Here is a 49,869-nt window from a genome sequence, read left to right on the forward strand (position 1 = left end):
CAGCGATCCGATCACCTCAAAAGCTCTTGTGCCACGGGGGCCGTCCACATATGGGTCCCGGGTCCCGGCTACGCCAAGGCTCCGCCGCGGCGCGCAAGCTCGGGACGACGTCGTCATTGCGAGCGCAAGCGAAGCAATTCATCTTGCCGCTTGTGGAGGCGTGGATTGCTTCGTCGCTTACGCTCCTCGCAATGACGGTGTCGTCCTGCTTACATCAGGACAATTGGTCAGCCGCGCGGTCACGCCGACCGCGGTGCATCCGGGCGGGACGTCAGCGAGCACCACCGAGCCCGCACCGATCTTGGCAAAATCGCCGACGCTCACATCCCCGATGATGGTCGCCCCGGCGCCGATGAAGACACCGCGACCGATCCGGGGCGCGGCGTCGGGATCGGCCTGCTGTCGTCCGATAGTGACATTCTGCAGCATGGTGACCTCGTCACCGATCGAGGCGAATGCGCCCACGATGATGCCGGTGGCATGATCCAGGAACACCGACGTTCCGATCGAGGCCGACGGATGGATGCTGACCTGGAGCCGCTCGGAGGATTGGCTTTGCATCAGGAGCGCGAGGTCGGTACGGCCGCGGCACCAGAGCCAGTGCGAGACGCGCCAGGCCTGCAGCGCGACGTAGCCCTTGAAGTTCAACAGTGGCGGAAGAAATCCTCGTGTCGCGGGATCGCGGCGGATGATGCCTTGCAGGTCACGGGTTGCCGCTTCCACGAGATCGGGTTCGGCGTGAAAGGCCTCGCTGGCGATGCGCGTCAACAGCGCCCGACGGTCATTGCCCGTGCCCAGCCGTTGTCCGATCACGAAGGCGACGGCATGCCCGAGATCAGGATGACCGAGAATCGCCGCAGACGAACCGCGCAAGGGCGGATCGGAAGCTGCGACCTCCGACTCGCCGCGGATCAACTGCCACAGCGCGTCCGCCGATACCATTGCATCTGTGACCATGCGTTCACCTCGCCGTCACCGCCGGGCCTGGCGTCTCTGTTTATTATAGCTGGGTGCCGCCGATCACAAAACCAAACCGCCCGTCTGCTTTCGCAAACGGGCGGCTCAGGGCCATCAGGTTTTATGGGGGCACATCGCCTGAAGGCTAGCTTTGGACCTTACGACTTAGCCCTGCTGCGGCGGGGGCTGGTCGTTCGGCGGAGTCGGACGCTGGCGATGCTGGTTCATGAAAGCGTCGAACTCTTCCTTGTCCTTGGCGTGACGCAGGCGGCTCAGGAATTCCTTGAACTCCTTCTGCTCCTCTTCGAGCCGCTGCAGCGTCTCGGCACGGTATTCGTCGAAGGCACGATTGCCGCTGGAGGGCGGACCGAAGCCAAAGCCGAAGCCGCGGCGCTCCATGTGGTCGCGCATGCGATCCATCTTGTATTGCATCCGCTCCATCTTGTTCTGCCAGCGATCGCGATCGTTGTGACTCCAGCAACCCATTTTTCTGCTCCCGAGTGTGTAAAAGAGAAGGGCGAGCCCGATCGGCCACCAGATGATGAAGCCGAGGATGGTCACCGCGATCCAGCCGGGGTGCCACGGGCTTTCAAACATGCGTGGGCGGTAGGGTTCTTCCACGGGGCCGCGCCATCGATTGACATCTGCGGTGTAGGCCATTTCCGTCTCCATCACGGCATCACGCCGTTGTGAATGTAAATAACATTAACATACTTGGCCGATCCAATCCGAAAGTCAAGCCGACCCCACAGGGGTGCGACAAAATTATTCCGGCAATTTTATTTCGGTTTTCCCCACGGACCGGCAGGCTTTTCGTCCACCGGCTCGGGCGTGCGCTCGGTGGGGAAGCCGAGACCGCGCAGATAGATCAGCACTTCGGCTTCCAGCAGTTCTTCCGGCGTCATCGGCAATTTGCGACGCGCGGCGTCGCCGCGGCCGAACAGCGAAGCGACACCATGCGACATCGCCCAGATGTGCAGCGCCATCATCATCGCCGGCGGACGCGGCATGCCGGGCGGGGCCAAAGCCGCGAGCCGCTCGGCAGCGGCACGAATGACTGCAAACGCGCGTTCGCTCGCTGCCATCAAAGCGGGCGTGGTTTCGACGGGAACGCCGGATTCGAACATCGCGGAATAGAACGCCGGCTCCTCGCGGGCGAAGGCGAGGTAGGCCTTGCCGACGCGCTCGAACGCGGTGATCGTATCAGGACGGCCGTCGTCCCAGGCCTGCGTCAGGAGCTGTTCGAACTGTTCGAAGCCGCGCTGGGCGATGCTCGACAGCAGTTCGTCGCGGTCGCGGAAATGCCGATAGGGTGCGGCGGGGCTGACGCCGGCCATGCGCGCGGCATCAGCGAAAGTGAAGCCGGCCGGCCCCTTCTGCGTGATCAGGTCGAGCGCCGCCTGCAGCAGCGCTTCCTTCAGATTGCCGTGATGATAGCCGCGCTCGCCGCGGCGCGTATCCTTGCGCCAGCTCATGTGAAAAGGTCTTACATGAGCCGGATGCAAAGGTCACTAGCGCCGGGGCGCGCCGTTCATCAAGATTAACGGCGCCGCGCTTGCCCGAGTTCGTAGCCCGGGTGGAGCGGAGCGCAACCCGGGACGGCTGTGTCCGCATTCGCGAGCGGCCCCGGGTTACGCTGGCGCTTCACCCGGGCTACGGGGCTGACGGCGAGATTAACGGCCCGGGATCGGAAGCACCGGCATGATCTCCACGGAATCGCCGGGGAAGATTGCGAAATGCGGGTGGTTCTCGAACATCTTGGCGGCGGCCTCCTGCGAGGCGGCACGCACCACGGTGAACCCGGTCAACTGATTGGTGATGTCTGCGATGCCGTTCGCGTCGACCTTCTTGGTCTTGCCGAGCGGGCCGCCCATCTCGACGATCACGCCCTGGTGCTTTTCGACCCAGGCGCCCCACGCCGCCATCCCCTGCTGCTCCTTGGCGCGCCGCTCGGCCTCCGGCAGCGCGTGCCAGGCCGCCATTCGCGCGCCGTTCATGCTGCCGAGATAGACGGCGAGGAATGTATCGTTGCTGCTCATGTGCTTCTCCCTTGCGTTGAATTGACGGTTGGTTCGCAGCTTAACGGTGTGCCGAAGCCCGCTGCAGTTCATCGAAGCCGGCGGCTGCCTTCTGCACTTCCTCCGAGAAATCGGACATTTCCTGCACCTGGCGGATCTCGATGATCTCGTTCTCGCTGGCCGGACATTGCTTGGCCCACTCGATCGCCTCCGCACGCGAGGCCACGTTGATCATCCAGTAGCCGCCGAGCACTTCCTTCGATTCGGTGAAGGGTCCGTCGGTGACCACGGGCTTGCCAGTGGCGAAGGAGACGCGGGCGCCCGCCGACGGCGGATGCAGCCCGTCCAGCGCGATCAGGACGCCGGCATCCTTCAGCGCCTGGTTGTATTTCATCATCGCGGCGACGCGTTCCGGGTCGAGGTCGATCTTCGGCGGCGCGGTCTCGTAGCCGAGCGGGATCATCAGCATCATGAATCGCATGGGTGGTTCCTTGTGGTTGGGGGGAGCGTCATTCTCTCCGTCGTCATTCCGGGGCATCGCGTAGCGATGAGCCCGGAATCCATCAGGCCACATACGCAAGCGGAGAAATGGATTCCGGGTTCGCACTTCGTGCGCCCCGGAATGACGGACGGAGAGAGAAGCGACTAGTTTCGGGCAACCTGGGCGCGCAGGCGCTCTTCCTGCTCGCGCAGTTCGGGGGTCAATGCTTCGCCGAAATCCTCAGTGGAGAAAACCTGCCGGATCTCGATCTCGCCGTCCTCGAACGGGGCACGCTTCATCCAGTCGATCGCTTCATCGAGCGATTTGGTCTCGATCAGCCAGAAGCCGGCGACGAGATCGTTGCTCAAGCTGAAAGGTCCGTGGCTGACGCGGGGCTGCCCGCCGCCATAGCCGACCCGCGCGCCCTTCGCACTTGGATGCAGGCCCTCGCCGGCCTGCATGATGCCGGCCTTGACCATCTCCTCGTTGAAGGCGCCCATCGCGGCCAAAAGTTCCGTCGAGGGCATCACGCCGGCTTCGGTGTCACGGCTGGCCTTCACTATCACCATGAATCGCATCGTCTCGCGCTCCGTTAGGGGGTCACTGATTGGTCACTTGTCTTCAGGCACTCGCAGATAAGACGAACCGGGTCTTGCCGCACCGACAGGTCCTGCAAAATTATTCTGGAGGTAATTGCAGCAATTGGGCGCGGGTGGCGTGCCCACCCTACGCGCCCTGCTTGACGAGTTTGCCATCCTGATAGGTCGCGCCGAAATAGACGTCGATGCGCTTCACCTTGTCGCCGTCGAAGGCAAAGAACTCGGTATTGCGAAAGTTCTTTCCGTCCCTGGCCATACAGCGATAGGTCACGAAGGCCTTGTCGCCTTCGACGAAGATCCGTTCCAGCTCATGGCTCGCGATCCAGTCGCTATCTCGCCAGCAGCGGGCGAAATAGGTCGGCTTGTCCAGATTGTCGTCATAGGGGCTGGTGAAATGGAAGTCGTCGGTGAAGGCCGCCTCGACGCGCTGGCGGTCGTTCTCCAGATAGGCGGCGAAGATCGCGCGAATGATCCCGGCTTTGTCGGTGGACGACATTCAGCTCTCCTTCGGGACCATCTTGAAATAGGGCTCCGCCTCCTTCATCACCCGCGCGAAGGACGGGCGCGCCTTCAGGCGCTCGAAATAGGCGTGCAGATTCTCGTGCTGGTCGCCGAACGGCACCATCATGTTGCCATAGAACAAAGACGGCGCGGCGGCGCAATCGGCAAGCGTAAACGCCTCGCCCGCCGCCCAGCCGCCGGGCGCCAACTGCTCGTCGATGATGCGGTAGGAGGCGCGCAACTGCGCCCTCGCCTCCTCGACACCAAACGGGTCCTTGCTGTCGGCGGGCCGCAGCCGGTCGCCGACAATCTTCTGCATCGGCAGGTGCAGATAGAGATCGTAGAAGCGCTCACGCAGCCTGGTGTGCCAGGCGAGATCGGCGTCAGGCGGAATGAACCTGGTGCGGCCGGGATAATGGCGGTCGAGATAGTCGATGATGACGCTGGATTCCGGCACGACCTGGTTCCGCGCATGGTCCTGCAGCACCGGAAATCGCCCGATCGGCGACAGTTTCAACAGCGCCGCGCGCTCGGCGGGATTGGAGAGGTCGACCAGATTGGGCGCGAATGGGATGTCGTTCTCATAGAGGGCGATGAGCACCTTCCAGCAGAACGACGCCAGCGGGTGATAATGCAGCGTGAGCGACATGGAAACTCCTGTTGCCGGCGGCCGGATGTGCCGCCACACAGGGAAGACGAAGCAGGGCTCAGGGCGCCCGACATCGCCGGCGGATTTATTTCGCGGCCGCAGACCTTGCTTTCGCCGGGTAGACGGCGCAACAGGAACCGATATCGGAAAACATCGGAACTTTCATGACTTCATCTTCGCAGAAGGTCGCGCTCGTCACCGGGGCGGCGCGCGGCATCGGGCTTGCCACCGCCAGGCGATTCCTCGCCGAGGGCTGGCCCGTCGCGCTATTGGATATCGAGCGCGAATTGCTGAACGATGCGGTCGCGAGCCTCAAGCAGGCCGAGAACACGCTGGCGCTGCCTTGCGACGTCTCCGACGCCGCTGCTGTCGCGGCGGCAGTTGCCGCGGTGGAAAAACGCTTCGGCCGGCTCGATGCGCTCGTCAACAATGCCGGGGTTGCGGTGTTCGCGCCGCTGCTCGAGACGTCGGACGCGGACTGGAGCCGGATCCTGGCGGTGAACCTCACCGGACCGTTCCTCTGCGCCAAGGCTGCCGCGCCGCTGATGCGCGAGCATGGCGGCGGCGCCATCGTCAACATCACCTCGATCTCGGCGGTGCGCGCCTCGACGCTGCGCTCGGCCTACGGCACCAGCAAGGCGGGGCTCGCGCATCTGACCAAGCAGCTTGCGGTCGAGCTCGCCTCGCTCGGCATCCGCGTCAATGCGGTGGCGCCGGGCCCGGTCGACACCGCGATGGCGAAAGCGGTGCATACGGCGGCCATCCGCGCGGACTATCACGACGCGATCCCGCTCAACCGCTACGGTCTCGAAGAGGAACTGGCGGAAGCGATCTTCTTCCTCAGCAGCGAACGCGCAAGCTACATCACCGGGCAGATCCTCGCCGTCGACGGCGGTTTCGATGCCGCCGGCATCGGATTGCCGACGCTGCGCGGACAAGGGCGGAACGGCTAGAGACACGTCTTAGCGCTGGTTGACCGCGATGACGCGCCAGCCATCGGCCAGGCGATCGATCCGGGTGAGCGACAGCGGATCGATCACGAAGCGCAGGGCGTTCTCCGCCTGTAGGTCGAGCGCGATCGCGAGCACTGCGCGGATCGTGCCGGAGTGCACGACCAACACGGCATCGCCCGCCGGCAGCGATGCAAGCCCCTCTCTCGCGCGCGCGATCTGCTCGGCAAAGCTTTCGCCGCCGGGCGGCCGATTGCTCGCCGGCGATCGCCAGAACGCATGATAGGCGTCGCCGAGTTCGGCCACGAGATCGTTGTGGCGCCGCCCGGTCCAGGCGCCGAAATCCTGTTCACGAAAGGCGGCGTTCTCGGCCGCTGCGAGCCCGAGCGCCGCCGCGGTCTCCCGCGTGCGGCGCGCCGGGCTGCAGACCGCAAACGCGCCCTGCGGCAGCCTTGCCTTCAGCGCGGCAAGGGCCGCCTGATTGCCGAGGTCGGCCGGCGCGTCCGGGCCATGAATGACCCCTTTCGGCCCATCGACAGGGGCGTGCCGGATCAGCCACAGATTGGTTTCGATGTTCATCTTGAAGCCTGGGCCAGCCTTGCGGCGAGCAGCATCATGCGAAGGAATCGCATGCAGTCGCCAGTTTAGACGATGTCCGCGCCTTCTGTCGCGACTTGCCCAAGGCGGGCGCGCGCATGACAAAATCTTGCCGCATGCGACGCCGTTAAATATGCGACGGGGACGAGGAGATCAGGGAGCCCGCGGATGCCAAGAGCGACGTCAAGGGCGGTGATCAAGGCGGCTTTGATCGCAGCGGCGCTGCTCGCAGTAAGTTCGTTCGCGCGCGCCGAGGTCCGCATCCTGGCAAGCCCGGGCGGAGAGGTCGAGCCCTTCATCGAATTGTTCGCGCGCGTGCGCGCCTCCGGCGAGCGCGTGGTGATCGACGGGCCCTGCCTGTCGGCCTGCACGCTGGTGCTTTCGATGGTTCCGAACGATCGCATCTGCGTGACGCGGCGTGCCGTGCTCGGCTTCCATGCCGCGCGTTCGGTCGACGGACGCGGCCGCTTCTATGCCGAGCCGGAGGCCTCCGAGGCGGTGCTCGAGGCCTATCCGGGGCCGGTGCGTGGCTGGATCGTAAGCCACGGCGGATTGACGTCGCGGCTTCTGCTGCTGCGCGGGCGCGACCTCTCGGCGATCTATCCGCGGTGCCGATGAACGGGATCGCGTTAGGGTGGGCAAAGGCGCGCTTGCGCCGCGCCCACCATCAGGCACTCCGCTCGTAATGGTGGGCACGCTTCGCTTTGCCCACCCTACGGCCGCAGCGTCGATTACATCCCCTCCGCCGGGCAGTTCACCATCCAGGGGATGCCGAACTGATCGACGCACATGCCAAAACCCTTGGCCCAGAAGGTCGGCGTGAAGGCCATGGTCACGGTGCCGCCTTCAGCGAGCGCCTTGAACTTGCGTTCGCCGTCGGCTGGGTCCTCGACCGTCAGAGAGACCGCGAAGCCCTGCGGCTGGTGGAAATATTCCGGCGGCGAATCGGAGGCCATGAGGATCTCGCCGTCGATCGTGATCTTGGCGTGCATGATCTTCTTCTTCCAGTCGAGCGCGACCGGCATCGATTCCGGCGCCTGCTCATGGGTGAGCATCGCCTCGATCTTCGCGCCGAGCACCTTCTCATAATATTTCAGCGCTGCTTCGCAGTTGCCGCTGTAGAACAGATAGGGATTGACTTGCATCGCTCGCTCCTTGGGTTGATGCCACTGTCGCCGTCGACGATCTTGTTGTCCAAGCATGGCCGGATCATGCCCTCTGGACGAACTTCGAAGCCCGTATCCGACAAAGATCGCAGAATTATTTCTTCGAAGACTTTTATTTCTTCGAAGGTTTTTATTTCTTCGAAGGCTTTTATTTCTTCGAAGACTTGGCGCCACGCGGCTGGCTGTCGCGGATCAGGCGGTCGAGATGCATGCGGATGTGGGCGGCCTCCGCGGTGGTGTTGGCGAGCGCAATCGCGCGGTCGAAGGCGACGCGCGCCTCCTCGTTGCGGCCGAGCTGCATCAGGAAGGCGCCGCGGACCCCATAGAAGTGGAAATAGTTCTGCAGCCGCTGGGCGAGCGGATCGATCATCTCGAGCGCCGCTTCCGGTCCGCGCACCTTTGATACCGCCACCGCGCGGTTCAGCGTCACCACCGGCGAGGGCTGCATGATCTCGAGCGCGCCGTAGAGCAGTTCGATCTGTAGCCAGTCGGTGTCTTCGGGCTTCTCGGCGCGTGCATGCAATGCGGAGATCGCGGCCTGCACCTGGTAGGGCCCGCTGCGGCGATGGCGCATCGCCTTGTCGATCAGCGCCAGCCCCTCGGCGATCAAGGTCTGGTTCCACAGGCGGCGGTCCTGGTCCTCAAGCAGGATCACGGCGCCATCAGTATCGAACCGCGCCGCGGCGCGGGCGTGCTGCAACAACAACAGCGCGGTGAGCCCCATGATCTCGGGCTCGCTCTGGAACAAGCGCAGCAACAGCCGCGCCAGCCGGATCGCCTCTTCGCAGAGGGGGCTGCGAATCTCTGCGGTGTCGCCGCTCGCCGAATAGCCCTCGTTGAAGATCAGGTAGATCATCGCCGCGACGGAAGCGAGGCGCTCGCTGCGTTCGGCCGCGCCCGGCGCTTCGAACGGCACTTCCGCCTCGGCGACGCGCGCCTTGGCGCGGGTGATGCGCTGCTCCATCGCCGCTTCGCTGACCAGGAAGGCGCGCGCGATCTGCTTCACCGAAAGGCCGGAGACGATGCGCAGCGCCAGCGCGATCTGCTGCGTCGGCGGCAGGTCGGGATGGCAGCAGATGAACAACAGCCGCAGGATGTCGTCGCGGTAATGCGAGCCATCGAGCCGCTCGGCGAGTGCGTCCTCGGCGTCGTCGAGGTCGGAGATCGCCTGGTCGTCATCCGGCAGCGCCTCCTGCTTGCGGCTGCGCCTGATATCGTCGATCCCGACATTGCGGCCGACCATAATCAGCCACGCCGCGGGATCGCGCGGCGGGCCGTTCTGCGGCCAGCTCTTGAGCGCGCGCAGGCAGGCGTTCTGGTACGCCTCCTCCGCCCGATCGAGATCGCGGAAATAGCGGAGCAGCGCGCCGACCGCCTGGGGTCGCGCCGAGGTCAGCGCGGCATCGATCCAGGCGGTATCGGTCACGTCTGAACCCTCCCGGGATTGAAAACCCCCACGGGGCGGATCTCATAGGCGCCGCCCGGATTGGCCGCGCCGAGGTCGCGCGCGACGTCGAGCGCCTCGTCGAGATTCTTGCAGTCGACGACATAGAAGCCGAGCAGTTGCTCCTTGGTCTCGGCAAAAGGACCGTCCAGCACGAGCGGCGGATCGTCCTTGCGCAGCGTGGTGGCCGCCGTGGTCGGCAACAGCCGCGCCACCGGCCCAAGCCGGCCCTGCTGGGCCAGCTTCTCCTGCACGACGGCAAGTTTCTTCATGACGGTCGCGTCCTGTTCCTTGGTCCAGGAACCGACCATGTCCTCGTCGTGATAGCAAAGGATGGCATACAGCATGCGTCAGGCATCTCCGTTGTGTTGAAGACGAACGATTATGCCCGCAGCCGACAAGGCTTAGAAGAAATTTCGAGAGGAGAAGAAGTGGGTTCCGCACCCCTCCGTCATTGCGAGCGGAGCGAAGCAATCCGTGCCTCCACAAGTGGCGAGATGGATTGCTTCGCTCCGCTCGCAATGACGCGAGGCGGCAGCTTCCGCGGAAATCAGGATCAATTTGCGCATCTCAAAGTCTCCGCTTGATTGGTGGCAGGAGAGTATGCGACCGGTTCTATCCGATATGTGATGAAGGTCACGCTGATAATTTGGGGTGCGAAAATGGCGAAAGGCGCGCTGGCGCTGCTGGTGCATGGCGGCACCGAAAACTGGTCGCCGGTGCGATGGAAGGCCCGGTTCGACGAGGTCTGCCGTAACAGGCGTGTGCTGGTGCTGCCCGATGCAAGTATCGATCGTTCCGAGGTGCAGTACGCCGCGGTCTGGAAGCCGCGACCGGGCGAGCTTGCGGCGTTTGCGAATTTGCGCGTGATCTTCAATCTCGGCGCCGGCGTCGACGCGCTGATGGCGGATGCCTCCCTGCCAGACGTGCCGCTGGTCCGTGTCGCGGTCTCCGACCTCACCGGCCGGATGACGGAATATGTGACGCTGCATGTGCTGATGCATCACCGCCAGGAACTGTACTTGCGCGAGTCGCAGCGCGAGAGGCTCTGGGCGCCGCGGTATCAATGGGCCGCAGGCGCAATCACGGTCGGCATCATGGGAATGGGTACGCTGGGGGCCAACGCGGCAGAGGTGCTCGCGCGGATCGGCTTCCGCGTGGTCGGCTGGAGCCGCAGCGCCAAGCAGGTCGATGGCATCGAATGCTTTGCCGGGACAGAACAGCTCGGCGCCTTCCTGCGAGAGACCAACATCCTGGTCTGCCTGCTGCCGCTGACGCCGGACACGCGGCACATCCTCAACCGCGACGTCTTTGCCAAACTGAACCGCAACAGCCCGATGGGCGCGCCGGTCCTGATCAATGCCGGCCGCGGCGGACTACAGGATGAGGCCGACATCCTGCGCGCGCTTGACGACGGCACGCTGGGCGCTGCCTCGCTCGACGTCTTCGAGACCGAACCGCTGCCACAGGCGAGCCCGTTCTGGAGCCATCCGAAGGTGGTGCTGACGCCGCACAATGCGGCCGATACCGACCCGGACGAGATCTCGAAATATGTCGCGCAGCAGATCGAGCGCTTCGAAGCCGGCGGTGCGCTGGAGAACGTGGTCGACCGTGGGCGGGGGTACTAGAGCATAATCCCGGAAAAGTGGGTACCGGCTTTCCCTCGCGACAAACGCGAAGCGTTTGCGCGGAGACCATGCCCCAACCTAAAGATGGAGCGGGATGACGTTTCGAAGAAAAGTCATCGCGCTCTAGCCCAACTGTCGTCCCGGGTTTCAGCTATTCACAAACGCAGATGTGGCGCGAAGTGCGCGGCGGCCTCGCCCGCGCACTGTGAGGGGTCGCAGGATCACTTCTGCTTCCGCATGGGTCGATGCGGCGCGCACTCCTGATGGCGTCTCGCCGAAGTACCGGCGGAACGTGCGATTGAAATGAGAAACGTCACCAAAGCCGACTGCAAACGCGATATCGATGATGGCCAAATGCAGATGGTGCGGGTCAGTCAACATCGCGAAGGCACGCTCAAGCCGGCATCCTGCAAGATGCTCGGTGAACGACTTCCCGGTCCCCTCGAGCAGTTTTTGCACGTATCGCCGCGACATGCCGAGCGCAGCGGCGACATTGTCCAGATCGAAATTGGGATCGCTGAATCGTTGCGCGATCTCAGCCAGGATTGCCTGCAGCCTGGCTGCCTTCGCACCACGGTCCGTAATGATGTTTGCAGCTTCGGCGGTCGGCCCGAGCGTCGCGGCCACGAGATCGAGCAGATGTACGCCGATGGTGGAGGCCAGTTCTGATGACGGAGGTTCTTTGAGGGATGCGAGCGACCGCAGGTAGCGGTCGAGGAGTCTAAGCGCGGGTCCAGGACGCACCGGCCGACCCGATAGATCTTCCGGCTGCGCAACCAGAGACCTGAGGGCGGCAGCCTGCACGACTACGTATCTGACTCTGGCGCCACGCGGCCCAAATACTCGCAGCGGCCTTCCGCGGTCAATCAAACAAGCGGAGCCGGCATCATAGACACGTTCCTGGCCAGCAGTTGCAAATCGGACCGGTCCGGTCTCGACGATGTTCAGTCCGAATTGGTCACGGCTATCCTTGAGGTGGAGTTTGTGACGAATAAACTCCACCGGCGTGGCGGCAACGCTACAAACGCCAACCGCGCCGAGCGGCAGGTAGGTGACGTCGATACGCGGTCGCCCGCCGCTGTGATCTATCACGTCCAGGGCGAGGTTCTGCCGCGCAAACTCCTCGCGGAACGTGGAGAGCCGCGCGCGCTCCGGCAGCATCTCGGTCGACCATCGCAAAAGGTGAGATGACGTTGTCATCTCGGCCTCCCGTTTCGAGGCCCCTCCAAGAAATGATATCGCACCGCGCTCGCTGCAAGTGTGAAATGGTTCACAAGGCGGGAGGTAGGCTACGCGACATGACCGAGCGCGGCGCGGCGCGCCGCTCTCTGTACGTGATGAGCTGGTACGCGTCGCGTAAAGATTGTGGCGGCCAGCGAGACCGCAGCTTTCTTCACTGGCGAGAACAACCAGCCTTTAGCCGCAATCGTCGCAAATGGCTGTGTCGGCTTGTTGCGCGCAGAAATCGATCAGTGGCTGGAAGCGGCATAGTCGGCATTGGCCCCGGGCCGCCGGCCTGGCCCTTTAGGCCAGGCGCGGTTGCAAACATGGCACTTCGCCGCCTCCGGGCCGGGCTTCAGCCCAATGGCCGAATGTTCTGGTTCATCCGGAAGAAATTTTTCGGATCGTACTTTGTCTTCAGTTCCTGAAGACGCCGGTAGTTTGGCCCATAGGCGGCCGAAACCGCGTCGCCGGGCTCATCGTCGCCGAGGTAATTCACATATCGGCCAGCGGCAGCAAAGGACTCCATCGCCGCATATGTCTCACGCGCCCAGGCGATGCACTGGTCGGTGATTGCCGGCTCGGTCCATTGAGACAATACGATGAAGTTGTAGCCGTTCGCTCGATGCGGGAAGGCGGTATCCTGGGCGCCAACCCGCGCAACGGCACCGTGGATGTGCTCGAGCAGAAGCTGCCCCATCGGACTCGGACAGCGCGCGAAGCACTGGATCATGGTGTCGATTGCATCATCGCTCAACTGTCTCAGGAAGGTCGATTTCCAGTAATTGAATGCCCCCTTTGGATAGCCGGCATCGAGCATGCCGTTGAGTTCGCAGTAGGTCATCTGACCAACCGCATCCAGTATCGGAGATCCGAATTGCTTGAGCGGCGATACCGCCTTTTCGCCGGCGGCAAGCGAACCACAGTGACTCGTCACCATCGCCGCCAGCTTGGCGCCGGAGCCATCGGGCGCATGAGTGAGGGCGGCGAACAATGTCTGTTCATCAGGCAGGGACGCAGTGCTTTCGCGGAAAAATCTCAGCACATCGCGGGCGTGGTCATACGGGTACGCGAGCAAGCCGCCCGTGACAGTCGGGCCTATCGGATAGAGCTGATATTCCAATGATGTTGCCACGCCGAAGTTGCCGCCTCCTCCGCGCACGGCCCAAAACAGGTCGGGCTCTTCGTCCTTGGCGGTCCGCATGGCTTTGCCCTTGGCGTCGACGAGGTCGACGGAGCAAAGATTGTCGAGGGCGAGCCCATACTTGCCCATCAACCAGCCCAAACCGCCCCCGAGAGTGAGCCCCGCGACCCCGGTGCTCGAGACAACGCCGCCCGTCACTGCGAGGCCGTGCTTTTGCGTCTCCCGATTGAGATCGGCCCAGGTCGCCCCGCCCTGCGCGCGGACCGTTTGGTTCTTGAGATCGACCTGAATCGCTTTCATCGGCGCCAAGTCGATCATAACGCCGCCATCGGTCGTCGCGCGTCCTGCCACATTGTGGCCGCCGCCGCGAACCGCCACCTCGAGGCCCAGCTCTTGCGTAAGCTTGATCGCCTCGGTCACGTCTGCCGGGTTATGGCATTGCACGATCAACGCCGGACGTTTGTCCACCAGCCCGTTGTGCACCCTCCTTGCCTCCTCGTAGCCTGCATCTGCGGGCTTGAGGAGTTGCCCCGTGAAGGTTTTGCCTAGTTTGGCCGCAGCAGCGGCAACAGATCGATCTGCCGTCATGGCGCTCTCCTTCGTTTCAACCAAAGTTGTCCGCGCCAGGCTACACTGAACAAACGCAAAGAATTCACCTGACGCCGCTTTTCCTGGTGCTCGCGATTCGCGAATTGCAAACGTCTGCGGCCGAAATGGCCGTTCTCCAGCTACAGTATTATTTCAGCGTTGGGCGAACGGGCTACGCTTGTCACTTCCCCGCTTCATAGACGCCATTGGTGCAGGTGGGTCTTGACCGCTTTTGGCCCGCAGCCGTCGAAGGATTCAGTCACCATCCACGTCGGCTGGGGGAAGGCTGACGAGCTTCCGGCACCAAAGGCACTTCCAAGTCCGGCCTGAGCTAAACCGCGCTTCAGCTCTCACCATATCCCATATCGGTTGTCGGAGGTAGGCCGAGAACTTGGGCGCAGTCAGACAGCCTTGCGCTTTGAACAGCGAAACAATCACAGACGCGCGCAAGCCCAACGGCTATGGAGCGCAACACTGTTAACTGGAATGCCCGCAGGTAGGGCGGCTGGTCTCTCCTTATCCGCCGAAAAGCTGAATTGGTACACGGTTGTGCAACAGATAAATTACACCTAGATTGCGATTTTCAAATTCCCACGAAAATGGGAAACCATTGGAGTTGCCATTTATGTTGCAGGCTTCTCGCGGAATTGCGATCCATCTCATCTACGTAATGGCAATTGTGACGGCGTCCGGGCCGCCGATTGCATTTGCTGGCGAAACCGAACCGAACGGCAGCGCGCCGCGGAGTTCTTTGTTGCCCAGACCCGACGTGTTGGTTCGTCAGGCGGACGGTTTGGCCAAGGCCAACAAGCCGGCCGAAGCCGACGCGCTTTATGAGAAGGCCCTGCGGGCTGTGGAGCAGGCGCAGGGGCCGCAGAGTTTCGAAGCGTCCTATGTCCTTGAATGGCGCGCGATCTTTTACAGGGACCAGCAAAAATACGACGAGGCCTGGAGGGCGGCCGAGCGAGCGCTGAAAATTCGCGATCAGGTGTTCGGACGTTACAGTGTGCTCACGGCACGGATGCATTCTCTGCTCGGATCTATTGCGGTCTTACAGCGCCAGTTGCCCAAAGCAGAACAGCATTTCAGCGCAGCACTCGAAGTCACCGACAATCGCCTCGGCACCGAAGCTGTTGCCGCCTACGCCGCATTCGAACTCGGGAAATTATGGTGGGACGAAATGGATTTTTCCAAAGCTGAGACCGCAATGAAGCGAGCGGTCGCGCTGCGGGAGAAAGTGTGGCCGGCTGACGAACTCCAGGTGGGTCACGCGCTCGCGTCTCTGGGCATGTTGTACCAGGATTTGGGGCGCTACAGCGAGGCTGAAGTCACGTACAAGCGAGTCATTGCCATCCAGGAAAAAAACGCTCCTGGAGATGAACTTGGCCTCGCGCTATGCTTGGTGTACCTCGGAACGAACTACCGCATGCAAAGCCGCTTTGCCGACGCGGAACCGCTGTTGCGTCGTGCCCTGTCCATCCGCGAAGCGCGACTCCAGCCCAGCGATCCCGCGATTGGAGAAAGTCTGTACCATCTGGGTGCCCTCTATCGTTGGCAAGGCCGCTACATCGAAGCGGAGCCCCTCTTTCGGCGCTCTCTCGCCATTCGTGAAGCAGCATTTGGATCTGGGGAACGCCATCCTCTTGGTGACATGCAGGCCTTGGCGTTGACACTCGACGGTCTCGGTCGCTTCCCCGAGGCAGAACAGATGTTGCGCCAGGTACTGGCAGGCCGAGAGAGACTCCTGAGACCCGATCACTACGAAATTGCCGACACCTTGGTCAGTCTGGTACGGGTCTTGCGCAGACAAGGCCGTTTTGCCGATGCGGCACAACTTGCTGACCGTCCGCTCGCCATCTACCAGAAGGCCGTTGGCCCTGACCACATCTACGTCGTGCGAGCCTTGTTGCCGCTGGCAATGATCCATCAGGATCGTGCGGAGTTCGCAGAGGCTGATCGGCTCTTCCGCCGGGCCCTCGCGATTCGCCAGTCCACATTTGGAACTAACCATACCGAGGTGGCGGACAGTTACGCGGACCTTGCTCGTCTCGCGATGGCCCAGCGTCAATTCGAGGAGGCTGGTGGATACGCGTCGAAAATGCTGGAAATCAAGGAGAAGTGGTTTGGCCCGGACAATGTCGCTATCGTGCCGGCACTTGAGGCGGTCGCTGAGCTACGCATCATAATGGGGGACGCCGACTCCGCGGAAGAGCTCCTTCAACGGGCACTCGCAATCTGCGAGCGCGTCGTGGGGCCGGATGCTGTTATTGTCGCCGACACATTATCCAGCATCGCGGAAGTTTATCAAATGCGCCGCAAGTTCGACGACGCTGAGAAATACTACGCACGCCCGCTCGCGATTTATCGCAAGGCTCTTGGCCCCCGTCATCCGGCAGTTGCAGGAAGTCTCGGTCGGCTCGCATCGCTCTATATCGCCATGGGGCGGCCAAAGGAGGCCGAAGGACTTTACGACGAAGCAAACGGGATTCTGGTAAGCGCGCTTGGTGAAGACAGCCCCGCACTCGCATGCATCATGAACAACAAGGCGCTTCTGCTACTTCAATTGGGTCGGACCGACGAAGCTGAAGCGCTCTTCACCAGGGCGATCGGGTTGTTGCGCTCCGGCGCCGGGACAGAAACCCCAACATTGGCAATCCTGTTGAACAATCTCGCTGATTTGCGTGAGCACGAAGGGCGTTAAGCAGACGCTGACAGATTGCGCGAGCAATCAAACTCAATAAACGCAAGAATTTTCGGCAAGACCGCTGCGCCAATCGTTCCGGCTGCTCTGTTGCCATTGTGGACGCAGGACCTTTAACTTTTGTCATGTCCGGCATTAGGAGCGACCTGGCCCCTGGAGTCGCCAGAGTTTGCTTCCAAACGTAAAGCGAACCAGTGTTCACGCGTTGCTACCGGCACAGCTACGGGTCGTAGGCTCGCCCCAGATCTTCCCCCTCTCACTACGGAAATATTTCTACCCATCTGAATTCGGTTACGGTCGAAACATTGCATCTTTCCTGAACTCAGCGGACTGACCAAATGTCTGTTGAGGATCAATGTGACTTGCGTTCTAGCTCGGCTCCCCGGCCGGACCGGATTGTCACGGCGCGCGAGTGTAGGGCATCAGGGTCCGCCGGACTCCGAATTGCATTTGACCGGTTCGGTTTGATCTCGAAGGCACACGCGGACCAGACTGTCTTCCCCGAACTTGGTCAGTCGCGTGGTGTGGAGTTATTCAGATATGACGATGCGATGTTTCGTCGGTAGCCGAATTCCGATGCGTAGAAATATTGTCGTAGTGACAGAGGAAGACTTGGGGCGCGCTTGATCGCTCGCGTACTCCTCATCTGGGGCCGCGCAGCGTCGTAATCGTTCGATTTGACAGGAATGCCCGCAATGAACAGCAACGATCCATCTCGATCAACCGGTGACACCTTAAACACAGCTATCGTCGGCGCCGGGGTTGGCGGCCTCTACGCCGCGTGGCGCCTGCTCGGTTGCGGCCAGCCTCCCGGCGGCATTGCCGTGTTCGAAGCCTCCGCGCGCGTCGGCGGTCGCCTATTCAGCGTGACCATGCCGGGGACTACCGGCATCGCCGCAGAATTCGGCGGGATGCGCTTCCTTTCCAGCCACGCGCTCATCACCTCGGTCGCGGCAAAATTCGATCTGAAGATTCGCGAGTTCACCACGGGCAACTCGGAGAGCATCTTCTATTCCCGCGGCAAGCAGTGGCGTGCCGGCGACATCGCAAAGAAGCAACCCCTCCCCTACAGCCTGCGCCCGGACGAGCTCTATCTCGATCCGTTCGAATTGATCGTCAAAGCCGTCCAACGGGTGATGCCTTCCATGAAGCACCTTTCACCCGATGACTGGGTGAAGATGAAAGAGTCGCTCACTCTCGACGGCTTTCCATTGATCGACTGGGGCTTTCGCAATCTGCTTGGCCGATTCCTATCGGATGAGGCGCTGCAGTTCATCGAGATGGGGATTGGCTACAGTGCAGTCGTGAGCAACTGGAATGCCGCCGACGCATTGTCGCTGGTGGTCGAGTATACCAACAGCGCCACCGAGAAAACCCTGGTGGACGGCATGCAGGCCTTGCCGAACGCGCTTGCGGCCGCCATCGTGCGCGAAGGCAGCACCCTTTATCATCAGCACAGGTTGGTATCACTGCGCGGTCCGGCCCAGACAGGCGATGGCCCGCACGAACTCGTCTTTGCAACGCCTGAGGGACCGCGCGCCGTTCGTGCGCGCCGTGTCGTACTTGCGCTGCCACGCCGGGCGATCGAACTCATCGGCGACTGCGCCGCGTTGAAAGAACCACGCGTTGCAGCTCTGCTTGCAACCGTGACGCCGCGGCCGCTTGGCAAGGTCTTCGTCGCCCATGAGCAGCCCTGGTGGCGTCCGCTCGGTCTGACCAGCGGACGGGCGACGACCGACCTGCCGATCCGGCAGATCTATTATTTCGGCACCGAGCCTGACCGGCCGGCAGGCGCGACAGGCCACCTAACCATGGGCTATTTCGATCGTCCGCAGCTCGATCACTGGGCCGGCTTGCGGCGCCTGGAGCAGCCGGCCGCCAGCGGATTCACCGTGCTCGATCCTGATGGCCCCGTGGCGACAGAAGTCCGCCGCCAGATCGGTGTCGTGCACGGGCTCGATCAGCCCATGCCAGCACCGCTGTCGGTCGGCTTCATGAACTGGGAAGAAGATCCGTACGGTGGCGCCTGGCACACCTGGAATCAGGGCGTGAAGAGCTGGGAGCTCATGAAGACAATCGCGGCGCCGGTGCCCGGAATGGCGCTGCACATCGTCGGCGAGGCCTGGTCGACCAACCAGGGATGGGTGGAGGGAGCGCTGGAGACTGCGGAGGCCGTGGTGGGCACCTTGACGCGCATACCCGCAAACTGAGGCCCTACCTCGGGATGCGATCTGCCGGAAGTGCATAGTCGCGGTCAGGCCACCTTTAATAGGCTGAAGAGCAAGAGGCGGAAGGCTCGCTCGGATGCGCTCGCTGCACGGTGCGCTCCGAGAGGTGCTATGTATTGCAATCGACATCAGTTCGAGGAAGGGAACAGGTCATGAGTATCCGAAGGACCCTTTGGATCGGCGTACTTGCGCTGTTCGCAGCCGTGTTGGTGGCGGCCGCACCACCGGCGGCCGCGCAGCAGCAACGGCCGCCGAACATTCTTGTCATCATGGGAGACGATGTCGGCTGGTTCAACGTCGGCGCGTATCACCGCGGAATGATGTCCGGCAAGACGCCAAACCTCGACAAGCTGGCGTCCGAAGGCATGATGTTCACCGACTACTACGCCGAAGCGAGCTGCACAGCAGGGCGCGCCAACTTCATCACTGGCGAGTTACCAATCCGCACGGGGCTAACGACTGTCGGTCAGGCCGGTGCCGATGTTGGCATCCCGGACCAAGCCGTGACACTCGCCACCGTGCTCAAATCGCTCGGCTACGCAACGGGGCAGTTCGGCAAGAACCACCTCGGCGATCTCAACAAATATCTGCCGACGGTGCACGGCTTCGACGAATTCTTCGGATATCTATATCACCTCGACGCGATGTCTGATCCGTACTGGTACTCGTTCCCCGCCAACCAGGACTACTACGACAAGTATGGCCCGCGCAGCCTGATCCACAGCTACGCGACGGATAATGACGACCCCACCGAGATGCCGCGCTGGGGCAAGATCGGCAAGCAAAGGATCGTCGACGAGGGGCCGCTGCCGCCGTTCCCCGACATGTCGAACGTCCCGAATATGCATGATCTGCCGTTCCTGAAGCCGAAGTACGACATGACCACCTTCGACGAGGTGTTGGTCAAATCGTCCAGTGACTTCATGGATAAGGCCAAGCGCGACGGCAAACCTTTCTTCGTCTGGCACAACACGACGCGCATGCACGTCTGGACGTTCCTGTCGAAGAAGTACAGCGCGATGCAGAACAACGACACGAACTACGGTCTCGAGGAAGCCGGCATGGCGCAGCTCGACGACAGCGTGGGCGCCCTGCTCAAGCATATCGATGACATCGGCGAAACCAACAACACCATTGTCATCTTCACAACGGACAACGGCGCCGAGGTGTTCACCTGGCCGGATGGCGGCATGACCCCGTTCAAGGCCACCAAGGGGACCAGCTATGAAGGCGGCTTCCGCGTGCCGGCCATCATTCGCTGGCCGGGCCGCATCAAGCCGGGGTTGGTCGAGAATGGAATCTTCTCTGGGCTCGACTGGTTCCCGACACTTACCGCTGCGGCGGGAAACCCGAACATTACCGACCAGCTTCTCAAGGGCGTGACGCTGGAAGGCCGCACCTACAAGAACCACCTCGACGGTTACAATCAGATGGATCTGCTGACGGGCAAGGGTCCCTCCGTCCGCCATGAGATCTTCTATTTCGCCGGTCCGCTTCTCGGTGCGCTTCGCCACGATAACTTCAAGTTTCAGTTCTTCCAGCAGCCACACGGGTGGCCGGGCGAGAAGGACACCACCGATATGCCGACCATGGTCAACATCCGCCAAGACCCGTTTGAGCGGACGCCGTCAATCCGCGGCGAAAGCCTGAACAATATGGGCGGAGGTTACATGAATGATTTCATGGCCCGCGAATTCTGGCGCTTCGTGCTTGTTCAGCAAGAGGTTGCCAAATTGGCGCAAACGGCCATCGACTACCCTCCGATGCAGGCGCCGGCGAGCTTCAACCTTGAGGCCGTGAAGAGAGAGGTCGAGGAAAAGATTAAGGCTTATCGGGGCCAGTAGTCGGCCCTGTTCTTCAACACGCGGGCGCTCTCCAGAGAGCGCCCGATAGGTCTGCAGGTATCACCACCACGACGTTGCGCGGCAGGCCTGGCTTCTGGGTAAAGGTCGGCGATGCCGAAGTCATGATGCGGTCATGAGAAAAAAATGAGATGAGACCGCGAGCACGTCTCGCGCATGGTTGGCGAGAGCCCGCATTCCTCCCTGCGCAGCTACAGGTCTATGTTATTTGCTCGCTTCGCCAGGGCGGCGCTCAGAAGGCTCTTGAGCTGGGAGAGCGTGGAGAAATGCTTTGACCACGGTGGCGGCGTTGTCCGAAGCCAGGTGTTCGAGCTCATTCTCCGTGTTTTCGCCGGCATCGCCGCCGGCCAGATCCGACAAGCCTCGGAAGGCTATGAAGGGGATGTGGTTCGAATAGGCCACGTGGGCGACTGGCGCACTTTCATTGTCGACGAGGTTGGCCTTGAAGGTGTCATAGATCCACTTGCGGAATTCGGCATTGTCAATGAACGCCGGGCCGGAGACGCCGGCGCCTCCAATGACGACACGGGGACGCGTGGTTCCGCAGACAGCCGGCTTTAAGCAGGCCTTCAGCTCGACTTTCGTCGCGACCGAACGCGCGGTCTCCAGCATGGTCGGATCGACGTCAAACCAGAAGCGCTTTTCCGGCTCGCGCTCTCCCGGATGAGCAATTCCTACCGCACGGGGGAAGATCATGCCGTAGTTCGGCAGCGTCTTGCCGAGCCAGTTCGGTACCGACCAGCCGGCCCCGGCTTTCCGGGCAAAGACGGATTCGAGATATTCAGACCAGCGGTCGGCCACGACGACATCCCCTGCTGAAAGACTGGGGTTGATGCCGCCGGCAATTCCGGAGAAGACGATGCGCCTGATCTTGAAATGATCAATTGCGCCCTGCGTGGTCATGGCCGCGTTGACCATTGACACGCCGCTGAGGAAGAGAACGACATCTTTTCCCTCGAGTTGACCCACGATGTAAGTCGCGTCCGCTATGACCTCCGTCCGGGTCGCGCTCATTGCATTCTTGAGCACGCGCCATTCGCGGGTGTATGCCGAAATGATGGCGATCCGCGGCGTAGGGTCCACCTGTTCCGCCGCGGCTGCACGATCCGTCAGCAGAGTCAATGAGGCCAGCAAGAGTGGTGCAAGCCATAAAGCATTCCGCCATCGTGGCCGACTGGTGGATGCTTTCCTATCCGATCTCGAAGAGAGTTTCTTCACGGGGGGCGCTACGGACAAGTCTGGAGGCAGCATAAAGGGAGAATGACGACCCGCGCAGGCTCTCGCATCGAGCGACGCGGGTACGTCTTGTTCTGCTTTGGTCGCGGATATCTCGGTCGTTTCAGCGGTCGCTGGCGTTAGGCTCGGTTGTATAGCGATCGGCTTTGATGGAGCGAGGCCAGGGCACCAGCATTGCGACTCGCTCCCGATACTGCCGATACTGATCGCCAAACAGCGCAATCAGATCGCGCTCCTCCAGGCTGGCGCCAATGAAAATGTAGGCTGTTGCGACGGCCGCGAATAGAAAGTGCCCAGCCGTCATTGTTGGCGTCGACCAGAACGCGATGATGAAGCCTAGATAGAGTGGATGGCGTACCAGTCTGTACAAAAATGGAGTCTTGAAACGAGAGCCGACAGCGCTGGCGGCTGGATTTGCGAACACCTGTTTCAGTCCGAACAGCTCAAAGTGGTTTATCTGGAAGCTGGCGAACAGCACGATGAACCAGCCGAACAGTGTTAGCCCTTGCAGCGCCATGGCGGCGGTCGGATCCGCAACGCTCCAGACTATCGCGGGAATCGGGCGCCATTGCCAAGCCAGCAAGATCAGGGCCAGACTGGCGAGAAGGACATACACGCTTCGCTCGATTGCATTTGGAATGAACCGGGTCCACCACTGCTTGAATGACCTGCGGGCCATCACGCTGTGCTGGAGAGCGAAGAGCGACAAGAGCAGAAGATTGATGATCACCGCCTCGAGCGTTGGCGTGGCGGGCCCTGAGTCGATGTCTTTCGGCACGACCGCGCCGAAGACGAAGCCGATCACATAAAGAATTGTGCCCACGAAGATTGCATAGGCGATCAGTCCGAAACAGATTGAGACAATTCGGGCCATTTTTGCTCCTTTTTCAGAGAGGGAGATGTTCGATCATCTCGCACCGTGACCGAGTAATCAGCGCAAGCAGGAGTGTTCTGACCGGGTAGCTCGTCATCTTCACCTGCTCGCATCGCCAACGATGGAGAGGTGCGGTGACGGCGCTGTTTCATTTCTGTTTTAAAGGGTTGCAGACGTAATATTGGTCGTCGCACACCTTCTATTCTAACACGTTTTCTGCGCAGATAAGCCTACGCGATCTGCGTAAACTTGATCGCTATGCGAACCGGCGTCCACCCTCGGATCAGGTCCGAGGGCATGCCTCGCTCGAAAACGCTCTGGGACGACGATGGACTATGCGACGCTTAGCGGCACATCACGTCGATGGCACCATTGACGAGGGCTTCCAATTCCTTGCGCGAGACACGGGCGCGCGCGCGCAGCGCGATGGTGTGGAGCGTGGCGGAGGCGAGTTGCGCGAGCGCGGTAACGTCAGCCGCCGGCGATAGCTCGCCCTTTTCCTTACCGCGGCGGAAGCACGAGGCAAAAGCCTTGTCGAGCTCGACGAAGCCGTCGAGCGCCAAAGCGCGGATCTCAGGATCGGCGACCGCGTCGGAGGCTGCCGTCACCACCGTGAAGCAACCGCGCGGAGAATCGCCGGAAAGATAGATATCGAGCGCCACCGCATAGATGCGCATCAGCCTTTCGCGGATCGGCAACTCCTCCCGGAAGATGTCGACCATCGCAGCGCGCGCATCATCGCGGTAGCGCCGATAGCTCTTGATGTAGAGCTCGCGCTTGTCGCCGAATGCTCCATAGAGGCTCGGCCGGTTCATGCCGGTCGCGGCACTGAGGTCGTCGAGCGAGGTCGCGGCAAAGCCGCGCTTGCGGAACAGGTCGAGCGCCTTGCCGAGCGCGACATCGGGCTCATAGGCGCGCGGCCGGCCGCGCCGCTTCGGCTCAGCGGCGTCAGCCTTTTTGCCAGCCGGTGGTTTGGCAGCAGATGGCAGCTTCTTCTTTTTTTGTACCATTTCGCAGAAAATTCCTTGACCGAAACTATACTATGCAGAACAGTACAAAAATCAACACGAGGCCCGGCTGCCGGGCCGAACCGCCAAGGAGGCATCCATGGAGCTTTATTTCTCGCCGCTCGCCTGCTCGATGGCGACCCGCATCGCGCTGTATGAAGCGGGCGCAAGCGCCGACTATCTCGAGGTCGATCCGAAGACCAAGGCGGTGCTGAAGGACGGCTCGGATTTCACAGAGGTCAATCCGCTCGGGCTGGTGCCGACGCTCCGCACCGATGACGGCGCAGTGCTGACCGAGAACGCCGCGATCCTGCAATATGTCGCGGACCGCTTCTCGCAGGCGAATCTCGGTACCGGCGCCGGCATGGAGCGCAGCCGGCTGCATCAGTGGCTCTGCTTCATCGGCACTGAACTGCACAAGGGCCTGTTCGTGACGCTGTTGGACAAGAAGGCGCCGCAGGACGCGAAGACCTATGTGGTGGAGAAGAACCTTTCGCGGCTCGACCATCTCGAGAACTATCTGAAGGGGCGCGAATACCTGCTCGACCATTTCAGCGTGGCGGATGCCTATCTCGTCACCGTCATCAACTGGACCATGGCGACGCCGCCGGTCGAACTGGCAAAATGGCCGGCGCTGAAGGCCTACTATGAGCGCCTGCGCGCACGGCCTTCCGTGGCAAAAGCAATCGCGGAGGAGTTCGAGCTCTACAAGGCCGAGATCGCGCGCCACAAGGCGGCGGCGTAACACGCACCCGTAGCCCGGATGGAGCGAAGCGTAATCCGGGGTTGTCGCAAACGCGGATACGGCAGTCCCGGATTGCGCTTCGCTCCATCCGGGCTGCAAGGTTGGTGCTGCGATCAAGCCACATCGGCCTTCAACAACAGCCGCAGCGCTTTCGAAATCGGCTGCGCCTTGCCCTCACTAATGAAGGCGACGCGCACCTGCGCTTTGACCAGCAAGTCCTCGCCGCGCCGCACTTCCTGCGCCAGCGTGATCGAGGCGCCCTTCACCGCGACCGGCCAGGTCACGACGTCGAGCACATCGTCCATCCGCGCGGGCCTTAGGAAGTCGAGCTCCATCGAGCGCACGACGAACACAAAGCCCGGCGTCTCCACCTCGGTCTCCGCGAACAGCGCATGCTGCTCGGCGCCCATCAGCCGCAAATGGTTGGTACGGCCGCGCTCCATGAAGCGCAGATAATTGGCGTGATAGACGATGCCGGAAAACACTGGTTTGACGATGTCGCAATTGGGTCGATGGACGGCCAACGCGTGAACGAGGAGCAGATTTATCTATGCCCCTCCATAGCAAGCCGCAGCGCCTTGGGAATGCGCTGCGCTTTTCCGCCTGCGATAAACGCCACGCGTACACGCGCCGTGACTAGGAGATCGTCTCCGCGCCTGCATTCCTGCAGCAAGGCAATTGACGCGCCTCTCACTTCTTGTGGGAGCGTGACGACATCAAGCACGTCGTCCAAAACCGCAGGCTTTAGAAAATCGATTGTCATCGAACGGACGACGAAGGCAAAGCCGGGAGCATCGTTCCACGCTTCTTCGAGCAGCGCTTGCTGATTGGTTCCGAGCAGGCGCAAGTAATTCGTTCTGCCGCGTTCCATGAACCGCAAAAAATTTGCATGATAAACAATCTTGCCAGAATCGGTATCTTCAAAATAGACGCGGACCTGCATGTGATGGCGTCCGCCACGAATTTCGCCGTCAAGAGAGGCTGTCACGGTGCGGTTCCTTTGTTGCGCTTTCGGGAACAATTGTCTTGCACAGAGGTGCTTTTCTGAGCAAGCGCCAAAAATCTTGAACTTGGCTCCTGCAGCCGGAAGCTCCAGCGCCCCGCCGGGTGAATGCAGCATGCAGTGCGCCCGTCATTAATAGCGTCGCCGGGCTGCTCCCGCACCACAAGAAGAACCGTCTGAACGGCACGCACTACCAAAGTCCCCGCTGTCTGGGTTAATGCTCTGGATTGCTGCGTGGGCCCCGTAGCGTCGAACCACGAAGGATCGACACATCCCTTGCCGGCTCCGCTGCTCAATCAGGCGAAACGCCACTCGCCTGCCCTGCGAGCTCGGCCTTGTCGATCTCGGCCTCGCTCACCGCGGCCGCTCCTTGGGAGTGCGCAGCGTCCTGGTAGCCGGCGAGCTCTGCCGCACTCCCACCGTCTAGCGGCAACACCTCACAGTTGTCTATATCGCTGACGGGCAAGACCATAGTCGAAGCGGATTGCGCACGAGGGCAACTGTGTTGAGGCGAAGCTGCTTGCCCCCGATCGATACCGCGCCAAATCGGCGGCGAAGGTGTGACCCCCGTCTTCAAAGGTCTACGGGAAGATCTGTGATGAGATGGTGTTACTACAGCGTCGCCATTAATCCTAACGATCGCGTCGCGAGCGTCGCAGCGAAGAAAGAACGCCGCCCCACTCAGCGAACCAAGATAGCTCGCAAGGTCCAAACGGTTCACTTCACCCTTAGGGAGTGGACCCATCACCAGCGACCGGCTAGATTTCGCAGTCGGCTTGCCGGTTGGTAATCGTATGCGGGTCGCCGACCTATACCTTGATCACGTTAAGCAATAATCATCCGCACGCACTAACAGCGAAGGTTTTCGAGATGCGGGTCGAGGTTGATGAAATTTGACGCCGCGTCTCGAAGCTCTCGCGCACAATGCCCCCAGAACACGACTTCGACCTTAAATCCATCCTCAGCGAGTTCAAGCAGCGTCGGCACATAATCCCTGTCACCAGCAACGAGAACGAAAAGATCCTCGTCCTTTTCTCCTTGCTTGTAGGCATCCTTCGTCATCTTGGTCGCTATGGCGGTATCGATCCGTCCGGGAGTATCTCGACACTCTGGAAGCCGGGATCATGCTCAAATGGAAGGTCAGGCGGGATAACGATCCGAAGTCATCACGCTCTAACGACGGCAACGCCTCACGGTATCGACCAGCGATAGTCCCGCGGTGACATGCCGACGTGCTGGCGAAAGCGCCGCGCACAATGGCTTTGGTCGGAAAAGCCGGCCGCCAGCGCGATCTCAGAGAGTGACAGATCCGTCTCCGACAAGAGCTCCATCGTCCGCTCCACTCGGCGGCGAACCAGATAGTCGTGTGGAGTAAGGCCCACGGACTGCTTAAAGGCGCGGACGAAATAGCAAACTGAAAGATTTGCGAGTTTGGCCAGCGCTTCGACGCTGATCCGCTGCTCGATGTGCGCATCAATGTATTCGCGCACCCTCCGCAACACCCTTGGGGGCAGGCCGCCCCGGACATGGGGACCGGAAGGAAGGGCGATTGCCATGTCAGCCGAGCCAACCGTGAAAAGTCGCAACGGCGAGACCTCCGGACATCCATCTGTGGCCGGCGCTTGCAACCTCCACACTGAAGACTCGTTTCTTCGTTCATCCAGCGCTTTGAACATCTCGCGTTCCCCTGTTAGATCTTTTCTTGCCACTTCTGTAGCGAATACGAGAGACCAGCCGTTCTGCGAAGGTCGGCCCATTGTTGAGCGTGTGGGCGAGGATGATTAACTCGCCACCCGGCGCCAATCGTGCATGGGTCTGATTGTCTCACACCTTGGTGTGAGTACGGGTGATCCTGCCACCCTCGTTCTTGCAAACGATCGGGGCGGTGGCGCCAATCGAATGATCAATTCGAACAAGACTTGCATGTTTCATACAAAATGCTTGCGGAGCGATCGGGCGATGCCCTCGCTGGTCGCCCCCTCATTGTGGACGGGCTGCCGGAGATTCGATGACGCGGCACGCTTTTCTGGCCATCGATCATACTTTCGTGTGATGATGCCGATGGCCGGCATCATGGTATTGAGTGTGATCCTCCTGCCGGGTGGATTTGAGATGCCCCAGGTGTCAGACGAGCCCCCTCTCGTTCACATCGTCGATGACGACGACTCGCTGCGCGCTGGACTTGCCAGCCTGCTTCGCACGGTCGGGTTGACTGCACGGACCTATGGTTCAACCCAGGAATTTCTGAGCGCGGAGCGACCGGAACAACCCGGCTGCATTGTGCTCGATATCCGCCTGCCGGGGGCGAGCGGACTGGATTTCCAGGAAGAGCTTACGACGCTCGGGATACGCTTGCCGGTGGTACTGACGACCGGCCATGGCGACATTCCAATGACCGTCCGCGCCATGAAGGCGGGCGCGGTCGATTTCCTTCCAAAACCGTTCCGTGACCAGGACATGATCGACGCGGTAACCGCCGCCATCAATCGCAATCGGTTGCAGCGCGCGAGCGAAAGCCAAGCGGTTGCCGTCGTCGATCGCTATGCGATGCTTTCGCCACGGGAGCGCGAAGTCATGGCATTGGTCACCGCCGGCAAGATGAACAAGCAAATCGCCGCAGATCTCCGTCTGAGCGAAGTGACGGTCAAGATCCATCGCGGCGCCGCAATGCGAAAGATGGGCGCCCGTTCGCTGGCCGACCTTGTTCGAATGGCGGACGCACTGAAGAGCCGATCAGATTGAGGGAAGCTCCGGAGAACGATCAAGCAACAGCGCGCAATGCCGGGTGGAGATTGGCTTGAGGTCGGCTCGATAGGGGCTGCAGCATGGCGAACGGACATCTCATTTCGATCGTGGACGATGATCCGTCCATGCGCGACGCACTCGCGAGCCTCATCCGATCGCTTGGCCACGATGTTCGTGCGTTCGCCTCCGCCGAAGAGTTCCTCGCGTCCCACCAGCTCGAGCGGTTTTCCTGCGCAATCACCGACATCCAGATGCCCGGGATGAATGGCTTCGAACTCAAACGGCAGCTCAGCTTACATCATGGCGCCGTGCCCGTCATTATGATCACCGCGCGCGCCGAGCCGGATCTCGAAGAAAGGGCGATGTCGAGCGGGGCCGCCTCTTTCCTCCGCAAGCCTTTTGAAGCAGAAACTCTGGTCGGTTGCCTCGCACAGGCGCTGGAAGGTTGGCCTAACGCGCATTAGAGCATGATGACTTTTCTTCTGCACTAAATCGCACCGGCTTCACGCGCAATGGCCGCAGCCTGCGTACGCTTGCGCGTTCCGAGCTTCTCGTAGATGCGCCGCAGGTGCGTTTCGATTGTGTTTTCGGTCAAGAACAGGTCTCGGGCGATCGCCTTGTTCGAGCCTCCTTTCCAGATCAATCGCAAAATCTGTACCTCGCGGGTGGTAAGCCGAACCGCGTTTCCCGTTACCTCAGCCCTGCGATCTCGAAGCGCCGTCGTCGTCATCGCGGCAATTGGCTCCTTGAGCTCGCGCAACAAACCGACCGTGCGCGGCTCCCTCATGACGGCAGAACGAACCACAAGCGGCTCAGTCGCCCAGCTCTCGTCGGCGAGTACCCGCACCATCCCGCCGTCCGCAGCGCGCATCACCGCCTCATCGAACGCCGCGCTGGCCTCACGTCGTCGGCCGCCTGATTCGAGCGCTTGCGCCTCAAGAAACAACAGCCGCAACGCCCGGCGTCGACGTCCGACTGCCTCGGCGCGCTGCCGCTCGGCGCGGATTTCCGGAACCGTCTCATTGCTATCGCCTGTCGCCTGCCGAAGGCGCAGTCCGGCAATCATGACGTCGTCGATTTCGCCGGCGTGCGGATTGAACGCGCCAAAGCTGTCCCAGAGAGCCGCGTCGCTGCCGGCGGCGAGCGCGCGGCGCGCACCTTCATTATTGTTGCTCCGCAACGATGCGTAGGAGCGCTCGAGCCATGCAGCGGCAGTCAGGCGGCGAAGGCCGCGGCGAGCACCGATCTCACCGAGCTGCACCAGCAGCGACTGGCCGTCATCGCCGTGTCCGCGTAAGAAGTGCAGTCGCGCCGCAATACGATGCAGCACGATCAAGTGATCCGGCATGCCGGTCTCGATCACGATCGGCATGTAGTCATCGACAAGCGCCTGACAGGCGTCGAGCGCATTGGCTTCATAGAGACACTCCGCAAGGTAGGTCGCGACGACGGCGCCGGCGCCGCCATAGCGTTCGCCGCCCGCGATGGCCCGGTTGAACGCACGTTCAAGTGTTGCGCGCGCGGCCGCGACCTGCCCGAGATTAAGTTCGATGGCCGCGGCGAAGCACGCGCTATAACTCAAGACATACAGCGCATCGATCGGTTCGCAGGCCTCGCGCGCCTGCGCGAGCGCGCGCTGCGCCTCATCGTAGCGCCCGAGCGCAAGATGGCAGAAAGCGCTCGCATTGCTGGCGAGCCCCGCCGTGAACCGGCCGAAATGCGACGATCTGTTGCGCAATTCATCAACGGCTCGAAGCAAGTCGGGAATGCCGTCGGTCCAGCCGAGCATCATGAGGCGCATGGCAACGATCTCATCATCGCCATCCGTTCCAACCTCATCAGCCCGTTCAATGACGTCCATGTATCGTCTGGCAGCATCATAGCGATGGGCAAAGATCGCCGCGAAGGCCGCGGCCCGCAGCAGCGCCGGCCGGCGGTAGACTTCGGCGTCGGGCAGCAGTGCAATGGCGTGTGCGGTGTCCGCCACCCGGCCGGAATGAAGATTGTCCATGGCCGATGCTGCGAGCAGATCGGCGGCGAACATGTGATCCTTTGCCGACAGCGCATGTGTAATGGCTTCGTTCATGAAACCATGGGCGGAGGTCCAGCAGGCCGCGCGCCGATGCAACGGCTGCAACTCGCCCTGTCTCTCCTGCGCCATGCGAACACGCAGGAAATCCGCAAATAACGGATGATAGCGATACCAGCGCTCCTCCGCGTCGATCGGAACGAGGAGAAGATTGTCGCGCACGATCTGCGCGATCATCTCATTGCTATCGCCTCGCTCCAGCGCAGCGTCACACAACTCAGCACAAAATTGGCCAAGAACGGCGGAACGCAGCAGGAAATCGCGTTGCGGGCCCGGTCGACTGTCGAGCACTTCCTGCGCCAGATACTCGGCGACACTTGCGCTCGCGCCCGAAATCGCCCGCAGCGCATCGGATCCGTATCTGCCGTTCACAGCAATTGCCGCGAGCTGCAGCGCGGCGGGCCACCCTTCCGTGTGCTGTTGCAGCGCCCGGATTGCTGCAACGCCGATGTTTTGACGTTCAAGAAACGTCTGGGTCTCCTCCGGTGTAAAACGCAATTCCGCCTGGTCAAGTTCAAGAAGCTGGCCATACGCGCGCAGCCGGCCGAGCGCCAAAGGCGGCTTCGTGCGGCTGGCGAGAACGACGCGATGATGCATGTCAAGATCAGCCAGCAGACGCTGCAAGAAGGCCCAGACGCTCTCATCAACGATTAGTTCGAGATCGTCAAAAAACAGGGCGATTGGAGCGTCGGAGAGCGATAGTCGTTCGATCAGGTCAGCTGCCCTGCCCTGTACCGGATTCGCATTTGTCGCGGGCGTTTCCATGGACGGGCTGGCGACAGGCTCCCCGAACGCCGTCTGAATTGCCCCCTTCAACGATTGCAGGAAGCGACCGAGCTGATTGTCAGCCCGCTCCACCTGCAGCCAGACCGTAGCGATGCCACGCGCCTGGAAGCGTCGCCGCAATTGCTGCATCAGCGTGCTTTTTCCAAAACCGGCCGGGGCGCAGATCAGCGTCAGCTGCGCGACGCTTTCGCCAATCAGGCCCAGCAGGTGCGCCCGCTCGACCATCGTGGCCGGCGCTCGCGGGGGCGAAAAGCGAGCGCCTCGCAGGCCTGTCGTGTGACTTGCCTGGGGTAACGACATCCGGCGCTCCCAGCTTGATGCAGAGGAGCCTTGATGCTGCGATGGCAGATTTCCGCTGTCAATACAGACGCTTGCGTCCGTGACTGCACAATTCACGGTTCTCCGTGATGTTTGCGCTGCACCCTGGTCGCTACCTCCCGCCCCGGTGCCCCGCAAAGCGGGGGCAGCCGACGGGAGATAATGGAAAATGGTCCGCCACCACGCGACCGCGCAGCAACCTTTGAACAACGCGATTCGCAACGCCGAACGGAATAGCCATGCCTGCGCGCCGCGATAGATCGTCTGCGTCGCGAGCGCTCGACGACCGCCGTTTGCGGCGCGTCATGCAATTCATCGCGGCCAACCTGCATAACACTATCCGTCTCAAGGACTTGGCGGAGGTTGCGAGCCTGAGCCCGTTTCACTTCTCCAGGGCTTTTCGCAAAGCCACAGGAGAATCCCCGCATCGCTTCCTGCGCGAATGCCGCCTCGAGAAGGCAAAGGAATTGCTGGCCGACGGAGCCGCAACGATTGCGGAAATCTCCCTGATCTGCAGCTTTTCCTCACAGTCGAGCTTTACCCGCGCTTTCACCCGCGCCTTCGGCCTGGCGCCGGGCAAATATCGCCGAAAGACCCAGTAACCAAGGGCAGCGAAAATCAGCAAGATCGGTAAAGACACCAATGGTATAAAACTGCCTAAATGGTGGATGCCGTCGCGCGTCCGCCGGGACGGAGCTTGGCTCACGGGGCTTCGCTCATGGTCCGTAAATCAGCGGCTCTGAACGCCTGACGACAACTCGGTTGGTCGAGCATGGAAGAGAGCAGCGCTTACGGCCAATCTTTCGGAGAACGCCTGAGGGCGCAAGCCACCTCGTTTGTTCGCTCGTTGCGCAACACCAATATCGCCGCAACCGAGGTCCGCGCCGACAATCCGCCACATGGCCTGTCCGCGCCCCTTACGCGCGAAGATGCGTTCTTGGTGGCGGTTATACTGCGGGACTATCCAGTCCATGAGTATTTCGAGGACGGCCGAATTGCGGGAGTAACATCGCTCAGGACCGGTGAGACGGTACTGTACGATGTGAAGCGCAACCCGCAGTTCTATATCAATAATCCATTCCACAGCATTCATTTCTATTTTCCGCGTGTCGCGTTGAACCTGATCGCGGAAGGTGAGGACGCGCAGAAGGTCGAGGAATTGCGGTATCAACCCGGTGCCGGTGTCGACGATCCCATTCTGCGGGCATTGGTCGGCTCTCTGGTGCCGGCTTTCGAGCATCCCGAACAAGCAAGCCGCCTTTTTGTCGAGCATGTCACATTGGCGGTTGGCATTCATGTCGCCAAGACGTATGGGGATGTGCGTTCAGTCGCCACGACCTCGCGCGGCGGATTGGCGCCTTGGCAGATGAAGCGCGCCGAGGACACGCTGGGGGCTAACTTGGAGGGCGACGTCTCTCTGGCCGACCTGGCAAACGATTGCGGCTTGTCGGCAAGTCATTTTTCCCGGGCGTTTCGGCAATCCACCGGCCTCTCGCCACATCGGTGGCTCCTGCAGCGCCGCGTCGACCAGGCAAAAAGTTTGCTCTCCGAGCGCAAAATGTCGCTCTCAGAGATCGCGCTCGCCTGCGGATTCGCCGATCAGAGTCACTTCACGCGCGTCTTTACACGTCTTGTCGGAATTGGTCCTGGTGCCTGGCGTCGAAACCGCGACTAATGTCTATTAGAACGACAAAGATCGTTGTCGTTCGCCGTCGCAGGCAGTATCGTGCGCCCTACAAGAATCCGTACGCCTATTTCAAACAGAGCGCCTTGCCGCGCAAGCTTAACCTTCTAGCCGGCAAAGCAACTCAAGCAGCTGAGACTTGGGATGCAAAAGAGCAGCGGTTACGGGGACAGATTTGGTGAGCGCTTGCGGGCCAAGGCTACCGCGTTCGTTTCGCGTTCACTGCGCAATACCAGTATCGCGGTTACAGAGCTGCGCTCGGACAACCCTGAACATGGCATATCTGCACCGCTTGTTCGTGAAGATGCCTATTTGATCGGCTATCATTTTGTCGACTATCCCATTCACGAATATTTTGAAGACGAGCGCACCACTCCCCTCACCTCTCTCAGAGCCGGCCAGACCACGCTGTACGATCTCAAGCGCAGTCCGCAATTCACCATCAACAAGGCCTGCCACTGCGTTCATTTCTATTTTCCACGTAGTGCACTCAACATCATTGCCGATAACGCAGAGGCGCGGCGCATTCACGAACTTCGCTATCAGCCCGGCGTCGGGGTCGATGATCCCATCATACGCGCGCTGACTTCCTCGCTCGTTCCGGCTTTCGAGCATCCTGATCAAGCCAGCCGTATCTTTGTGGATCACGTCACGCTCGCGGTCGGCATTCACGTGGCCAAGATGTATGGCGGCATGGTTTCGCAAATCCGGCCAACGCGCGGCGGATTGGCACCCTGGCAGTTGAAACGGGCCGAAGAGACGCTCGCCGCTAGTCTTCAGGGCGACATCTCGTTGGCGGATTTGGCAAATGATTGCGGCATATCGGCAAGTCATTTTGCCCGCGCATTTCGGCAATCGACCGGTCTATCACCCCACCAATGGCTTCAGCAGAAACGCGTGGACGAGGCCAAGGTCCTGCTGCGCGAGAGACGGCTGTCACTGTCGGAAATCGCCCTTGCCTGCGGTTTCGCTGATCAAAGCCACTTTACCCGGGTCTTCTCCCGCTTGACCGGTGTCAGCCCCGGCGTGTGGCGCCGAAATCTAGACTAACGTCTTAGATTTCTCATGGTCGAAACGGTCAAAGCCTGCACGAATCTGACAATCGTTTTTCTGCAGGGCGGTGCAAATAGCGGCATCGCTTGCAGAAAGGTCTCACATGACGGACCAAGGCGGCGCCTATGGCCAGCGGCTCGCAGATGCCTTCCAGCTCAAGCGAGCGCCCGCATTCGTGACGCGCTCCCTCCAAAAGTCGAAGATCGCCATCACCGAGATCAAGTGCGATATCGCCAACCACGGCCTCACAGCGCCGATCCCCTATGAGGACGCCTTTCTGATCACGGTGCAGCTTCAGGACTGCCCACAACACGATCTCTTCATCGACAACCGGCAGGTGCCGACCAGCTATTTGCGAGCGGGAAGCGTCAGCATCTACGACTTGCGCTCCAATCCGATCGCCAACGGCATCAGCACCTTTCATTCACTGCATTTCTACGTCCCGCGGGCCGCTCTCGATGTCATCGCCGATATGGAAGGCTGTGGTCGGGTAGACGAATTCGCCAATGAGCCCGGCGTTGGCGTGGAGGATGCCGTGCTCAGCGGACTGGGGACAGCCCTGCTGCCGGCATTCCAGCGCCCCAAGGAAGCCAACCAAGTTTTCATCGACCATCTGGCGATTGCGGCGACGGCGCATACGCTGAAGACCTATGGCGTCGGCAGCTGTGTAATTCCTTGCACGCTCGCGGGTCTGGCGCCATGGCAAGAGCGGCGCGCCAAGGAGGTTCTAAGCTCCCGATTGGACGGCGAGATCTTTGTGTCCGACCTTGCCAGCGAGTGCGGACTTCCCACCGGCGCTTTTCTGCGAGCCTTCCGTCAAACCACCGGGGTCAGCCCATACCGCTGGCTGCTCCAGCATCAGGTCGAGCACGCCAAGTTCCTGCTGCGGAGAAATCGGCAAGCCGATCTGGATGAACTGGCTCTCGCGTGCGGGTTCGCCAGCGAAGCTCACCTGGTGCGCGTATTCAAGGGCGTAACCGGTGTGCATCCCGAGGCATGGAGGCAGGGATAGGACGTCGACGGAGCAGACCAGCGTGCATCGCCGGTAGTCTCCGGGATTCCGTCGAACATTGATGAGCAACAGCCATGCAGCATCTAAGGCAGTCAGACACAGCGGTCGAGTACGAGCCGACGAGCACCGAGCATAGGCCTGTGCCAACAAGCTTCCTCTCGGAATTCATAGCGGCTCTCCTCAACACGAAGCCAAATCCTGACGTCATCCTCCCGAGAACAAGACCTACGTTCAACGAGCATATTCGCTACCTTGCGAGGCTCTGGACGGTCGGCATCGTGCTGATGACCGCGGCAACCTGGGGAATGGTGCGGCTCCAGATTTTCGACCGCCCGGGAACCGCAATACTCGCCTATTTGCTCATCATCATCGTACTTTCGCTGATGGACAGTTTCGTCACTTCCGCGCTCTTCTCGCTGATTGCGGTCGGCTGCCTAAACTACTTCTTCATGGTACCCCTCTATTCCTTCGAGATCACGAGTACGCAGGACGCGGTGGCCCTTGTCGCATTCGTGGTGACGTCGTTTGCGATCACCACGCTCGTCAGGAGAGCACGCCGCTTCGGCGAGGCACAGCACGCACAGGCGCATCTCCTCGACCTGACACCGGACGCCATCCTGGTCGTCGATGTCAATCGCGTCATCACTTACTGGAACCGCGGCGCCGAACGGCTGTTCGGCTGGACCCGGGAGGAAGCGCTCGGCAAGACCGTGCACTTGCTCTTGAAGACCGTCTATCCTGCCCCCTTGCAGGAGATCGTCGAGACCGCCAACCGCGACGGCCGTTGGGAGGGCGAATTGGTGCAGATGACGCGCGACGGCGCCGAGGTCGTGGTTTCCAGCAAATGGACAGTGCGGCGTGACACACGGGGAAACTTGATCGGCACGCTCCAAAGCAATACCGATATCACAGCCCGCAAGCGCGCCGAGGAAGCGCTCTTGAAAAGCCAGGCGGCCTATCTATCGGAAGCGCAGCGATTGAGCCACACCGGCAGTTTCGGCTGGAACGTCACGACCGGCGAACTGACCTGGTCGGCGGAGAGTTTCAGGATATTCGGATTTGATAGCGAAGCAAAACCGACCCTCGAACTCGTCTTCCAGCGCGTCCATCCCGACGACCGTATGCTGGTCCGCACGCAGCTTGAGCGAGCGGCCACCCACGAGGAGCCGCTCGATTTCGAACATCGGCTGCTGATGCCGAATGGCTCAGTGAAGACGCTGCATGTCGTCGCCCGCCCCTCACTGGAGGAACGCGGACATCCGAAGCTGGTCGGCGCCGTCATGGACGTAACTTCGCACAAGGTCGCCTATTCGGCCTTGGAGCAAAGCGAGCAACGCTATCGCCTTCTTTTCAAATTCATGCCGATCTCATTATGGAGGGTTGATGCCGGGGCCGCGTGCGAGATGCTTGATGAACTCAGGGCCGCCGGCGTCACTGACTTCCCGGCGTACCTGGACGCACATCCCGAATGGATAATGAAAGCGATGCACGCATTCAAAACCGAGGAAGTTAACGACGCATGCGTACGTTTGCTGGGCGCCAAAGACGCACAGGACTTGTTGGGACCAATAACCCCATTTTGGCAGCCCAAATACTTGCGGCGCCTTCTCGAGAGCCGATTTCGAAATGAATCATTCTTCGAGGAAAAAATGCAGTTCGTCACACTGGACGGCCGGCTAATCGACGTGCTTTTCACTGCAGTGCGCACCGGTTTCGGCTTCTCAATTTCGGGACTGGTCGATTTGACCGAGCTCGTCAAAGCGCAGGAGACACTTGAGCGATTGCAGATCGAGTTCGCGCATGCCGCCCGGGTCTCGACGCTTGGCGAATTGACCGCCTCGATCGCCCATGAGCTCAACCAGCCGCTCGGAGCGATAGCGACCAATTGCTCGGCGGGTCTCAGATGGCTCAACCGCCCCCAGCCGGATTTGGACGAGGTCCGTACGTTGATCCAACGCAGTCTTTCGGATGCCCGGCGGGCGGCCGACATTATCGCCCGCGTGCGCGAGATGGCCGCGCGCCGCGCGCCCGCGCGCGTGCTCGTATCCCCGCACGCCATTATCCTGGAAGCGCTGCAGTTCCTTCGGCATGAAGTCGAGTGGCGCGGCGTTACCGTGTCACACAGCTTCTTGCCCGCGGCGCCGCATGTGCTGGCGGATCGGACCTTGCTGCATCAGGTCATTGTCAATCTTGCCGTCAACGCCATGCAGGCCATGGCGCAGGTTGGCGCAGCAGAGCGCAGGATCACCGTGCGGACCGCCTCGCTTGACGGCGCGTCGCTGTGCTGCAGCGTCGAGGACAGCGGTCCCGGAATCGAACCGGATCACCAGCCCCGCTTGTTCGAGAGCTTCTTCACGACCAAGGAGGGAGGCATGGGAATGGGATTGTCCATCTGCCGCTCGATCATTGAGGCCCATGGCGGGCGAATCGAAGCCGACAATGGCAGCATCCACGGTGGCGCCCGATTCTCCTTCACGTTGCCGGCGGCGAATGGAACCCTGCAATAGGGTTTCGGTAAGCCGCGAGCATTCAGTACGCAAGGCTGTGGTCCAGAGAAAAAGCAAAACCATTCCAGAGGTGGCAATCCCATCCAATAAGGCGAGCGGCACTTGAGCCATTGTAGCCGCCGACAACCGGTCGAACCCGATCGGTTGTCGGACGCATTAGCTGCAGAGGTGACACATGCCCGACGCCGTCTCGAAACCAGTGCCACACCCCGGCGCGCAGGCCGCCACCCCTCGCTTGTTTGTGCTCGAATTGAATGCCGGCTGCATTCATTCGATGAACGTAGATGGTTCGAACAAGAAGACCATTGTGACTGGCTGCCGGTTTCCGGACGGCATTGTCGTAGATGTCGAAGCGGGCCACATCTACTGGACCAACATGGGCGTTCCAAGCCTGAACGACGGCTCGATCGAGCGCGCTGATCTCGATGGCAGGAACCGCAAGACCATCGTCGCCGAAGGCGACACTCATACCCCCAAGCAGATCATTCTCGACAAGCAAGCCGGCAAACTATACTGGTGCGATCGTGAGGGCATGCGCGTCATGCGGGCCAATCTCGACGGCTCGCAATTGGAGACGCTGATCGAAGCGGGCCACGGCGACGCGGACCGGCGTGACCAGACCCGGTGGTGCGTCGGGCTCACCATCGACCCCAGGCACAACAAGATCTACTGGACGCAGAAGGGCCCAGACAATGGTGGCCAGGGCCGCATCTTCTGCGCCAACGTGGAAATTCCGAAAGGCGAGACGGCCGAGAAGCGTTCCGACGTCAAGGTGTTCTTCGATGGCCTGCCGGAGCCGATCGACCTCGAGCTCGATCTGAAGAGCCGCCTCCTGTACTGGACCGATCGTGGCGACGCGCCGCGTGGCAACGCCGTCAGTCGGGCCTCGATCGACCACAAGCCCGCCGAGCCCGAGATCGTGTTGAATCATCTGATGGAAGCGATCGGCATTGCGCTGGACGTCCCGCACGATCGGATCTTCGTGACCGATTTTGCCGGATCGCTCTACTCGTCTCGACTCGACGGCTCGGCCGAGCGAAATTTCCTCTACGCCCAGGGCAATCTCACCGGCATCGCCTATGCCGAAATCCCCCAGGAGAATTGATATGCCGGAGCACAAGCCCATTCGCCGGGTGGCCATCATAGGAACGGGCGTCATTGGCGCGAGCTGGACCGCCCTCTTCCTTGCGAACGGCCTCGAGGTTGTGGCGACCGACGTTGCCCCGGACGCGGAAGCGGCTCTCAGGCGCTTTGTTGCAACGGCCTGGCCGGCGCTGCAGCGATTAGGCCTTGCGCCCGGCGCAACGCAGAGCAGGCTGACTTTCACCGCAGCACTCGCGAACGCGGTGAGGGACGCTGATCTCGTTCAGGAGAACGGCCCGGAAAAAATCGATTTCAAACGAACGCTGTATAAGCAGCTCGACGAGCTCCTGCCCGCCGATGCGATCATCGCCTCGAGCTCGTCGGGGCTGACCATGAGCGAGATCCAGTCGGCCTGCGAGTTGCATCCAGAGCGCTGCGTGATCGGGCATCCCTTCAATCCGCCTCATCTAGTCCCGCTCGTTGAGATCGTTGGCGGCGTCAGGACTTCAGAGGACACCATACGCCGCGCTGCGGAGTTCTATACGTCCATCGGCAAGCGGACGATCCGTCTCAACAAAGAAGTGCCCGGCCACGTCGCGAACCGACTGCAAGCCGCGCTGGCGCGGGAGGTCTATCACCTTGTTGCTGACGGGGTCGTCAGCGTCGCCGACGTCGACACCGCGTTGAGCTGGGGGCCAGGCCTGCGTTGGGGCATTATGGGCCAAGTGCTTCTCAATCATCTCGGCGGCGGCCAGGGTGGCATCGAGCATTTCTTCAAACAGTTCACCGGTCCGATGACGGCCTGGTGGAAGGTGCTGGGCTCGCCGGAGCTTACCCCTGAGGTTCAGCAAAAGCTGATCGACGGCGTTCACGCCGAAGTCGGTTCACGCTCTATCGACGAGCTGGCTGCGGAGCGCGACGAAATCCTGCTCGGGCTTATCGAAATGCGCAACAAGGCCAGCAAGGCAAATCAGGCAAAGGTCGCCTAATCGCCAAACGTTCGATCGGACCGCACGCGCCTCCAAAACCTCAGTCCTTGGAGGCGAATTCACGACGGCGCGGCGACGAATTCGCACTTCGCCGCTCCCGCTACAACGAAGCAAAAACGTCCCTGGAACGGCAAGCGGCTTCAAGAACGCGGACGGCGCTCCCGGCAAATTCGGCGGCGAGACCAATCAGCGCGCTCGACGCTTCGCTCAGGCTTTCGCGCTTCAAACCGTCCCGCCAAGGAGATTCAACATGGCCACAGCCACTGCAGCCCGCAAACCGGACGCGAAGGCACTGCCAGTGCCGGACGGCGATTTCTACCAACTTGTCGAGCTCCTGAACGCCGACGAGTTGGCGCTTGTCAAGAAGGTGCGGGCCTACATGGATACGAAGGTCAAGCCGATCATCAACAAATATTGGTCCGACGACGCCTTCCCGTTCGAACTGTTGCCGTCATTCAAGGAGCTCGGCATCGGCGGGCTTGGCTACGAAGGCTATGGATGCGCCGGCGGCAGCCAGAAGCAGTTCGGCTTCGTGGCAATGGAGTTGGCACGGGTCGATCCGTCGATCTGTACCTTCTTCGGTGTCCACAGTGGCCTTGCGATGGGCTCGATCTATCTCGACGGTTCCGAAGAGCAGAAGCAGAAATGGCTGCCGCAGATGGCTCGTTTCGAGAAGATCGGCTGCTTCGGCCTGACCGAGCCCTTGATCGGCTCCGGTGCGACCGGCGGCCTGACCACGACCGCGAAGCGCGACGGCGATTCCTGGGTCCTGAACGGCCAGAAGCGCTGGATCGGCAACGCGCCATGGTGCGATCTCTCCATCATCTGGGCCCGCGACCTCGGCGACAACCAGGTGAAGGGCTTTATCGTGGAGAACAAGAGCTCGCCCGGCTTCAGCGTCGAGAAGATCGAACACAAGGTCGCGCTCAAGGTTGTCCAGAACGGCCAGATCACGCTGACGGACGTGCGCGTGCCAGAAGCTAGCCGGCTGCAGGGCGGCAACTCCTTCCGCGACACCGCCCGCGTATTGCGCATGACCCGCTACATGGTCGGGTGGGCATCGACCGGTGCGCAGATGGGCGCATTTGAGAACACCCTCGCCTACACCCAGAGCCGTCTCCAGTTCGGCAAGCCCATCGCCTCGTTCCAGCTGGTGCAGGATCTGCTGGCCAAGATGCTCGGCAACCTTACCGCTTGCCAATGCATGATGCTCCGGCTGGCCCAGCTCGACGACGAAGGCAAGCTCGGCGACCACCATGCGGCGCTGGCCAAAGCCTTCTGCACGGCGAAAGCTCGCGAAACCGTCGCGTGGGGGCGCGAACTTTTGGGCGGCAACGGCATCGTCGCGGACTACAACGTGGCGCGCTTCTTTGCCGACGTCGAGGCGCTCTACTCCTACGAAGGAACCTACCAGATGCAGAATCTGATCGTCGGCAAGGCGATCACCGGCATCAGCGCCTTCATCTAACCGCGCCGCAGAACGGGCGAGAGGTCACGCCCTCCGCCCATCCCGTTCCGGACGAGGAGACAGTAATGGCAGATACGTTGGCGCTGGCGAACGTGCTCTACGGGAAGAAGAACGGCATCGCCTACGTGACCCTCAATCGCCCAAAAGTGCTCAATGCCCTGAACACGCCGACCTGGATCGACCTGCAGAGAGCGTTCGAGGACGCAAAGGCTGACGCATCCGTGCACGGCGTGATCCTCACAGGCGCCGGCGACAAGGCCTTCATCGCCGGGGCCGATATCAGCGAACTCGCCCATGTCGACGCCTATGAGGCGGAGGAATCCAGCCGCTTCGGTCAGGATGTGCTGAACCTGATCGAAAATCTCGGCAAGCCCGTGATCGCGGCGATCAATGGCTTCGCGCTTGGCGGTGGTTGCGAAACGGCGATGGCCTGCACCATCCGGATCGCGGCCGAGCATGCCAAGTTCGGACAACCCGAGGTCAAGCTCGGCCTGTTACCCGGCGGCGGCGGCACGCAACGTTTGCCCCGGCTGGTCGGCAAGGGCCGGGCTCTGCAGCTCATCCTGACCGGGGAAACGATTTCGGCGCAGGAAGCATACCGCATCGGGTTGGTGAACGAGGTTGTGCCGGCGGCCGACGTGATCGCGCGCGCCGAAGCGATCTTGAAGCAGATCGCCGCCAACGCGCCGATCGCCGTGAAATTCTCACTGGAAGCAGCTCACAAGGGCCTCGAGACAAGCCGGAGGGAGGGATTTGCGCTGGAGGCCTCCTATTTCGGCATCTGCGCCGCGACCGAGGACAAGAAGGAAGGCACTGCCGCTTTCCTCGAGAAGCGCGTGCCGCAGTTTCATGGTCGTTGAAGCGCGAGCGGCTGAAAGGCGTGTCATGGCAGTCTCCAAAACATCCGCGAGTCCAAGCGCCGAATTTCAGTTCACCAGTGCCGACGGATTATGCGTAGCCTGCGCGCGCTGGGACAGCCGCGGGCCGACCCGGGGCGTGATCCAGATCGCGCACGGCATGGGCGAACATCTGAGGCGCTACGTCGACACCATCGACGTTCTGGTTTCGATGGGGCTTACAGTCTACGGCAACGATCATCGCGGTCATGGACTCACCGCTCGCTCGGCCGCACAGTTAGGAGATTTTGGCGAAGGCGGCTTCGAGCTGCTGGTGGCGGATATGGTGCGCCTCAGCGAAGTTGCCAGGAACGAGCATCCCGACCTGCCCCTGCTCCTGTTTGGCCACAGCATGGGCTCGTTCGCGGCCCAGCGCTATGCGATCGGTCACGGCCATAAAATCGATGGTCTCATCCTTTCGGGGTCAGGGGCGCTCGACGGGCTGGCGCGACTGGCGAGTTCGGCGCCACCCGGAGCGAACCTGCTCAACGCCGCATTTGAGCCGGCGCGCACGCCGTTCGACTGGCTGAGCCGCGATGAGCTCGTTGTCGACGCGTTCATCGATGACCCCCTGTGTTTTGCGGCCCTGCAGCCGGATTCGCTTGCGTCCTTTCTTGGTTCGGCTCCCACGCTCTGCGATCCCGTTGCCTTGTCAAAGATACGCTGCGACCTACCGGTCTACCTGTTTTCCGGCAGCGAAGATCCCGTCGGCCAACACCTCGATGGCGTCAGACTCCTGGTGGAGCGCTACCGCGCCGCCGGCCTGCACGACATCGCCTTCGATGCCTATCCGGGCGGACGCCACGAGATGCTCAACGAAACCAATCGCCGCGAAGTCCAGACGCGGCTAACCGGATGGATTTCCCGCGTGCTGGACCGCCCGGCCGCCGATGACACCCGTCATTCGATCGCGCACAAACTGTAACGCTGAGGAGACAGCAAATGTCCACTGACAACATTTTCTCGGGACTGAAGGTTGTGGATCTGGCGAGTTTCATCGCCGGCCCGGGAGCCGCCGTCATCCTCTCCGACTTCGGCGCTGACGTCATCAAGGTCGAGCCGCCAAGCGGCGATACCTGGCGCATCGGCTACAAGATCCCGCCGCAGCCGCGTGCCAAGGACAACTATCCCTGGCATCTGAACAATCGCAACAAGCGGAGCCTGACGCTGGATCTGAAATCACCGCACGCGGCTGAGATTCTCGAGCGGCTGGTCAAATGGGCTGACGTGCTGATCGTCAACACCCCTCACCCCGCGCGCAAGCGGTTGAAGCTCAACTATGAGGATGTCACGGCGTGGAATCCCCGCCTGATCTATGCCGACATTACCGGCTATGGTGACAAAGGGCCGGACGCCGACCTGCCCGGATTTGACATCACCGCCTATTGGGCGCGGAGCGGCCTGCTTTCCCTCACCCGCGATGCCGGCGCGCCGCCGACCTTGCCGGTCTCCGGCAGCGGCGATCACGCCACCGCCGTGAGCCTCTACTCGGCTATCGTGACTGCGCTGTACCGACGTGAGCGGACGGGGCAAGGCTCCTACGTGACGACGTCGCTGCTCGCCTCGGGTGTCTGGGCCTGCGGTGTCTCGGTCCAGGCCGCACTGTGTGATGCCCAGTTCTATCCGTTGCACGATCGCAAGAGCCCGCCGAACGCGATCTTCAACGTCTATCAGGCATCCGACGAGGCCTGGTTCCTGATCGTGCTGACGCCTGACAAATGGCCTGCCTTCGCGACCGCTGTCGGCCGCCCCGATCTCTTGTCCGACGCCCGCTTCTCGGATGCCGCAAAGCTGGTGGCAAACGCGGCACAGCTTTCGGCAATCCTCGACGAGGTATTCCGTTCGCAACCGATGTCGCATTGGCACGACGTTTTCGATCACAGCCACATCACTTTCGGTGTGGTCCGGGCGCCTTACGAGGTCGTCAAGGATCCGCAGCTGCACGAGAACGACATCGTCGTTCCGCTCGAGGGCGCTGGCGGCAATCTGACGTTCACCGTCAGCAGTCCGCTGCAGATCCACGGCGTGACGAAGGTCGCGGCCAGGCGCGCGCCGGAGCTCGGCGAGCACAATGCCGATATTCTCAAGGAGTTGGGCTATGACGACAGCCGGATCGAGGGACTGCTCGTCAGCGGCGCCGTGCCACGCCCTCAGGAGCATAAGCCCTCGGCTGCCTAGCGACGGCTATTGATGCTTGACTTCAAGACACTGCGACCGGGCCTTTGCTTTGCCCGCTCGCTGGTCGCGGCCGAATGAAGCCATTCGCGGCTTGAAATCAACCAGCTCAGAAACGTCAGAAACGCCGGGCATCCAGCTCCTCGAACTCCATGCGGCAGGCCACGCTGAACTCGTGCAACAGGTCGATCGCGCCATGCTTCGCCATCTCGCGAAGCTCGACGAAAGTCCGGTCAGGCTCAAGGTAAGTGTCGAGGATCTTCCTCGCGATGTGCTCGCCGCAGTGGACGACGCGTTCACTCGATAGCACCCGCATCCTTCCAAGCTTGCCGTAGAGACCGACCAGGCCCGGTATGTCGGCCTCATCGTGCTGGAGCGCATCGATATAGCATTTCGAGGCTTGCTCGATGAACTCCCGGTAAAGGTCCTGACGGCGGCTCTGCTCATGCGACAGCCATTGCGCGCGAAGCTGGAGCCGCTGGGTCAGCAAGTTCGCGATCAGACTGGTCATCCCGCCGACGGCGGTCCCGGTCAGGGCAGCGAGCGCGGAAATGATCGAGGCGTCCATTGCGATGTCCTCAGCCGGGGACGGGAAGCGGCGCACGGCGCCGCCTGATAAACTCGATGATCACGGCGATGCCGGCATAGACGGCTACGAGCAGCCAAAGCTCCAGGAATTCGCGGTGGACGTCGGACAGGCTGGCGCCGAGCTGGGCGACGTCGACCAGGCCATCGATCGCAAGCGTGCTTGGCAATAGCTGCGACAATAGCCTGACCGGCGCGGGCATCACTTCGGCGGGCCAGGCAAAGCCCGCAAGGAAGAAGAACGGCAGCCCAATCGCTGCGAAGACGAGCTGGACCGCCAGCGGATTGCGGAAGGTCGCAGCGACCACCAGGCCGAGACCTCCGACCGCGAGCGTGAACGGCACCGCGAAGGCCAAAATGGTCGCGACCGAACCGAGGCGTGGAATCCCGTAAAGATATGGCAGGCCAATCAGGTAGGTCGCAACGATCAGCGCGTGGATCGCAAGATAGGCGAGCAGCTTGCCTGCTACGGTCGCGATCGATTCAAAGGCGAGGTCGCTGACGCGCCTTCGCGCCTTGCCGGTCCAGATCACCTGCGCTCCCGGCAAGGTGCCGAGCAAGCCTACGCCGATCAGCAACGTCTGCTGCAGGATCAGCACGAAGGCGGCGGGCAGGATATAGGTGGCGTAACCGCCCTGCGGGTTGAACAGCGGAACCGGAATGAAAGGCATTGGATCGGTCGCCGCGGCCGCAACCGGCGGATCGACGCCGAGCCCGACCAAGCGCACGATCTCGAAATTGGTTCCGAGCGTACGCGACACCGCCATCACCGCGCCGTTCATGCGCTGATACATCAGGAAATAGCTGGCGTCCGCGTAGAGTGCGATCGGTGACGATCGGCCATGCAGCAGGTCCCGCTCGAAATGCTGCGGAATGAGGAGGATCCCGAAAATCGAACGGTCATAGACCTCGCGCTCGGCCGTCGGGACGTCCGGGAGGACCCTGGCCACTGCGACATCGGATGTCGCGTCGACCAGCCTCGCCAGTTCGCGACTGGTCTGGGTGCGGTCCTGATCGACGACCGCGATCGGAACCCTGCGCAGGGCTTCGTTCAGATAGGGCTGCGGGTAGAACAGCGCGTAGACGGCGGCCGCGAGCACTACGACCGAAAATACCGGCCGCAGCGAGAATATCCGGCCGATTTCATTGCGAAAGACGGTGAGGAACATCTTCATGCCGCGCGCTCCGGAATAGATCGGCGCATGATCCTTACCCTTATGGCGGTGAGGCTGATAAGCACGGCAACCAAGCCGGTCAGTACCAGCACCGGCTTCCACGAGAGATCGAGCGGCGTTCCTCGGATGGTCTGGTCGATCCGGGCCATCAAGTACCAGGTGCCCGGCAACAGCTCGCCATAGCCATAAGCGAAAGCGTTCATGCCAAGCCGCGGAAAGCCGATGCCCATGAATCCGAAGGCCGGCGCCGTTAACAGCGTGGCGATGCTCACCGCCGCGGCCACCGGCCGAAGCAAGAGCGCGAGCAGCGCTCCGATGAACTGGCACGCCAGGACGAAGACAATCCCGGCAATCACGAGCACTGCCGGATCGCCTCTCAGCGGCAGCTCCAGGTATTTGAACAGCACGAAATCGGCGATCCCAAGCATCGACAGGAATAGGATCGTATACGGAAGCATCTTTCCAAACATCGCCGGCAAGAGTCCTCCGCCCAAGCGTCGCAATATCGCAAAGCGATGACGTGTCTCGACATCAATGCCGACGGCATAGGCCATCGTGGTCACGACGACGGTCTGCAGCACCGCCGGCAACAGCGCAGCGAGCAGGAAATGCACATAGTTCAGGGTCGAGTTGAACAGCGCATGGGTCTGCAGCGGGATCGGCGTGATCGCGGCCTGCGCCTCCTCCACCGGCTGCCCTTCCGCGGTCCTGAGCGAGATCCGGATCCCCGCGGCGACGGTCGGTATGGCGCTATTGACGCCCCGCAAGACCAGATTGCCGACCGTAAATGTCTGGGTGTTGTAGAAGAGAACGACTTCCGGACGACGGCCGGCGAAGACGTCGCGCTCCAGATTGCGCGGCAGCATCAGGAGGCCGCGGATCTTGCGCGCGACGATCAGATGCCGCCCCTCCGACAGTTCGGCGACATGAAGCACGGTGGCGGTATCGGGCGTGGCATCGACCGCGCGGATGACGGAACGGGAGAGTTCGGACCCGTCGAGATCAAGAACCGCGATCGGCAGCCGCGTGGCAATCCCCGCGCTCAGGATAGCCGTCAACAGCAGCATCAGGCCGAGCGGCACGACGACGGTGAGCATGAGGAGCAGCGGACGCCGCCGCAACCAGGCGAGCTCCCGCCAAAATACGAGCGAAAATCCCGGCTGCTGGTGGTCGCGACGCTGCATCTCAGCGCACCCGCGCTTGCCACGCCGCAATCGCGCTCATGCCTGGCCGCAGCCCGTCAACCGGCTGCAACGGCTTGGCCCGCACCTCGAAGGTCCGAAGGTCGAAGTCGCCGGTCGCGCGCGTTGCCCGCCAAGTCGCGTATTGGCCCTGCACATTGATCATCGTGACGCGCACCGGAATGACCTGCGATTTCAGCGCGGGTACCGTGACCTCGAACTTGTCGTCGATTTTCAGCCCAGCGAGCAAGTCCTCACGAAGGTTGAAGGTGAACCAGAGATCTCCCATGTCGATCAGCGAGAACAGCGGCGCGCCGGCGCTGAAGTTTTCGCCGAGCTCGGCGACGCGGCTGGTGACCTGGCCGGACGCTGGCGCTCGCAACGTCAATTCCGAGACGTCGACCTCGCGCTGGTTCAGGCTCGCCTCGGCCTGCTTCACCTGTGCTGCCGCCAGCGCCTTCTCCTCGTCGCTGGCTCCCTTGGTGGCAAGGTCAAGCGCAGCCTTGGCCGCCTCGCGCCGGCGTGTTGCGGTTTCCAGGTTCCGCGTTGCCTCGTCCACGCGCTGCTGCGGCGTCGAACCGCTGCTGATCAGGCTCGTCTGCCGGTCGAAGACTTCCTTGCTGAGCACGACATCGGCATCGGCCGCGGCGAGATCCGCCTTGCGGGCGGCGATCGTCTCCGGCCGCGTGCTGTAGACCCGATCGAAATCCGCCGTGGCAACCGCAAGGGCCGCGCGTGCGGCAATGAGGGAGGCTTTCAGCTGAGGACTGTCCAGCTCCGCGAGCAAGGCGCCCCGCTGGACCGTGTCGCCCACATCGACGCGGAGGTCAGCGACCCGTCCATTGACGCGGGGGCTAACGTCCACGCGGTTGGCCGAAACCTCGCCTTGCACGGTCAATGGCGGTGGCCGCGTCGCAAACCAGAGAAACGTGCCCAGACCGAGCAGCACACCGGCGAGAACAATCCAACGGACGGCTCTTAGTGCGGTAGATGAAGCGTTCATGTTCCGGTTTTCTGCTTGATGAGGTCGACGGCACGAGGCGCTTCCGCAATCAATCGCGAACTGCGTTGACCGGTCAGATATGACCAGAACCATTGCGTCTGCACCCTGAACCGATTCTGAAGCTGCGGCAGTGCGAGCACATGGAGGACAGCCCACACGATCCACGTCGCAAAGCCACTGGTCCGCAGGCGACCAGTCTCCAGAATCGCAAAATTCTTGCCGACCACCGCCATGTTGCCTTTGCTGCGGTAGAGGAACGGACGGCCATCCTTCCGTCCTTTGACGCGATTAGCGATCAATCGCCCGACAAACCGGCCCTGCTGGATTGCGGCCTGCGCGACGCCGGGCACGGCGTGGCCGTCCTGGGTGAGCGAGCTCGCATCCCCGGCGACGAACACGTCACCCGCCTCCTGGATCTCCATGAAGGGCCCGACCAGAGCCCGCCCGGCCCGGTCGGTCTTGGTGCCGAGCATTTTCACGACCGGCGAGGCTGCTACTCCCGCCGTCCACAGCACGGTCGCGCTGGCAATGCGTTCCCCGCTGGCGATGACGCCTTGCTCGTCGACCGTCTCGACCTTCAGCCCGGTCCTGACCTCGACCCCTAGCCTGGTGAGACGCCGCACGACCTTCTTTGACAGCGGCTCGGCAAAGCTCGGCAGGATACGGCTGCCGCCGTCGAGCAGGATGATCCGGCTGTTCGCCGGATCGATGCTGCGAAAATTGTTGCGTAGCGTGATCGAGACCATCTGCGCGATTGACGCAGCAAGCTCGACGCCGGTCGGGCCGGTTCCAACCAGCACGAACGTCATCTGGCGGGCGCATTCCGTTTCATTTTCGGTAGCCTCGGCCAATTCAAAGGCGCTGAGAATCTTGGTGCGGATGGTTTCGGCGTCATTGAGGCTCTTGAGACCGGGCGCATGCAGCGCGAACTCGTCATGACCGAAATAACTCGGACGCATTCCTGTAGCGACGATGAGATAATCGAAACCGAGCTTGCGGGTGCCAAGTCGTGGATAGATCACTTCGACCACGCGAGCGCTCAGGCTGACGCCGGTAACCTCGGCGAGCACCACGTTGAGATTTTTCTGCTTGGCCTCGAGCTGACGGATCGGCGTCGCGATCTCGGAAGGCGCCAGGACCGCGGTTGCGACCTGGTAGAGGAGCGGCTGAAAGATGTGATGATTCCGCCGATCGATCAGGATGACTTCGACGTCGGCCTTCCTCAACGCGCGCGCCGCCGCAATCCCGGCAAATCCGCCGCCGATGATCACCACACGCTTCCGCGTCAGTGAGGATGATGCGGACGCCGATCCCCTCTCGCGCGGACGTTTCTCGGTCACAACGGTGGTCATCGGCGTATCTGACGATCTCTTGCTGAAGCCCGCCTACGGACCCAAGGGGCATAGAGCGGCCTGCCAGGCCGTTCTTGAACGGGGTTGCGAAGCCTAGCATTACAGTTGTAATTGACTGAGGATTCTGAATCCATGGGCAACCATGATTCGAAGATCGTGGACGCAGGCA

At 61.6% G+C, this 49,869-nt stretch carries 48 protein-coding genes; 20 read left to right on the plus strand and 28 right to left on the minus strand.

Annotation, left to right across the window (positions count from 1 at the left end; all coding sequences use genetic code 11):
* Positions 1-177: 177 nt before the first annotated feature.
* From AAFX91_RS08010 to AAFX91_RS08045, 8 genes are all read right to left on the minus strand, one after another.
* Positions 178-957 (minus strand): serine acetyltransferase, encoded by a 780-nt coding sequence (locus AAFX91_RS08010; RefSeq protein WP_394566088.1) that lies wholly within the window; start codon positions 955-957, stop codon positions 178-180.
* Between the two features lie 165 nt (positions 958-1,122).
* Positions 1,123-1,617, minus strand: coding sequence for a DUF2852 domain-containing protein (locus tag AAFX91_RS08015; RefSeq protein WP_394566089.1), 495 nt, complete (start codon positions 1,615-1,617; stop codon positions 1,123-1,125).
* A gap of 119 nt (positions 1,618-1,736) precedes the next feature.
* Positions 1,737-2,432 carry a TetR/AcrR family transcriptional regulator gene (locus AAFX91_RS08020; RefSeq protein ID WP_130580154.1) on the minus strand — a complete coding sequence of 232 codons (696 nt, stop codon included), beginning with the start codon at positions 2,430-2,432 and terminating at the stop codon, positions 1,737-1,739.
* Between the two features lie 198 nt (positions 2,433-2,630).
* Entirely contained in the window at positions 2,631-2,996 is a 366-nt protein-coding gene (locus AAFX91_RS08025) for a YciI family protein (protein ID WP_394566090.1), read from the minus strand.
* Between the two features lie 40 nt (positions 2,997-3,036).
* The gene (locus AAFX91_RS08030) at positions 3,037-3,456 is read right to left on the minus strand and encodes a YciI family protein (protein ID WP_394566091.1); all 420 of its coding nucleotides are present in this window, start codon (positions 3,454-3,456) and stop codon (positions 3,037-3,039) included.
* Between the two features lie 164 nt (positions 3,457-3,620).
* Positions 3,621-4,034 (minus strand): YciI family protein, encoded by a 414-nt coding sequence (locus AAFX91_RS08035; RefSeq protein WP_394566092.1) that lies wholly within the window; start codon positions 4,032-4,034, stop codon positions 3,621-3,623.
* Positions 4,035-4,182: 148 nt separating this feature from the next.
* A complete protein-coding gene (locus AAFX91_RS08040; RefSeq protein ID WP_394566093.1) occupies positions 4,183-4,551 on the minus strand; it encodes a nuclear transport factor 2 family protein in 369 nt (122 codons plus the stop codon).
* A complete protein-coding gene (locus tag AAFX91_RS08045) occupies positions 4,552-5,205 on the minus strand; it encodes a glutathione S-transferase family protein (RefSeq protein WP_394566094.1) in 654 nt (217 codons plus the stop codon). It abuts the gene before it with no gap.
* 164 nt (positions 5,206-5,369) lie between these two features.
* On the opposite strand from AAFX91_RS08045, the gene AAFX91_RS08050 reads away from it, so the two are divergent.
* Positions 5,370-6,158, plus strand: a complete 789-nt coding sequence (locus tag AAFX91_RS08050; RefSeq protein WP_394566095.1) for an SDR family NAD(P)-dependent oxidoreductase — start codon at positions 5,370-5,372, stop codon at positions 6,156-6,158.
* 9 nt (positions 6,159-6,167) lie between these two features.
* Here the strand turns inward: AAFX91_RS08050 and AAFX91_RS08055 are convergent, their stop codons facing one another.
* On the minus strand, positions 6,168-6,734 hold the full coding sequence (locus tag AAFX91_RS08055) for a histidine phosphatase family protein (RefSeq protein WP_394566096.1): 567 nt from the start codon (positions 6,732-6,734) through the stop codon (positions 6,168-6,170).
* A 186-nt stretch (positions 6,735-6,920) separates the two neighbouring features.
* Between AAFX91_RS08055 and AAFX91_RS08060 the strand changes: the two genes are divergently transcribed.
* On the plus strand, positions 6,921-7,370 hold the full coding sequence (locus AAFX91_RS08060; RefSeq protein ID WP_130580162.1) for a hypothetical protein: 450 nt from the start codon (positions 6,921-6,923) through the stop codon (positions 7,368-7,370).
* Positions 7,371-7,483: 113 nt separating this feature from the next.
* Here the strand turns inward: AAFX91_RS08060 and AAFX91_RS08065 are convergent, their stop codons facing one another.
* The 3 genes from AAFX91_RS08065 to AAFX91_RS08075 form a co-directional block, all read right to left on the minus strand.
* Positions 7,484-7,897, minus strand: coding sequence for a VOC family protein (locus AAFX91_RS08065; protein WP_394566097.1), 414 nt, complete (start codon positions 7,895-7,897; stop codon positions 7,484-7,486).
* Positions 7,898-8,066: 169 nt separating this feature from the next.
* A complete protein-coding gene (locus AAFX91_RS08070) occupies positions 8,067-9,344 on the minus strand; it encodes an RNA polymerase sigma factor (protein ID WP_394566098.1) in 1,278 nt (425 codons plus the stop codon).
* Positions 9,341-9,709 (minus strand): YciI family protein, encoded by a 369-nt coding sequence (locus tag AAFX91_RS08075; protein ID WP_394566099.1) that lies wholly within the window; start codon positions 9,707-9,709, stop codon positions 9,341-9,343. Before AAFX91_RS08075 ends, AAFX91_RS08070 begins: the two co-directional genes overlap by 4 nt.
* Positions 9,710-10,024: 315 nt before the next feature.
* Here AAFX91_RS08075 and AAFX91_RS08080 point away from each other — a divergent pair, with 315 nt between their 5' ends.
* Positions 10,025-10,990, plus strand: a complete 966-nt coding sequence (locus tag AAFX91_RS08080; RefSeq protein WP_394566100.1) for a 2-hydroxyacid dehydrogenase — start codon at positions 10,025-10,027, stop codon at positions 10,988-10,990.
* A 147-nt stretch (positions 10,991-11,137) separates the two neighbouring features.
* On the opposite strand, the gene AAFX91_RS08085 is transcribed toward AAFX91_RS08080, so the two are convergent.
* Positions 11,138-12,190: an AraC family transcriptional regulator gene (locus AAFX91_RS08085; protein ID WP_394566101.1), complete on the minus strand. Its 1,053-nt coding sequence runs from the start codon at positions 12,188-12,190 to the stop codon at positions 11,138-11,140.
* A 376-nt stretch (positions 12,191-12,566) separates the two neighbouring features.
* Positions 12,567-13,943: an FAD-binding oxidoreductase gene (locus tag AAFX91_RS08090; protein WP_394566102.1), complete on the minus strand. Its 1,377-nt coding sequence runs from the start codon at positions 13,941-13,943 to the stop codon at positions 12,567-12,569.
* A gap of 625 nt (positions 13,944-14,568) precedes the next feature.
* Between AAFX91_RS08090 and AAFX91_RS08095 the strand changes: the two genes are divergently transcribed.
* The 3 genes from AAFX91_RS08095 (at position 14,569) to AAFX91_RS08105 (ending at position 20,716) form a co-directional block, all read left to right on the plus strand.
* Positions 14,569-16,644, plus strand: a complete 2,076-nt coding sequence (locus tag AAFX91_RS08095; protein WP_394566103.1) for a tetratricopeptide repeat protein — start codon at positions 14,569-14,571, stop codon at positions 16,642-16,644.
* Positions 16,645-17,339: 695 nt separating this feature from the next.
* Positions 17,340-18,854, plus strand: coding sequence for a flavin monoamine oxidase family protein (locus tag AAFX91_RS08100; protein WP_394566104.1), 1,515 nt, complete (start codon positions 17,340-17,342; stop codon positions 18,852-18,854).
* A gap of 170 nt (positions 18,855-19,024) precedes the next feature.
* Positions 19,025-20,716, plus strand: a complete 1,692-nt coding sequence (locus AAFX91_RS08105; RefSeq protein ID WP_130580171.1) for an arylsulfatase — start codon at positions 19,025-19,027, stop codon at positions 20,714-20,716.
* A gap of 222 nt (positions 20,717-20,938) precedes the next feature.
* Here the strand turns inward: AAFX91_RS08105 and AAFX91_RS08110 are convergent, their stop codons facing one another.
* The 3 genes from AAFX91_RS08110 to AAFX91_RS08120 all read right to left on the minus strand — a co-directional run bounded on the left by AAFX91_RS08110 (position 20,939) and on the right by AAFX91_RS08120 (position 23,854).
* On the minus strand, positions 20,939-21,868 hold the full coding sequence (locus AAFX91_RS08110) for a 5'-methylthioadenosine/S-adenosylhomocysteine nucleosidase (protein WP_245476366.1): 930 nt from the start codon (positions 21,866-21,868) through the stop codon (positions 20,939-20,941).
* Between the two features lie 205 nt (positions 21,869-22,073).
* Entirely contained in the window at positions 22,074-22,844 is a 771-nt protein-coding gene (mddA, locus tag AAFX91_RS08115; RefSeq protein WP_394566105.1) for a methanethiol S-methyltransferase, read from the minus strand.
* 344 nt (positions 22,845-23,188) lie between these two features.
* Entirely contained in the window at positions 23,189-23,854 is a 666-nt protein-coding gene (locus tag AAFX91_RS08120; RefSeq protein ID WP_130580174.1) for a TetR/AcrR family transcriptional regulator, read from the minus strand.
* A gap of 97 nt (positions 23,855-23,951) precedes the next feature.
* On the opposite strand from AAFX91_RS08120, the gene AAFX91_RS08125 reads away from it, so the two are divergent.
* The gene (locus tag AAFX91_RS08125) at positions 23,952-24,596 is read left to right on the plus strand and encodes a glutathione binding-like protein (protein WP_394566106.1); all 645 of its coding nucleotides are present in this window, start codon (positions 23,952-23,954) and stop codon (positions 24,594-24,596) included.
* Positions 24,597-24,709: 113 nt separating this feature from the next.
* On the opposite strand, the gene AAFX91_RS08130 is transcribed toward AAFX91_RS08125, so the two are convergent.
* From AAFX91_RS08130 to AAFX91_RS08150, 5 genes are all read right to left on the minus strand, one after another.
* On the minus strand, positions 24,710-25,120 hold the full coding sequence (locus tag AAFX91_RS08130) for a YbgC/FadM family acyl-CoA thioesterase (protein WP_394566107.1): 411 nt from the start codon (positions 25,118-25,120) through the stop codon (positions 24,710-24,712).
* Positions 25,121-25,140: 20 nt separating this feature from the next.
* Entirely contained in the window at positions 25,141-25,584 is a 444-nt protein-coding gene (gene ybgC, locus AAFX91_RS08135; protein WP_130580177.1) for a tol-pal system-associated acyl-CoA thioesterase, read from the minus strand.
* Positions 25,585-25,891: 307 nt separating this feature from the next.
* The gene (locus AAFX91_RS08140; protein WP_165421032.1) at positions 25,892-26,035 is read right to left on the minus strand and encodes a hypothetical protein; all 144 of its coding nucleotides are present in this window, start codon (positions 26,033-26,035) and stop codon (positions 25,892-25,894) included.
* Between the two features lie 413 nt (positions 26,036-26,448).
* A complete protein-coding gene (locus AAFX91_RS08145; RefSeq protein ID WP_283813513.1) occupies positions 26,449-26,685 on the minus strand; it encodes an NYN domain-containing protein in 237 nt (78 codons plus the stop codon).
* 104 nt (positions 26,686-26,789) lie between these two features.
* Positions 26,790-27,275, minus strand: coding sequence for a helix-turn-helix domain-containing protein (locus AAFX91_RS08150; RefSeq protein ID WP_165421031.1), 486 nt, complete (start codon positions 27,273-27,275; stop codon positions 26,790-26,792).
* 436 nt (positions 27,276-27,711) lie between these two features.
* On the opposite strand from AAFX91_RS08150, the gene AAFX91_RS08155 reads away from it, so the two are divergent.
* Together AAFX91_RS08155 and AAFX91_RS08160 are read left to right on the plus strand one after the other, a co-directional pair.
* The gene (locus AAFX91_RS08155) at positions 27,712-28,341 is read left to right on the plus strand and encodes a response regulator transcription factor (protein WP_394566119.1); all 630 of its coding nucleotides are present in this window, start codon (positions 27,712-27,714) and stop codon (positions 28,339-28,341) included.
* A gap of 83 nt (positions 28,342-28,424) precedes the next feature.
* On the plus strand, positions 28,425-28,808 hold the full coding sequence (locus tag AAFX91_RS08160; protein WP_394566108.1) for a response regulator transcription factor: 384 nt from the start codon (positions 28,425-28,427) through the stop codon (positions 28,806-28,808).
* 23 nt (positions 28,809-28,831) lie between these two features.
* Here the strand turns inward: AAFX91_RS08160 and AAFX91_RS08165 are convergent, their stop codons facing one another.
* Entirely contained in the window at positions 28,832-31,444 is a 2,613-nt protein-coding gene (locus tag AAFX91_RS08165) for a LuxR C-terminal-related transcriptional regulator (protein WP_394566109.1), read from the minus strand.
* 398 nt (positions 31,445-31,842) lie between these two features.
* Between AAFX91_RS08165 and AAFX91_RS08170 the strand changes: the two genes are divergently transcribed.
* The 11 genes from AAFX91_RS08170 (at position 31,843) to AAFX91_RS08220 (ending at position 44,407) form a co-directional block, all read left to right on the plus strand.
* Positions 31,843-32,139, plus strand: a complete 297-nt coding sequence (locus tag AAFX91_RS08170; RefSeq protein ID WP_165421029.1) for a helix-turn-helix domain-containing protein — start codon at positions 31,843-31,845, stop codon at positions 32,137-32,139.
* 170 nt (positions 32,140-32,309) lie between these two features.
* Positions 32,310-33,212, plus strand: a complete 903-nt coding sequence (locus tag AAFX91_RS08175; RefSeq protein ID WP_282527489.1) for an AraC family transcriptional regulator — start codon at positions 32,310-32,312, stop codon at positions 33,210-33,212.
* Positions 33,213-33,365: 153 nt separating this feature from the next.
* Positions 33,366-34,271, plus strand: coding sequence for a helix-turn-helix domain-containing protein (locus AAFX91_RS08180; protein WP_282527488.1), 906 nt, complete (start codon positions 33,366-33,368; stop codon positions 34,269-34,271).
* 106 nt (positions 34,272-34,377) lie between these two features.
* Positions 34,378-35,286 carry a helix-turn-helix domain-containing protein gene (locus AAFX91_RS08185; protein WP_282527487.1) on the plus strand — a complete coding sequence of 303 codons (909 nt, stop codon included), beginning with the start codon at positions 34,378-34,380 and terminating at the stop codon, positions 35,284-35,286.
* 74 nt (positions 35,287-35,360) lie between these two features.
* Positions 35,361-37,793: a PAS domain S-box protein gene (locus tag AAFX91_RS08190; protein WP_394566110.1), complete on the plus strand. Its 2,433-nt coding sequence runs from the start codon at positions 35,361-35,363 to the stop codon at positions 37,791-37,793.
* Positions 37,794-37,968: 175 nt separating this feature from the next.
* Positions 37,969-38,898, plus strand: coding sequence for a 3-hydroxyacyl-CoA dehydrogenase (locus AAFX91_RS08195; protein ID WP_394566111.1), 930 nt, complete (start codon positions 37,969-37,971; stop codon positions 38,896-38,898).
* Positions 38,873-39,865, plus strand: a complete 993-nt coding sequence (locus AAFX91_RS08200; protein ID WP_394566112.1) for a 3-hydroxyacyl-CoA dehydrogenase NAD-binding domain-containing protein — start codon at positions 38,873-38,875, stop codon at positions 39,863-39,865. Before AAFX91_RS08195 ends, AAFX91_RS08200 begins: the two co-directional genes overlap by 26 nt.
* Positions 39,866-40,115: 250 nt before the next feature.
* Positions 40,116-41,333, plus strand: a complete 1,218-nt coding sequence (locus AAFX91_RS08205; protein ID WP_394566113.1) for an acyl-CoA dehydrogenase family protein — start codon at positions 40,116-40,118, stop codon at positions 41,331-41,333.
* 65 nt (positions 41,334-41,398) lie between these two features.
* Positions 41,399-42,193, plus strand: a complete 795-nt coding sequence (locus AAFX91_RS08210; RefSeq protein WP_394566114.1) for an enoyl-CoA hydratase-related protein — start codon at positions 41,399-41,401, stop codon at positions 42,191-42,193.
* 136 nt (positions 42,194-42,329) lie between these two features.
* Positions 42,330-43,154 carry an alpha/beta fold hydrolase gene (locus tag AAFX91_RS08215; RefSeq protein ID WP_282527482.1) on the plus strand — a complete coding sequence of 275 codons (825 nt, stop codon included), beginning with the start codon at positions 42,330-42,332 and terminating at the stop codon, positions 43,152-43,154.
* Between the two features lie 17 nt (positions 43,155-43,171).
* A complete protein-coding gene (locus AAFX91_RS08220) occupies positions 43,172-44,407 on the plus strand; it encodes a CaiB/BaiF CoA transferase family protein (RefSeq protein WP_394566115.1) in 1,236 nt (411 codons plus the stop codon).
* Positions 44,408-44,522: 115 nt separating this feature from the next.
* Here AAFX91_RS08220 and AAFX91_RS08225 read toward each other — a convergent pair whose 3' ends face one another.
* From AAFX91_RS08225 to AAFX91_RS08245, 5 genes are read right to left on the minus strand one after another with little or no spacing between them, the layout of a single operon-like run.
* Positions 44,523-44,972, minus strand: coding sequence for a hypothetical protein (locus AAFX91_RS08225; RefSeq protein ID WP_130577832.1), 450 nt, complete (start codon positions 44,970-44,972; stop codon positions 44,523-44,525).
* A gap of 10 nt (positions 44,973-44,982) precedes the next feature.
* Positions 44,983-46,164 (minus strand): ABC transporter permease, encoded by a 1,182-nt coding sequence (locus AAFX91_RS08230; protein ID WP_394566116.1) that lies wholly within the window; start codon positions 46,162-46,164, stop codon positions 44,983-44,985.
* Complete coding sequence (locus tag AAFX91_RS08235) at positions 46,161-47,348, minus strand: ABC transporter permease (protein WP_394566117.1); 1,188 nt, start codon at positions 47,346-47,348, stop codon at positions 46,161-46,163. The genes AAFX91_RS08230 and AAFX91_RS08235 overlap by 4 nt, the downstream gene beginning before the upstream one ends.
* A gap of 1 nt (position 47,349) precedes the next feature.
* Entirely contained in the window at positions 47,350-48,348 is a 999-nt protein-coding gene (locus AAFX91_RS08240; RefSeq protein WP_282527478.1) for an HlyD family secretion protein, read from the minus strand.
* Positions 48,345-49,700, minus strand: coding sequence for an NAD(P)/FAD-dependent oxidoreductase (locus AAFX91_RS08245; protein WP_394566118.1), 1,356 nt, complete (start codon positions 49,698-49,700; stop codon positions 48,345-48,347). Before AAFX91_RS08245 ends, AAFX91_RS08240 begins: the two co-directional genes overlap by 4 nt.
* Between the last annotated feature and the right edge of the window lie 169 nt (positions 49,701-49,869).

It is taken from the genome of Bradyrhizobium sp. 31Argb (assembly GCF_043638955.1).
GTDB lineage: Bacteria > Pseudomonadota > Alphaproteobacteria > Rhizobiales > Xanthobacteraceae > Bradyrhizobium.

What these genes read in the sequence shown, in the direction of transcription:
- AAFX91_RS08010 (WP_394566088.1), bottom strand. Translation starts at nt 957, where the DNA reads ATGGTCACAGATGCAATGGTATCGGCGGACGCGCTGTGGCAGTTGATC.
- AAFX91_RS08015 (WP_394566089.1), bottom strand. Translation starts at nt 1,617, where the DNA reads ATGGCCTACACCGCAGATGTCAATCGATGGCGCGGCCCCGTGGAAGAA.
- AAFX91_RS08020 (WP_130580154.1), bottom strand. Translation starts at nt 2,432, where the DNA reads ATGAGCTGGCGCAAGGATACGCGCCGCGGCGAGCGCGGCTATCATCAC.
- AAFX91_RS08025 (WP_394566090.1), bottom strand. Translation starts at nt 2,996, where the DNA reads ATGAGCAGCAACGATACATTCCTCGCCGTCTATCTCGGCAGCATGAAC.
- AAFX91_RS08030 (WP_394566091.1), bottom strand. Translation starts at nt 3,456, where the DNA reads ATGCGATTCATGATGCTGATGATCCCGCTCGGCTACGAGACCGCGCCG.
- AAFX91_RS08035 (WP_394566092.1), bottom strand. Translation starts at nt 4,034, where the DNA reads ATGCGATTCATGGTGATAGTGAAGGCCAGCCGTGACACCGAAGCCGGC.
- AAFX91_RS08040 (WP_394566093.1), bottom strand. Translation starts at nt 4,551, where the DNA reads ATGTCGTCCACCGACAAAGCCGGGATCATTCGCGCGATCTTCGCCGCC.
- AAFX91_RS08045 (WP_394566094.1), bottom strand. Translation starts at nt 5,205, where the DNA reads ATGTCGCTCACGCTGCATTATCACCCGCTGGCGTCGTTCTGCTGGAAG.
- AAFX91_RS08050 (WP_394566095.1), top strand. Translation starts at nt 5,370, where the DNA reads ATGACTTCATCTTCGCAGAAGGTCGCGCTCGTCACCGGGGCGGCGCGC.
- AAFX91_RS08055 (WP_394566096.1), bottom strand. Translation starts at nt 6,734, where the DNA reads ATGAACATCGAAACCAATCTGTGGCTGATCCGGCACGCCCCTGTCGAT.
- AAFX91_RS08060 (WP_130580162.1), top strand. Translation starts at nt 6,921, where the DNA reads ATGCCAAGAGCGACGTCAAGGGCGGTGATCAAGGCGGCTTTGATCGCA.
- AAFX91_RS08065 (WP_394566097.1), bottom strand. Translation starts at nt 7,897, where the DNA reads ATGCAAGTCAATCCCTATCTGTTCTACAGCGGCAACTGCGAAGCAGCG.
- AAFX91_RS08075 (WP_394566099.1), bottom strand. Translation starts at nt 9,709, where the DNA reads ATGCTGTATGCCATCCTTTGCTATCACGACGAGGACATGGTCGGTTCC.
- AAFX91_RS08080 (WP_394566100.1), top strand. Translation starts at nt 10,025, where the DNA reads ATGGCGAAAGGCGCGCTGGCGCTGCTGGTGCATGGCGGCACCGAAAAC.
- AAFX91_RS08085 (WP_394566101.1), bottom strand. Translation starts at nt 12,190, where the DNA reads ATGACAACGTCATCTCACCTTTTGCGATGGTCGACCGAGATGCTGCCG.
- AAFX91_RS08090 (WP_394566102.1), bottom strand. Translation starts at nt 13,943, where the DNA reads ATGACGGCAGATCGATCTGTTGCCGCTGCTGCGGCCAAACTAGGCAAA.
- AAFX91_RS08095 (WP_394566103.1), top strand. Translation starts at nt 14,569, where the DNA reads ATGTTGCAGGCTTCTCGCGGAATTGCGATCCATCTCATCTACGTAATG.
- AAFX91_RS08100 (WP_394566104.1), top strand. Translation starts at nt 17,340, where the DNA reads ATGAACAGCAACGATCCATCTCGATCAACCGGTGACACCTTAAACACA.
- AAFX91_RS08105 (WP_130580171.1), top strand. Translation starts at nt 19,025, where the DNA reads ATGAGTATCCGAAGGACCCTTTGGATCGGCGTACTTGCGCTGTTCGCA.
- mddA (WP_394566105.1), bottom strand. Translation starts at nt 22,844, where the DNA reads ATGGCCCGAATTGTCTCAATCTGTTTCGGACTGATCGCCTATGCAATC.
- AAFX91_RS08120 (WP_130580174.1), bottom strand. Translation starts at nt 23,854, where the DNA reads ATGGTACAAAAAAAGAAGAAGCTGCCATCTGCTGCCAAACCACCGGCT.
- AAFX91_RS08125 (WP_394566106.1), top strand. Translation starts at nt 23,952, where the DNA reads ATGGAGCTTTATTTCTCGCCGCTCGCCTGCTCGATGGCGACCCGCATC.
- AAFX91_RS08150 (WP_165421031.1), bottom strand. Translation starts at nt 27,275, where the DNA reads ATGTTCAAAGCGCTGGATGAACGAAGAAACGAGTCTTCAGTGTGGAGG.
- AAFX91_RS08155 (WP_394566119.1), top strand. Translation starts at nt 27,712, where the DNA reads ATGCCCCAGGTGTCAGACGAGCCCCCTCTCGTTCACATCGTCGATGAC.
- AAFX91_RS08160 (WP_394566108.1), top strand. Translation starts at nt 28,425, where the DNA reads ATGGCGAACGGACATCTCATTTCGATCGTGGACGATGATCCGTCCATG.
- AAFX91_RS08165 (WP_394566109.1), bottom strand. Translation starts at nt 31,444, where the DNA reads ATGGTCGAGCGGGCGCACCTGCTGGGCCTGATTGGCGAAAGCGTCGCG.
- AAFX91_RS08170 (WP_165421029.1), top strand. Translation starts at nt 31,843, where the DNA reads ATGCAATTCATCGCGGCCAACCTGCATAACACTATCCGTCTCAAGGAC.
- AAFX91_RS08175 (WP_282527489.1), top strand. Translation starts at nt 32,310, where the DNA reads ATGGAAGAGAGCAGCGCTTACGGCCAATCTTTCGGAGAACGCCTGAGG.
- AAFX91_RS08180 (WP_282527488.1), top strand. Translation starts at nt 33,366, where the DNA reads ATGCAAAAGAGCAGCGGTTACGGGGACAGATTTGGTGAGCGCTTGCGG.
- AAFX91_RS08185 (WP_282527487.1), top strand. Translation starts at nt 34,378, where the DNA reads ATGACGGACCAAGGCGGCGCCTATGGCCAGCGGCTCGCAGATGCCTTC.
- AAFX91_RS08190 (WP_394566110.1), top strand. Translation starts at nt 35,361, where the DNA reads ATGCAGCATCTAAGGCAGTCAGACACAGCGGTCGAGTACGAGCCGACG.
- AAFX91_RS08195 (WP_394566111.1), top strand. Translation starts at nt 37,969, where the DNA reads ATGCCCGACGCCGTCTCGAAACCAGTGCCACACCCCGGCGCGCAGGCC.
- AAFX91_RS08200 (WP_394566112.1), top strand. Translation starts at nt 38,873, where the DNA reads ATGCCGAAATCCCCCAGGAGAATTGATATGCCGGAGCACAAGCCCATT.
- AAFX91_RS08205 (WP_394566113.1), top strand. Translation starts at nt 40,116, where the DNA reads ATGGCCACAGCCACTGCAGCCCGCAAACCGGACGCGAAGGCACTGCCA.
- AAFX91_RS08210 (WP_394566114.1), top strand. Translation starts at nt 41,399, where the DNA reads ATGGCAGATACGTTGGCGCTGGCGAACGTGCTCTACGGGAAGAAGAAC.
- AAFX91_RS08220 (WP_394566115.1), top strand. Translation starts at nt 43,172, where the DNA reads ATGTCCACTGACAACATTTTCTCGGGACTGAAGGTTGTGGATCTGGCG.
- AAFX91_RS08225 (WP_130577832.1), bottom strand. Translation starts at nt 44,972, where the DNA reads ATGGACGCCTCGATCATTTCCGCGCTCGCTGCCCTGACCGGGACCGCC.
- AAFX91_RS08230 (WP_394566116.1), bottom strand. Translation starts at nt 46,164, where the DNA reads ATGAAGATGTTCCTCACCGTCTTTCGCAATGAAATCGGCCGGATATTC.
- AAFX91_RS08235 (WP_394566117.1), bottom strand. Translation starts at nt 47,348, where the DNA reads ATGCAGCGTCGCGACCACCAGCAGCCGGGATTTTCGCTCGTATTTTGG.
- AAFX91_RS08240 (WP_282527478.1), bottom strand. Translation starts at nt 48,348, where the DNA reads ATGAACGCTTCATCTACCGCACTAAGAGCCGTCCGTTGGATTGTTCTC.
- AAFX91_RS08245 (WP_394566118.1), bottom strand. Translation starts at nt 49,700, where the DNA reads ATGACCACCGTTGTGACCGAGAAACGTCCGCGCGAGAGGGGATCGGCG.